This is a genomic window from Luteibacter sp. P4_D7_3, from assembly GCF_056401735.1.
The window spans coordinates 1-57,671 of the sequence record NZ_JBFUIT010000002.1; the positions used below are offsets into that span (position 1 = coordinate 1).

At 65.3% G+C, this 57,671-nt stretch carries 46 protein-coding genes (1 of these 46 running past the window's edge); 21 read left to right on the forward strand and 25 right to left on the reverse strand.

Features of this window, described 5'->3' with window-relative positions; genetic code table 11:
* Positions 1–172: 172 nt before the first annotated feature.
* Complete coding sequence (locus AC1DSN_RS00395) at positions 173–2,380, reverse strand: toll/interleukin-1 receptor domain-containing protein (RefSeq protein WP_477293318.1); 2,208 nt, start codon at positions 2,378–2,380, stop codon at positions 173–175.
* Between the two features lie 248 nt (positions 2,381–2,628).
* On the opposite strand from AC1DSN_RS00395, the gene AC1DSN_RS00400 reads away from it, so the two are divergent.
* From AC1DSN_RS00400 to AC1DSN_RS00430, 7 genes are all read left to right on the forward strand, one after another.
* The gene (locus tag AC1DSN_RS00400) at positions 2,629–3,759 is read left to right on the forward strand and encodes an efflux RND transporter periplasmic adaptor subunit (RefSeq protein ID WP_477329209.1); all 1,131 of its coding nucleotides are present in this window, start codon (positions 2,629–2,631) and stop codon (positions 3,757–3,759) included.
* Positions 3,759–6,959 (forward strand): efflux RND transporter permease subunit, encoded by a 3,201-nt coding sequence (locus AC1DSN_RS00405; RefSeq protein WP_213949908.1) that lies wholly within the window; start codon positions 3,759–3,761, stop codon positions 6,957–6,959. Before AC1DSN_RS00400 ends, AC1DSN_RS00405 begins: the two co-directional genes overlap by 1 nt.
* Positions 6,956–8,434: an efflux transporter outer membrane subunit gene (locus tag AC1DSN_RS00410; RefSeq protein WP_477293324.1), complete on the forward strand. Its 1,479-nt coding sequence runs from the start codon at positions 6,956–6,958 to the stop codon at positions 8,432–8,434. Before AC1DSN_RS00405 ends, AC1DSN_RS00410 begins: the two co-directional genes overlap by 4 nt.
* A 74-nt stretch (positions 8,435–8,508) precedes the next feature.
* Positions 8,509–8,967 carry a hypothetical protein gene (locus AC1DSN_RS00415; protein WP_477293326.1) on the forward strand — a complete coding sequence of 153 codons (459 nt, stop codon included), beginning with the start codon at positions 8,509–8,511 and terminating at the stop codon, positions 8,965–8,967.
* 113 nt (positions 8,968–9,080) lie between these two features.
* Positions 9,081–9,848 (forward strand): bestrophin-like domain, encoded by a 768-nt coding sequence (locus tag AC1DSN_RS00420; protein ID WP_477293328.1) that lies wholly within the window; start codon positions 9,081–9,083, stop codon positions 9,846–9,848.
* Positions 9,845–10,189, forward strand: a complete 345-nt coding sequence (locus AC1DSN_RS00425; protein ID WP_477293330.1) for an MliC family protein — start codon at positions 9,845–9,847, stop codon at positions 10,187–10,189. Before AC1DSN_RS00420 ends, AC1DSN_RS00425 begins: the two co-directional genes overlap by 4 nt.
* Positions 10,190–10,331: 142 nt before the next feature.
* Positions 10,332–11,234 carry a LysR family transcriptional regulator gene (locus tag AC1DSN_RS00430; protein ID WP_213949913.1) on the forward strand — a complete coding sequence of 301 codons (903 nt, stop codon included), beginning with the start codon at positions 10,332–10,334 and terminating at the stop codon, positions 11,232–11,234.
* A 30-nt stretch (positions 11,235–11,264) separates the two neighbouring features.
* Here the strand turns inward: AC1DSN_RS00430 and AC1DSN_RS00435 are convergent, their stop codons facing one another.
* Together AC1DSN_RS00435 and AC1DSN_RS00440 are read right to left on the reverse strand one after the other, a co-directional pair.
* On the reverse strand, positions 11,265–12,302 hold the full coding sequence (locus tag AC1DSN_RS00435) for a L,D-transpeptidase (RefSeq protein ID WP_213949916.1): 1,038 nt from the start codon (positions 12,300–12,302) through the stop codon (positions 11,265–11,267).
* 78 nt (positions 12,303–12,380) lie between these two features.
* Positions 12,381–13,595 (reverse strand): FAD-dependent oxidoreductase, encoded by a 1,215-nt coding sequence (locus AC1DSN_RS00440; RefSeq protein ID WP_477293335.1) that lies wholly within the window; start codon positions 13,593–13,595, stop codon positions 12,381–12,383.
* A gap of 132 nt (positions 13,596–13,727) precedes the next feature.
* On the opposite strand from AC1DSN_RS00440, the gene AC1DSN_RS00445 reads away from it, so the two are divergent.
* From AC1DSN_RS00445 to AC1DSN_RS00455, 3 genes are read left to right on the forward strand one after another with little or no spacing between them, the layout of a single operon-like run.
* The gene (locus AC1DSN_RS00445) at positions 13,728–14,387 is read left to right on the forward strand and encodes a glutathione S-transferase family protein (protein ID WP_477293337.1); all 660 of its coding nucleotides are present in this window, start codon (positions 13,728–13,730) and stop codon (positions 14,385–14,387) included.
* A 15-nt stretch (positions 14,388–14,402) separates the two neighbouring features.
* Positions 14,403–15,110, forward strand: coding sequence for a DUF899 family protein (locus tag AC1DSN_RS00450; protein WP_477293339.1), 708 nt, complete (start codon positions 14,403–14,405; stop codon positions 15,108–15,110).
* 54 nt (positions 15,111–15,164) lie between these two features.
* The gene (locus AC1DSN_RS00455; RefSeq protein ID WP_477293341.1) at positions 15,165–15,782 is read left to right on the forward strand and encodes a helix-turn-helix transcriptional regulator; all 618 of its coding nucleotides are present in this window, start codon (positions 15,165–15,167) and stop codon (positions 15,780–15,782) included.
* A gap of 3 nt (positions 15,783–15,785) precedes the next feature.
* Here the strand turns inward: AC1DSN_RS00455 and AC1DSN_RS00460 are convergent, their stop codons facing one another.
* The 7 genes from AC1DSN_RS00460 to AC1DSN_RS00490 all read right to left on the reverse strand — a co-directional run bounded on the left by AC1DSN_RS00460 (position 15,786) and on the right by AC1DSN_RS00490 (position 23,656).
* The gene (locus AC1DSN_RS00460) at positions 15,786–17,357 is read right to left on the reverse strand and encodes a methyl-accepting chemotaxis protein (RefSeq protein ID WP_477329212.1); all 1,572 of its coding nucleotides are present in this window, start codon (positions 17,355–17,357) and stop codon (positions 15,786–15,788) included.
* A 105-nt stretch (positions 17,358–17,462) separates the two neighbouring features.
* Complete coding sequence (locus AC1DSN_RS00465; RefSeq protein WP_477329214.1) at positions 17,463–19,256, reverse strand: GGDEF domain-containing protein; 1,794 nt, start codon at positions 19,254–19,256, stop codon at positions 17,463–17,465.
* A gap of 135 nt (positions 19,257–19,391) precedes the next feature.
* Entirely contained in the window at positions 19,392–20,000 is a 609-nt protein-coding gene (locus AC1DSN_RS00470) for a histidine phosphatase family protein (protein ID WP_477293347.1), read from the reverse strand.
* A 48-nt stretch (positions 20,001–20,048) separates the two neighbouring features.
* Entirely contained in the window at positions 20,049–20,315 is a 267-nt protein-coding gene (locus AC1DSN_RS00475; protein ID WP_477293349.1) for a DksA/TraR family C4-type zinc finger protein, read from the reverse strand.
* A 79-nt stretch (positions 20,316–20,394) separates the two neighbouring features.
* A complete protein-coding gene (locus AC1DSN_RS00480) occupies positions 20,395–21,864 on the reverse strand; it encodes an alpha-L-fucosidase (RefSeq protein ID WP_477329216.1) in 1,470 nt (489 codons plus the stop codon).
* 82 nt (positions 21,865–21,946) lie between these two features.
* Entirely contained in the window at positions 21,947–22,708 is a 762-nt protein-coding gene (locus AC1DSN_RS00485) for a DUF4339 domain-containing protein (RefSeq protein ID WP_477293353.1), read from the reverse strand.
* A 66-nt stretch (positions 22,709–22,774) separates the two neighbouring features.
* Positions 22,775–23,656, reverse strand: a complete 882-nt coding sequence (locus AC1DSN_RS00490; protein ID WP_477293355.1) for a LysR family transcriptional regulator — start codon at positions 23,654–23,656, stop codon at positions 22,775–22,777.
* A 102-nt stretch (positions 23,657–23,758) separates the two neighbouring features.
* Here AC1DSN_RS00490 and AC1DSN_RS00495 point away from each other — a divergent pair, with 102 nt between their 5' ends.
* Positions 23,759–24,637, forward strand: coding sequence for an NmrA family NAD(P)-binding protein (locus tag AC1DSN_RS00495; RefSeq protein WP_477293357.1), 879 nt, complete (start codon positions 23,759–23,761; stop codon positions 24,635–24,637).
* Between the two features lie 10 nt (positions 24,638–24,647).
* Here AC1DSN_RS00495 and AC1DSN_RS00500 read toward each other — a convergent pair whose 3' ends face one another.
* Both AC1DSN_RS00500 and AC1DSN_RS00505 read right to left on the reverse strand, forming a co-directional pair.
* Positions 24,648–25,124 (reverse strand): VOC family protein, encoded by a 477-nt coding sequence (locus AC1DSN_RS00500; RefSeq protein ID WP_063571296.1) that lies wholly within the window; start codon positions 25,122–25,124, stop codon positions 24,648–24,650.
* Between the two features lie 39 nt (positions 25,125–25,163).
* Positions 25,164–25,298: a hypothetical protein gene (locus AC1DSN_RS00505; RefSeq protein WP_255548713.1), complete on the reverse strand. Its 135-nt coding sequence runs from the start codon at positions 25,296–25,298 to the stop codon at positions 25,164–25,166.
* A gap of 93 nt (positions 25,299–25,391) precedes the next feature.
* On the opposite strand from AC1DSN_RS00505, the gene AC1DSN_RS00510 reads away from it, so the two are divergent.
* Positions 25,392–26,897 (forward strand): DHA2 family efflux MFS transporter permease subunit, encoded by a 1,506-nt coding sequence (locus tag AC1DSN_RS00510; RefSeq protein WP_477293360.1) that lies wholly within the window; start codon positions 25,392–25,394, stop codon positions 26,895–26,897.
* A gap of 99 nt (positions 26,898–26,996) precedes the next feature.
* Here AC1DSN_RS00510 and AC1DSN_RS00515 read toward each other — a convergent pair whose 3' ends face one another.
* The 3 genes from AC1DSN_RS00515 to AC1DSN_RS00525 all read right to left on the reverse strand — a co-directional run bounded on the left by AC1DSN_RS00515 (position 26,997) and on the right by AC1DSN_RS00525 (position 38,895).
* Positions 26,997–28,670 carry a ShlB/FhaC/HecB family hemolysin secretion/activation protein gene (locus AC1DSN_RS00515; RefSeq protein WP_477293362.1) on the reverse strand — a complete coding sequence of 558 codons (1,674 nt, stop codon included), beginning with the start codon at positions 28,668–28,670 and terminating at the stop codon, positions 26,997–26,999.
* Between the two features lie 58 nt (positions 28,671–28,728).
* A complete protein-coding gene (locus AC1DSN_RS00520) occupies positions 28,729–37,755 on the reverse strand; it encodes a YDG domain-containing protein (protein WP_477329218.1) in 9,027 nt (3,008 codons plus the stop codon).
* A 234-nt stretch (positions 37,756–37,989) separates the two neighbouring features.
* A complete protein-coding gene (locus AC1DSN_RS00525) occupies positions 37,990–38,895 on the reverse strand; it encodes a LysR family transcriptional regulator (protein ID WP_063571570.1) in 906 nt (301 codons plus the stop codon).
* Positions 38,896–39,003: 108 nt separating this feature from the next.
* On the opposite strand from AC1DSN_RS00525, the gene AC1DSN_RS00530 reads away from it, so the two are divergent.
* On the forward strand, positions 39,004–39,708 hold the full coding sequence (locus AC1DSN_RS00530; RefSeq protein WP_477293367.1) for an SDR family NAD(P)-dependent oxidoreductase: 705 nt from the start codon (positions 39,004–39,006) through the stop codon (positions 39,706–39,708).
* Between the two features lie 4 nt (positions 39,709–39,712).
* Here the strand turns inward: AC1DSN_RS00530 and AC1DSN_RS00535 are convergent, their stop codons facing one another.
* The 3 genes from AC1DSN_RS00535 to AC1DSN_RS00545 all read right to left on the reverse strand — a co-directional run bounded on the left by AC1DSN_RS00535 (position 39,713) and on the right by AC1DSN_RS00545 (position 43,295).
* Entirely contained in the window at positions 39,713–40,579 is an 867-nt protein-coding gene (locus AC1DSN_RS00535; RefSeq protein ID WP_477293369.1) for a copper resistance protein B, read from the reverse strand.
* Positions 40,576–42,264: a copper resistance system multicopper oxidase gene (locus tag AC1DSN_RS00540; protein ID WP_477329220.1), complete on the reverse strand. Its 1,689-nt coding sequence runs from the start codon at positions 42,262–42,264 to the stop codon at positions 40,576–40,578. The genes AC1DSN_RS00535 and AC1DSN_RS00540 overlap by 4 nt, the downstream gene beginning before the upstream one ends.
* Before the next feature lie 89 nt (positions 42,265–42,353).
* Complete coding sequence (locus AC1DSN_RS00545; protein WP_477293373.1) at positions 42,354–43,295, reverse strand: fimbrial protein; 942 nt, start codon at positions 43,293–43,295, stop codon at positions 42,354–42,356.
* A 138-nt stretch (positions 43,296–43,433) separates the two neighbouring features.
* Here AC1DSN_RS00545 and ligD point away from each other — a divergent pair, with 138 nt between their 5' ends.
* Positions 43,434–45,947, forward strand: coding sequence for a DNA ligase D (ligD, locus tag AC1DSN_RS00550; protein ID WP_477329222.1), 2,514 nt, complete (start codon positions 43,434–43,436; stop codon positions 45,945–45,947).
* 47 nt (positions 45,948–45,994) lie between these two features.
* Positions 45,995–46,885, forward strand: coding sequence for an acyltransferase (locus AC1DSN_RS00555; RefSeq protein WP_063571575.1), 891 nt, complete (start codon positions 45,995–45,997; stop codon positions 46,883–46,885).
* Between the two features lie 39 nt (positions 46,886–46,924).
* Here the strand turns inward: AC1DSN_RS00555 and bla are convergent, their stop codons facing one another.
* The 3 genes from bla to AC1DSN_RS00570 all read right to left on the reverse strand — a co-directional run bounded on the left by bla (position 46,925) and on the right by AC1DSN_RS00570 (position 49,651).
* The gene (bla, locus tag AC1DSN_RS00560; RefSeq protein ID WP_477329224.1) at positions 46,925–47,749 is read right to left on the reverse strand and encodes a subclass B3 metallo-beta-lactamase; all 825 of its coding nucleotides are present in this window, start codon (positions 47,747–47,749) and stop codon (positions 46,925–46,927) included.
* A gap of 84 nt (positions 47,750–47,833) precedes the next feature.
* Positions 47,834–48,937: a PepSY-associated TM helix domain-containing protein gene (locus tag AC1DSN_RS00565; RefSeq protein ID WP_477294877.1), complete on the reverse strand. Its 1,104-nt coding sequence runs from the start codon at positions 48,935–48,937 to the stop codon at positions 47,834–47,836.
* A 72-nt stretch (positions 48,938–49,009) separates the two neighbouring features.
* Positions 49,010–49,651 (reverse strand): HD domain-containing protein, encoded by a 642-nt coding sequence (locus AC1DSN_RS00570; protein WP_477294875.1) that lies wholly within the window; start codon positions 49,649–49,651, stop codon positions 49,010–49,012.
* Positions 49,652–49,747: 96 nt separating this feature from the next.
* On the opposite strand from AC1DSN_RS00570, the gene AC1DSN_RS00575 reads away from it, so the two are divergent.
* Complete coding sequence (locus AC1DSN_RS00575; RefSeq protein ID WP_477294873.1) at positions 49,748–50,728, forward strand: GlxA family transcriptional regulator; 981 nt, start codon at positions 49,748–49,750, stop codon at positions 50,726–50,728.
* Between the two features lie 2 nt (positions 50,729–50,730).
* Here AC1DSN_RS00575 and AC1DSN_RS00580 read toward each other — a convergent pair whose 3' ends face one another.
* Entirely contained in the window at positions 50,731–51,351 is a 621-nt protein-coding gene (locus AC1DSN_RS00580; RefSeq protein ID WP_063572950.1) for a response regulator, read from the reverse strand.
* 51 nt (positions 51,352–51,402) lie between these two features.
* Between AC1DSN_RS00580 and AC1DSN_RS00585 the strand changes: the two genes are divergently transcribed.
* Positions 51,403–52,236, forward strand: coding sequence for a DUF72 domain-containing protein (locus AC1DSN_RS00585; protein ID WP_477329226.1), 834 nt, complete (start codon positions 51,403–51,405; stop codon positions 52,234–52,236).
* 27 nt (positions 52,237–52,263) lie between these two features.
* Positions 52,264–52,911, forward strand: coding sequence for a DUF6348 family protein (locus AC1DSN_RS00590; RefSeq protein WP_477329228.1), 648 nt, complete (start codon positions 52,264–52,266; stop codon positions 52,909–52,911).
* A 12-nt stretch (positions 52,912–52,923) separates the two neighbouring features.
* Here the strand turns inward: AC1DSN_RS00590 and AC1DSN_RS00595 are convergent, their stop codons facing one another.
* A complete protein-coding gene (locus tag AC1DSN_RS00595; RefSeq protein ID WP_477294868.1) occupies positions 52,924–53,634 on the reverse strand; it encodes an SDR family oxidoreductase in 711 nt (236 codons plus the stop codon).
* Positions 53,635–53,736: 102 nt separating this feature from the next.
* Here AC1DSN_RS00595 and AC1DSN_RS00600 point away from each other — a divergent pair, with 102 nt between their 5' ends.
* Entirely contained in the window at positions 53,737–54,642 is a 906-nt protein-coding gene (locus tag AC1DSN_RS00600) for a LysR family transcriptional regulator (protein WP_477294866.1), read from the forward strand.
* 87 nt (positions 54,643–54,729) lie between these two features.
* On the opposite strand, the gene AC1DSN_RS00605 is transcribed toward AC1DSN_RS00600, so the two are convergent.
* Positions 54,730–55,188: a putative toxin-antitoxin system toxin component, PIN family gene (locus AC1DSN_RS00605; RefSeq protein ID WP_477294864.1), complete on the reverse strand. Its 459-nt coding sequence runs from the start codon at positions 55,186–55,188 to the stop codon at positions 54,730–54,732.
* 4 nt (positions 55,189–55,192) lie between these two features.
* Complete coding sequence (locus tag AC1DSN_RS00610; protein ID WP_213949944.1) at positions 55,193–56,200, reverse strand: LLM class flavin-dependent oxidoreductase; 1,008 nt, start codon at positions 56,198–56,200, stop codon at positions 55,193–55,195.
* A 198-nt stretch (positions 56,201–56,398) separates the two neighbouring features.
* Between AC1DSN_RS00610 and AC1DSN_RS00615 the strand changes: the two genes are divergently transcribed.
* Together AC1DSN_RS00615 and AC1DSN_RS00620 are read left to right on the forward strand one after the other, a co-directional pair.
* A complete protein-coding gene (locus tag AC1DSN_RS00615) occupies positions 56,399–57,100 on the forward strand; it encodes a pirin family protein (RefSeq protein WP_477329230.1) in 702 nt (233 codons plus the stop codon).
* A gap of 41 nt (positions 57,101–57,141) precedes the next feature.
* On the forward strand, positions 57,142–57,671 hold the 5' end (the start) of the coding sequence (locus AC1DSN_RS00620) for a nicotinate phosphoribosyltransferase (protein ID WP_477294861.1). Its footprint extends 892 nt past the window's final position; only the first 530 of its 1,422 coding nucleotides appear in the window; its start codon is at positions 57,142–57,144; its stop codon lies off the right edge, out of view.

The window sequence follows — 57,671 nt, forward strand, 5'->3', positions numbered from 1 at the left end:
GGTTAGTGGTCACCTTGGACGGGCCGCCTCCCCGCTCTTCGTCGGCGTCGTGCTCGCGCGAGGTCTCGGTCTCTTCGTCGAGGGGGTCGTTCGGTTCGTCCTGGTCTTGCGGGTTGCCAAGCTTGGACATGACGTACTCCCGTTGAGTGCATGGTGATGTGGGACGGCCCTGTTACTCCTTCTCTTGCAGTGGCTCGCCGCCGGTGGCCACGAGTAGTTCGTGCTGGAACGCCTGGTTGACCGGATAGTCGATGTGCTCGCGCCTGAGTACGCGCAACAGCCCTGCGTCGCGGTAGCCGCTGGCCCAGAGGCGTTGGATGACGGCTGTGGCATCCGGCCTGCGCGTCAGTGCCAACAACGTCTCGGCGCGAAGCGCCTGCAGGCGAGGGTCACCCTGACCGCTCTTCGCTGCCTGCACCCTATCCAGGGCTTCCGTACGGAGTTGCAGGGCAGCCTGCGTGTCCGTGGTGACGGCCGCGAGCGAGAGTCGTGCTGCGACACCCGCCAGTAGGGTCGAACGGTCGTCAGGCAGTTTTGCCATCAGCGGATCGAGCGCACGCAATGCCATCGCTGCGTGGTCGCGCGCGTCATCCTGCTGCCCGGCGTCACCGAGTTGCGCCGCGTGCTCCAGCTGGGCTTCGGCGTATTCACGCTGCCACGCGGCGTTATCGGGGTCATGCCGTGTCAGCTCGGCGAAGGTCGCGAGCGCCTTGGTGGTGAGCGCGGTGGCGGCAGGAAGATCGCCCGTGAGGCGGCGAAGGCGCGCCAGCTGCGTCGCATACAACGCCGCGTGATCCTGGAAGTCGGTATTGCTCGGGTCGAGCGCACCCAGTTGCGTCGCCATATCCACCGCTTGCTGCAGACGCGCCATGCCCGCGGCCACATCGCCGGTGAGCGCCTGTGTGCGTCCGAGGATGGCGTAGACGGTGAGCAGGTTGTCGCGGCGGCTCATGTTTTTCGGATCCGAGGCCGAGAGCCCGGACTGGATGCGCTCGTCCGCGCCGTACTGGGCGACCGCCTCGGCGAGGTCACCGCGCATGAGGGCGAGCTTGCCGAGGTTGTTGTAGGCGGAGCCGAGATACTCGAGCCAGTCGGGGTTATGCGGCTGGCCCGTCACCAGGTCCTGCATCTGGGCGAGCATGTGCCGATACTGGGCGGCGGCCTGGTCCAGCTCGCCACGCGCTTCCATGACGTGGCCGATATTGTTGTCGAGCGTGGCCCGCTGGAAGGCCAGCTGTGTATTTCCCGGCGCACGCACGGCGGCCCGTTGCAGCGTGGCCTGGGCGCTGGCGAAGCTTCGCTGGGCGTCATCGAGCTTGCCCTGTCGCCACTGCGTCATGCCGATGTAGGCCCAGACATCGGCGAGCGCCAGCTGCCGGTCGACGTTCGTCGGCGCGGCGTCGGCCAGACGCGTGGCCACGGCAAGCGCCGCCCGGTACGAGGTCATGGCGGCGGCCAGTTGGCCCTGGTCGAGACGTACGCTGCCGATCTTCTCCAGTGCCGAGGCACGCTGCTCCAGTGCCCGCTCGGTCACTTCGTCGAGCGGCTGGGCCTGGAAATACTTCATGGCCTGGTTGTCGACGGCTTCCATGATGTCCAGGCGCGATACCTGGGCCAGTTTGTCGTTGAGGTCGCCGAGCATGAAGCTGACCAAGTCCTCCGCTTCTTTCTGGCGACGTTCGGCGACATGGCTGGCGACCACCGCCGCATGCCGCGAGATGAAGGCGCTGATCGCCAGGGCCGTGGTCACGGCCATCACACAGAGGGCGACGGCGGCGAGGACGGTGGCGCGGCGCATGCGTCGGTGCATCTCGCGTTGCTTCAGGTCGTCGAAGCCGAGGCCGAGCATGCCGGCGACGAGTTTGATGAGGGCGTTGAGCTTGCCGTCGCTACCCTGCCGCACATCCGCGGCGATGGGCTCGATGGCCTGGCCATCCAGTCGATGGCGCAACGCCGGAACGAAGCATTCCTCGGCTTCGCGTCCCGGCAGGTCGGTGGCGTTCGGTTCGCCGGCGACGATAAGACAGAAGATCCGCTCGTCGCGGCCGAGGCGCTTGAACGAGAGCACTTCCTCGTTGACCCAGCGCGAGGACGCTGCCTGCGGCGAGCAGATCACCAGCAGGCATTCCGATTGCGCGAGTGCGGCGTTGACCGTGCGGCCGAGGTCGCCGGCACTGGCCAGTTCGTCGCGGTCACGGAACACAGGGGTAAGGCGTCGCGGRATGACACCCGCCGCCGTGAGCTGGCCGACGAGATGGTCCGGTATGGCGTAGGTTTCCAGGGCGCGGTGCAACCACGCCGCCCAGGCGGTGTCCTGGTGGCTGTAGCTGATGAAGGCGCGGTACCGGTAGTCCGGTCCCATGAAACCTTCGGTCGACACGCGCAGTACCCCGCAGGTCGGAAGCAGCCTCCCCCAGCGGCCCGAAAGCACACGCTAGCACCGAAGTGTGACGTAGCGCACATTTTCACGCCACCTGAACAACCCAGACCGTCTCCCTGCTTCCACGCCTTCGTCACGCAGCACCCTCGGCCAAAAACCGGCCGAACCCTGCTAGCCGGCCCCCCATGGCCGTCTGACACTCAGGTTGCCGTTGCACCCTCGCGACGGGGCGGAGTGGGGAAAGCAACATGGTTGGTATACGTCTGATCTTTCCGGTGGCCTGCGCCTTGGTTCTCGCCGCGTGTAGCGGACACGGCGCGGCACCCGCTGCCGGCCCGGCAGAGGTCGACGTGGCCGCGGTGGTCTACAAGCCGATCACCGACTGGCAGAGCTACTCCGGCCGCTTGCAGGCGATCGATCACGTGGACATCCGGGCCCTGGTCCCCGGCACCATCATGGCCGTCTATTTCAAGGACGGGCAGATGGTCAAGAAGGGCGACCCGCTCTTCCTGATCGATCCCCGCACGTATACGGCGGCGGTGGATCGCGCCTCCGCACAACTCGCTGCGGCGCACGCCCATGAGAAGTTCACCTCGGCCGATTCCCAGCGAGCGCAAAAGCTCCTGCAAGGCAACGCGATCTCCAAACGCGACTTCGACGACCGCTCCAATGCCGCCCTCGTCRCCACCGCCGACGTCAAGGCGGCCGAGGCCGCCCTCGAGGATGCCAAGGTCAACCTCGGTTACACGAGAATCTTCGCGCCGGTCGACGGACGCATGTCACGCGCGGAACAGACCGTCGGCAATATCGTCGCGGCGGGCTTTAGCTCGCCACCCCTGACCACCCTGGTCTCGGTCAATCCCATCTACGCCGGCTTCGACGTGGATGAGCAGACCTACCTCAAATACCTCAGCCAGGCAGGCGACCACGATGTCGCGGTGCGACTCGGGCTTGCCAACGAGACGGGCTTCTCGCGCACGGGCAAGATCGCCTCCGTCGACAACCAGCTCAACAGCACCACGGGCACCATCCGCGTGCGTGCCTCCTTCGACAACGCCGATGGCGTGCTGCTTCCGGGCATGTTCGCCCGCGTCGCCGTGGGCGGTGGCGCGGCGCATCCGGCCGTCCTGATCGACGACCGCGCGATCTCCACGGACCAGGCGAAGAAGTTCGTGCTGGTACTCGACGACAAGGACCACGCGCAGTACCGGGAGATTTTCCCTGGCCTGATGGTGGATGGCCTGCGCGTGGTCGATTCAGGCCTCAAACCGGGAGAGAAGATCGTGGTGAACGGCCTGCAACGCGTGCATCCGGGCGATCCGGTACACGCCAAGGTCGTTCCCATGGCGGGCGAAGATGCCGTGGCGAGTAGCCCCTGATGAATATCTCCCGCTTCTTCATCGACCGGCCCATCTTTGCCGGGGTGCTCTCGACGCTGATCCTCCTGGCCGGCGTGATCGCCATGTTCCAGCTGCCCATTTCCGAGTACCCGGAAGTGGTGCCGCCCTCCGTCGTGGTCTACGCCTCGTACCCGGGCGCCAACCCCAAGGTCATTGCCGACACGGTCGCCGCGCCGCTGGAAGAGCAGATCAACGGCGTGGAAGGCATGCTCTACATGCAGTCCCAGGCCAGCAGCGACGGCAACATGGCGCTGACGGTCACCTTCCGCCTGGGTATCGATCCGGACAAGGCCCAGCAGTTGGTGCAGAACCGCGTTTCGCAGGCACTCCCTCGCCTGCCGCCGGATGTGCAGTTGCTCGGCGTCACCACCATCAAGTCGTCACCCACGCTGACCCTCGTGGTCCACCTGATTTCACCCGACGCCCGCTACGACCAGACCTATCTGCGCAACTACGCCCTGATCAACGTGAAAGAGCGCCTGGAACGCCTCAATGGCATTGGCCAGGTGGTGCTCAAGGGATCGGGTGACTACGCCATGCGCATATGGCTGGACCCGAAGAAGCTGGCGGAACGTAGCCTCACGGCGTCGGATGTCGTGGCCGCTATCCGGGAACAGAACGTGCAGGTCGCCGCCGGTGTCATCGGCGGGTCGCCCATGGCCGGCGCGGTGCCTTTGCAATTGAGCATCAATGCCAAGGGCCGTCTGCAGAGTGAGCAGGAGTTCGGTGACATCGTGCTCAAGAGTACGAACGGCGCACTGACCCATATCCGCGATGTGGCCCGCGTCGAACTGGGCGCGGCGGAATTCGGCTCGCGTGCGTTGCTCGACAACAAGCAGGCCGTGGCGATGTGGATCTTCCAGCTGCCGGGTGCGAACTCGTTGCAGCTGTCCGAAGATGTTCGCACGGCGATGAAGGACCTGCAGAAAGACATGCCGCCGGGCGTCGAATACAGCATCGTCTACGACCCGACCACGTTCGTCCGCTCCAGCATCGAGGCCGTGATTCATACGCTGATCGAGGCGATCTGCCTTGTGGTGCTCGTGGTGATCCTGTTCCTGCAGACCTGGCGCGCGTCGCTCATTCCCCTGCTTGCGGTGCCGGTGTCGATCATCGGCACGTTCTCCCTGTTGTTGTTGCTGGGCTACTCGATCAACGCCTTGTCCTTGTTCGGCATGGTCCTGGCGATCGGTATCGTGGTCGACGACGCCATCGTGGTCGTGGAGAACGTCGAACGAAACATCGAGTCGGGGCTGTCTGCGCGAGAGGCCACTTACCAGGCCATGAGCGAGGTGAGTGGGCCGATCATCGCCATCGCGCTGACGCTCGTCGCCGTGTTCGTGCCGCTTGCCTTCATGTCCGGCCTCACCGGGCAGTTCTACAAGCAGTTCGCCATGACGATCGCCATCTCGACGGTGATCTCGGCGTTCAACTCGCTGACACTTTCGCCAGCACTGGCCGCCCTGCTGCTGAAGGGCCATGACGAACCGAAGGACTGGCTCGCCCGCGTGATGGATCGCGGACTGGGTGGATTCTTCCGCGTCTTCAACAAGGGATTCCACCGCGCGTCGGAAGGGTACGGCCATGGCGTAACCCGGGTCATTGCACACAAGGGCAGCATGCTCATTCTCTACGTGGTGCTGCTTGCCGGCGCGGTGATGATGGGACGAATCGTGCCGGGCGGCTTCGTACCTGCGCAGGACAAGGAATACATCATCGCCATCGCGCAGTTGCCCAATGGCGCCTCACTGGACCGCTCGGAAGTCATCACCCGGGAGATGGGCGAGATCGGCATGAAGCAACCGGGCGTGGACCACGCGGTGCAGCACCCGGGCCTGTCGATCAACGGCTTCGTGAACTCGTCCAGTTCGGTCGTGATGTTCCTCGCCCTCAAACCGTTTGCGGATCGCCACGGCACGGGCGAGTCGGCGGGCGCCATCGCTGCGGCATTGAACCAGAAGTACGCGGCTATCAAGGGTGCCTACATCGCCGTGTTCCCACCACCGCCGGTGCTCGGTCTGGGCACGCTGGGTGGCTTCAAGTTCCAGATCGAGGACCGGGGTGCGCAGGGCTATACGGCGCTCAACGATGCGGTAAAAGCCTTCCTGGCAAAAGCGGCAAAGGCACCGGAGCTCGGCCCCACGTTCACCAACTATCAGATCGACGTACCACAGCTTAAGGTGGACCTGGATCGCGACAACGCCAAGCAGCTCGGGGTGGCGGTCACCGATGTGTTCAACACCATGCAGGTGTTTCTCGGCTCGCAGTACGTCAACGACTTCAACCGCTTCGGTCGCGTGTTTCAGGTACGCGTGCAGGCGGACGCACCGTTCCGCGCCCACCCCTCCGATATCGGCCTGCTGAAAACACGCAATGCAGACGGAGAGATGATTCCCCTGGCGTCTCTGGTGAAGGTCTCGACCACGTTCGGTCCGGAATCCGTGGTGCGTTACAACGGCTATACCGCGGCCGACATCAACGGCGGCCCCGCACCCGGTTACTCGTCCGGACAGGCACAGGCCGCTGTCGAGCGCGTGGCCGCCGACACGTTGCCGCGCGGCTTCAAGCTCGAGTGGACCGACCTCACCTACCAGCAGATCATCGCCGGCAATGCCTCGCTGGTCGTCTTCCCGGTGAGCCTGCTGCTGGTCTACCTCACGCTGGCCGCCCTTTATGAAAGCCTGACACTGCCGCTGGCGGTGATCCTGATCGTGCCGATGAGCCTGCTCTGCGCGCTCATCGGCGTGTGGCTGGATCGCGGCGACAACAACATCTTCACCCAGGTGGGCCTGATGGTGCTGGTGGGCCTGGCGTCGAAGAACGCGATCCTGATCGTGGAGTTTGCCCGGGAGCTGGAGATACAGGGGCGCTCGATTGTCGATGCCGCGATCGAAGCGAGCCGCCTGCGTCTGCGACCGATCCTGATGACCTCGATCGCTTTCATCATGGGTGTGCTGCCGCTGGTGCTTTCCTCGGGCGCGGGCTCGGAGATGCGGCACGCCATGGGCATCGCCGTGTTCTTCGGCATGCTTGGCGTCACCCTGTTCGGCCTGATGCTGACGCCGGTGTTCTACGTGATCCTGCGCCATCTCTCCGGCGGCCATCGTCTCGAGGACAAGCACGGCAAGAACGGGCGCGTCATCGGCATCGAAGACGCCGGTCCGGGGAGTCCGACATGAAAACCCTGCCCACGTTCGTCTGTTGGGGTCTGCTGCTGGCTGGCCTGAGCGGCTGCTCCCTGGCTCCGAAGTACAGCGTGCCGCCGGCGGCGGAGTCGCAGGCATTCAAGGAAACCCTCAGCCCCGCCGAGGCCGGCACCTGGCAGACCGCCGTACCCGCCGAAGACGCCGCACGCGGGGAGTGGTGGAAGGTGTTCAACGACAGTCAGCTCAATGAGCTCGAAGGGCAAGCACTGGAGGCGAACCAGAACCTCGCCGCCGCCGCGGCGCGCGTACAGGAGGCGCGTGCCATCGAGGGCGTGACCGGTGCGGCGCGCTTTCCCAGCCTGTCCGCCGGCTTCGGTCCATCGCGCCAGCAGAACACGCCGGACTCGCTCGGCGTGCCGCCCGGTGGTCCGCGCCCCGACGCGCAGACGGTATGGCGTGCGCAGGCCAACATCTCGTACGAAGTCGACCTGTTCGGCCGCGTCGCTTCCTCCGTGCACGCGGCCCACGCGGATACGCAACAGAGCGAAGCCTTGTTCCGCTCCGTGCAGCTGGCCCTGCAAGCGGACGTGGCCCAGAACTACTTCAACCTGCGCGAACTCGATGCGGAACTGGCCGTGTATCACCGCGCCGTCGAGCTGCGTAACGAGGCGCTCACCTTCGTTCAGCATCGTGCGGAGGCCGGCGAGGTGAGCGATCTGGAACTTGCGCAAGCGAAGGCGGAACTCGCCTCCGCGACCTCGGACGCGATGACCGTGGAGCGGCAGCGTGCGGCGTCGGAGCACGCATTGGCCGTCCTGCTGGGCAAGGCACCGTCCGAGTTCTCGGTCGCGCCACGGCCGCTCGAGCCGGTGGTGATCCATATCCCTCCCGGCATGCCGTCGTCGCTTCTCGAACGGCGCCCGGATATCGCCGCCGCGGAACGGGCCATGGCTGCGGAGAACGCCCGCATCGGTGTCGCCCGCGCAGCCTACTTTCCTTCCATCGTGCTGACCGGCACCGGGGGTTACGAGTCGTCCGCCTTCAGCGATCTGTTCAAGTGGTCGAGCCGCAGCTTCCTGCTCGGTCCACTGGTCGGCACAGCCGCCAACCTGCCGATCTTCGACGGCGGCGTGCGCAAGGGCAACCTGGCCAATGCGAAGGCGCGTTACGAGGAGAATGTGGCGAAGTACCGCCAGCAGGTTTTGGTGGCCTTCCAGGAAGTGGAAGACAACCTTGCCAACCTGCGCATTCTCGAAGACCAGACGCGCGTGCAAGGCGACGAAGTGGCCGCATCGACGCGGGCGGCGGATCTCTCGAAACTTCAGTACGAAGACGGCTCCGTGGCCTATCTCAACGTCATCGATACGGAACGCGTGGTGCTCAACGCCCGGCTCACCGCGGTGCGCTTGCGCGGTATCCAGGCGACGTCGACCGTGAACCTGATTCGCGCACTGGGTGGCGGCTGGGGCGACGCGCCGACAGCAACCGCATCGCCCGCGACGGAATGATGCGACGCGGCAATGCCGATACCCCGATGATGTCCGTCCTATAATCAACGCATCCGCTTCAGGAGACCGCCACCATGGCTGCAACGACGTTGGGTGCGATGCTTCGAGTCACCGAGAGATGCGCGAAGGCCGACTGCCTGCGCGACCTCGAGCAACAAGCGAACCAGCAGGGTCCGTCCGCCGAGAAAGACCTTCGCCTGGTCCAGGAGTTTCTGGACACGGCGAAGACCCAGTTCACCACGCGGATCCTCGCCGGTACGGACGTTAAACCGATCCAGCTGGGGGCGGGCCAGAACACCACGGTCGCGCTGATCCTGCAGACGTTCCGCTGGGCGCCGGATTACGACATCCGCAATCCTTTGCACCCGTACAACGCCGCGTGGAAACCCTTCGTGACCTGGTGCGAGGAAAACGACCTCGAGCCGGTTCTTCGCAAGTACCACGACGCCAAGGGCAAGGAACACTGGTACACCCTCAGCGTGCGCTCCGCGCCGGAACGCGCGGCGGATCACGTCGCGGCCGCTGGTACCTGACGAGCGACCTTTCGTTTCCGACAAAACCGTGGCATTCGAGAAGGCAGCCGGGCGGACGGCGGCCACCATAAGCTGCGCGGCAAACCGTCGACGTCTTAAGGGGAGCATCATCGATGTACGCGATCGTCGTCTCGCTTGCCGTACTGGTGCTGGCGTGCGGAAGCCTCATCCTGGGTGGCTGGATCGCCCGGCGCATGCCGGAAGATCACCTCGTCTACGAAGCACAGAAAGCCGCCCAGTTCGGCATCAGCATGATGGCCACGCTGACCGCCCTGGTCCTCGGTTTCATGGTCACCTCGGCGCGTGCCACCTTCGACCGCGCCAATGACGGCATCGTCGGCGTGTCCACGTCGATCCTCCTTCTCGATCGCGCGCTCTCGGGCTACGGCCCGGAGACGGTGCAGATCCGTACGGACCTCCGTGCGTTCCTGGCTCATGCCACGGAGCGGGTCGCGCCCGATGGTGAGATGCAGAAGGTGGTTTTCCGCCTGCCGCATACCAGCCTCAGCCTGATCACCCAGCTGCAGGCTTCCATCCTCAACCTGAAACCGGATACAGACGCGAAGCGTTGGTTTCAGCGGCGTGCGCTCGACATTACCGCCGACCTCGGCAAGCAACGCATCCTGACCTCCGAGCACGAACGCTCGTCCGAACCCACGTTCCTGCTCGTCGTGGTCACGGCGTGGATCGTGCTGATCTTCATCGGCATGGGTACGTTCGCCATGCACAACGCGTCCGTTCGCCTCGTGTTGTTCTGCGCTGCGCTGGCGTTCTCCGGCTCGATCTTCCTGATCATGGAGCTGGAGGCACCGTATACCGGCGTTCTGCGCGTATCCGGCGAACCCCTGCTCCAGGCCGCCACGGAGCTTGCCCTGCCATGAAAGCCCTCCTGTCCGCCGCCTTCCTGCTTGTCGCCACCGGCGCCGCGTCGGATTCGCTCATGGTTCCGCAGGTGAAATTCAGTCCGCCCGTGGTCGCCACCTACCACTGCGCCACTGGCAAGCCGTTCACCGTGACCTACTGGAACGGCGATAACGGACAGAGCTTCGCCCTGATGCCGATCGCCGGCAAACCGAGGTTACTGGTCGACACGATGGCCGCCGATGGCGTGCGTTATGCCGCCGGGTCGATCGTGTGGTGGACCAAGGGCCGCGAAGGGAATCTCTACGATGCCCGCGTGGATCCGAACAAGCCCACGGTCGCAGGCTGCAGCTCGCGCTAAGCCAAGCCCGTAGAAGCCCAAGCCCGTAGAAGCCCAAGCCCCGCAGGAGCCCAACCCCCTGTGGGAGCCGCTTCAGCGGCGAAGCTTTACTCTTGCGCAAAAAGCCACGTATAAGCGAACCAGCCTTTCGCGAAAATCAACGATGAACATCACCCTCGACGAGATCCAGAACTTCATCGCGGTCGTCGATACCGGCTCCATCACCAAGGCGGCGCAGCAACTGGACCAGACCGTATCGGCGGCAAGCCGAACGCTCGGCCGGCTGGAAGAGAAGCTTCAGACTACCCTGCTCCGTCGCACCACGCGGCGCATCGAACTGACCGACGAAGGTGAGGCCTTTCTCGAACGCGCGCGCGATATCGTCGCTGCGGTCGAGAACGCCGAAGAGCAGATGGCGACGCGTCGCAGCCGTCCGGCCGGCCGACTGCGCATCGACGCCGCGTCACCTTTCATGCTGCACGTCGTGGTGCCCCTGATCGCTGGCTATCGCGAACGCTTTCCCGATGTCGACCTCGAACTGCACAGCAACGAGGGCTATATCGACCTGCTCGAACGCCGTACCGACGTGGCGCTACGCATCGGCAGGCTCAAGGATTCCACGCTGCACGCGCGCCCTATCGGCAGCAGCCGTATTCGCTGCCTGGCCAGCCCCGCGTACCTCGAAGCACGCGGCACGCCACGTAAGGTGTCCGAACTGGCGAAGCATTCGCTGCTCGGCTTCACCGAACCCGACACCTTGAATGACTGGCCGCTGCTGGACGAGAAAAAGCAGCCGGTACACATCAGGCCGACCATCAGCTCGTCCAGCGGGGAAACGCTGCGCCAGCTCGCGCTCGAAGGCAACGGCATCGTTTGCCTTTCCGACTTCATGACGCGCGAGGATCGCGACTCAGGGCGTTTGGTGCAGGTGCTGCCAAAGCACACCATCGAGTATCGCCAGCCGATCAACGCGGTGTATTACCGCAACACGGCGATCTCGGCGCGCATCGCCTCACTGGTGACGTATCTCGTCGAAGCGATCGGCGAGAACGGCTTCGATCACTGACGCACCGGTGCTTCCCGAAGGACGGCTGACTCAAACGCCCGGCGGGTTCGAATCGATCACCTGCACCTTGCCACCCGTGGTTTCCGGCTGCACGCTTTCGTCCGTGGCCAGCAGCACGGAGCCCGGCGCCAGCAGGGGCACGATCTTCTCCATGAACTCGCGTGGCACGGAGACGCGGTCGACCAGCGCTTCATCGACCACCTTGCCCGCTTCGTCGCCGTGGCCGGGAATGCCGATGGTGATCCAGTTCGGCATGTGCAGCCCGGCGCGCTCCGGCGCGTCGGGCATATAGCCGGAAGCGACGATGAAGGCGTGCGTGCCGATCAGCGGATCCTTCACTTCGACACGGCTACGGCCGATCTCGATACCGTTGCGGAAGACGATGACGCGGCTGTCGGCCACGCTGAGTACCATCGAGATGGGACCGATGGGCGAAGCGTCCGGATTCCAACGGTACGGCACACCATCGGCCAGCGGTTCAAGTGGCAGGTCGCTGCCGTTGCGTGGGTCGATAGGGATCACCGCGCTGGGGTGAACCACGGTGACCGGCGCCGTCCCTGCCTCGGCGACGACCACCGTCATGCCCATGTTGGTCGCATCGAACAGCAGCCGCGCGAACTCGGTGGGCATGTGCACGCAGCCGTGCGATTCCGGGTAGCCCGGGAGGCCGCCCGCATGCAGCGCCACGCCGTCCCAGGTCAGGCGCTCCTGGTAGGGCATCGGTGCGTCGTCGTATTTCTTGGAGTGGTGGTCCTTGTCCTTCTGCAGGATGGTGAACACACCGGTTGGCGTTTCGTGACCCTTCTTGCCCGTGCTGACCGTGCTCACCCCGATGAGGATGCCGTTGCGATACGCGTACGCACGCTGCTCGGTGATGCTCACGATCACCGCCATCGGGCCGGGCGAGGCACCCCGCCCACCCCATATCCACTGCCCAGGCTTGAGGTCACCCGGACGGGTATCGGCGGGGCTGGACTGCCTGGCGCCCCAGACCGGAATGGGATTGGCGGCGAACGACGCCGTGGTGAGCGACACGAGCAGTACGACGGCGGCGGCAACGCGTTTCATCCGGATCTCCGAGGTTCCCCTTCGCGCAGAGCGTAAACCGAGTGTGGCCGAACGCGCGAGTATGGTTTTTTGCGCATCCTACGGAGCGGGAAGCTCCTGCGCTTGCATGTCCTCGCCTCCCGGCATTCGACGATGGCCAGCCTCGCCGGTGAGGATGCTCAGCATCGGCCCGCGCGCACCGGGCATCCTGCCCAGCGGTCCGAACAGCACATCGCGACACCAACCCAGCGCCGTGCGATCCGACTGGAACAGCGGTGTCAGCCAGCGGCTCATGCGCTGGTAGATGCGCACGTGACCGTGGCGATGGCGCCGGTAGATGTCCAGGGCATGATCGACGTCGTCGTGCTCGGCCAGCGCGTCGGCCAGCGCAGCCGCGTCCAGCAGGGCCATGTTCACGCCCTGCCCCAACTGGGGACTCATGGCGTGCGCCGCGTCTCCGATGACGACGAGACGATCGTGATGCGGCCGGCGCAGCACCACATCGCGATAGCGCGCACGGTTGAGCTGCTCGGAATGCTCCAGATGCGCCAGATGCGGTGCGAGCTCGGGCCAGATGCCGGCGACGGTGGACTTCATCGCCGCGACAGCGAGGTCGTCGAAGCTATCGACCCGCTCACCCGGCAGGCTGAAATAGAACGTCACCCACCGACCGTCATGGCCTGGACGCGTGCCGACCGGCAGCATGCCGATCATGGCGCGGGTGCCCGCATAACGTTGCAGCAGGTGGGTGGGCGTGGCCCAGTCGTCGATGCGCAGCAGGCACCACACGGCGCCCCACGGATAGAGCGATTCGCGGCTGACCTGGCTCTCGCAACGAGCGCGCAGCACCGAGTGCGCCCCGTCGGCTGCAATGGTCAGGTCGAAGGGGCCATGCGGCGTGCCGTCGTTGTCGACGACAAAGCGCGTCGCTGCGTCGTAGCCGGCGATGAAAACGCCCGTGCGCACCTGCGCTGCCTCGTGGTGCGCGTCGCGCAACAGCTCGAAGAGCGCACCACGCGTCATGCCCAGGCCGAAGCAGCCGGCGCGGCGGTCGCTGTAACGCATGGCCATGACCGGACGGCCCCGCGGCGTGGCGCCGTGCAACTCATCGATGCGTTGGCCCAGCGCCATGGCGCGGCCGGCCAGACCCAGGCGGTCCAGCACGGCGATGCCGGTGGGTTGCAGCAGGAAACCCGCGCCAACCGGTCCCAGCGTCGGGCTTTTCTCGAAAACGGTGACGTCGTGTCCCTGCGCGGACAGCAGGATGGCACTTGCCTGCCCTGCGGTTCCGTAGCCTACGATGGCAACTTTCATCCGTGGTCCTCCTTGATACCGGAGGATAGCAAGACCGATCCAGCGGCGATGCCCGCCGCGTGTCGAAATGCCCGCTTCCCGTTCGACGTGAAGAAGAAACCTGCGTTCACGTCCCCGACCGAGGTGCATGCGATGCCCCTGAAGCTCTACGCCCACCCCTTCTCGTCTTACTGCCAGAAAGCCCTCGTGGCCCTCTACGAGAACGGCACGCCGTTCGAGTGGAAGATGCTTTCCCCTGAGCAGCCCGAGGTTTACGCGGAGTTCGCCGATCTTTGGCCGCTGCGCCGCTTTCCGATCCTGGTCGACGGCAAGCGCACGGTCACCGAGGCGAGCACCATCGTCGAGTACCTCGACCTCTATCACCCGGGTCCTGCGCCGATGCTGCCGGAGGACCGCAAGGCCGCACTGGAGGTGCGCGCCATGGACCGGTTCTTCGACAACTACATTTCGACGCCGCAGCAGCGCATCGTGTTCGACGTGCTGCGCCCCGGCGGCCAGCGCGACCCCTGCGGCGTCACCGATTGCCGGCAGATGCTGGACACGGCCTATGCATGGCTGGACAAAGTCATGGCCGACCGCGAGTGGGCGGCGGGCGGGCACTTCAGCCTGGCCGACTGCGGCGCGGCCCCGTTCCTGTTCTACGCCGACTGGACGCACCCGATCCCGGATGTGCTCGCGCACGTGCACGCCTATCGACGACGCCTGCTTGCGCGCCCCTCGTTCGCCCGCGCCGTCGACGAGGCCCGCCCGTACCGGCCACTGTTTCCCCTTGGCGCACCTGACCGCGACTGATTCCGGAGAATGCTCATGAGCACCCAACCGCTCACGCCCGCCAGCGAACTGGCGAGCCGCAACACCGTCCGCATGCCGAACGAAAGCGACGAGTACCGCAGTGCGCGTAACGCGCTGCTTGCCGAAGAGATCGAATTGCGTCGGCACATCGAGCGTGTCGCAGCCATGCGCCGCGCACTGCCGCCAGGTGGTGAGGTGCGTGGCGATTACCGGTTTGAAGGCATCAACGGTCCGGTCGACCTCGCCGGACTGTTCGGCGACAAGCAGACCCTGGTCGTTTACAGCTACATGTTCGGCCCGGAACGCGAGCGCCCCTGCCCCATGTGCACTTCGTTGCTGAGCGCGTGGGACGGCGAAGCCCGCGACATGGAGCAGAACGTGGCGCTGGCAGTGGTGGCGCGTTCGCCGCTATCGAAGCTACTGGCCTTCAAGAAGGAACGTGGTTGGCAGCATCTGAAGCTGTACACGGACCTCAACGGCAGCTTCAGTCGCGACTATCACGCCATCGGCAAGGATGGCGGCGATATACCGGCGTTCAACGTATTCACCCGCCGCGACGGCACGATCCGCTTGTTCTGGGCCGGGGAAATGGGCGGTGACTCGGCGGATCCCGGCGAAGACCCGCGCGGCGCACCGGACCTCATGCCCCTGTGGACGGTGCTGGATTCGACGCCGGAGGGGCGGCGACCCACGTGGTATCCGAGCCTTGACTACACCGGCTGAAAAAACAGGAAGTCCATTCTGGACAATCCGTATCAAGGCCCCGATGATCGGCGCATGGTCGATTACCTTGCCCCCTACGTCCCCGTCGCCGACGCGATAGCCACCGTGTTCAAGCCGCATGCCGAGGTGGTGATCCACGACCTCGGCAGCGGGACGATCCGTCATATCGCCAATCGGATGTCGCCGCGGAAGGTTGGCGACGATTCGCTGGCCGAGTTGGAAGACCTTGGCGCGCTGGACGAGGCGGTGATCGGCCCTTACCCCAAGAGGAACGCGGACGGCCGGTCGTTGAAATCGATCACGGCCGTGTTGCGCGATGGCCGTCGTAAACCCATCGGCCTGCTCTGCATCAATGTGGACGTGAGCATGGTCGAGGCGATGCAGGCGATGTCGAAGGACTTCCTGCGCTTTGCCGAGTCAGCACCACGTCCCGCAGCACTGTTCCGCAATGACTGGCGCGAGGAGGTCAATGACATCGTCGGCCAGTTCCTCAGCGACCGGGGTACGACGCTAACCGGCATGGGTATCGTCGACCGCGAGGCCCTCATTACGCTGCTCGAGGAACGAGGCCTGTTCGATGTTCGCCACGCGGCAACGTACATCACACAGTTGCTCGGCCTTTCGCGCGCGACCTTGTACAAGACGCTCAAGGCCGTGCGCGAGGCGATATAGCCCTCAGGCTGCCTCATCCTCTAACACGAAGTAAGCCACCTCCTGCCGCAGGATCTCCGCGCTTTCGCGCATGGCGCGGCTGGCTGCGGCGGCTTGCTCCACGAGCACCGCGTTCTCGCGAGTGGTTTCATCGATGCCGTGGATGGCGCCGTTAACGCGGGCAATGCCGTCATTCTGGCTCCGTGTCGCGTCCATGACCGAGCCGACCAGGCCGGACAACTCGTTCACACGCTCGCCGATGCCGGTGAGCACGGCGCCCGCGCGGTCGACGGAATCCACGCCGGCCTGGACGGCTTCGTCGCTCTCGGCGATCAGGCTGCGGATGTCACGTGCCGCAGCGGCGCAGCGCTTGGCCAGATCACGCACTTCCGAGGCGACCACCGCGAAGCCGCGACCGTGCTCACCCGCGCGTGCGGCTTCAACGGCCGCGTTCAGTGCGAGCAGGTTGGTCTGGAAGGCGAACTGGTCGACCACGTCGAGCACTTCGGTCATGCGTTCGGTACTGCGACGGATCTCGCGCATGTTGCCGATGGCGTCCATCGCCACGCGGTGGCCTTCGTCGGTCATGGAGCGCGTCTGCGCTACGGCGCTATGCGCGGCCTTGGCATGGCTGAGTCCGCCGGCCACCGCGCTGGCCATGTCGTTCATCGATGCCGAGGTGGAACGCAGGTGCCCTGACTGGGTGCGCGTACGGTCGTTCAACGCATCGTTACCACGCTCGATACCGCTGGCCGCCTGGGCCACGTGGTCGGCGCGATCGCGCACCTGCACCACGACGTTGCCGAGCTGGGTATCCATGGCCGCCAGCGACGACAGGAGACTACCGATCTCGTCGCCGCGTCCCACGTCGATGCGGGCGCCCAGCGTGCCGCGCGCAATGGCGGCTGCGACCCCGGATGCCTGGCGAAGCCGACGGCCCAGCGAACGGATGATCGCGAGGTCCACGACGCTGGCCAGGAGCAAGGCGATACCGAGCAGGATCGCCGAGGTGATGCCACCGCGACGGATGTCCTCATGCTGCGCCTGGGCCTCGGCCTTGCCGCCATCCAGCGCCAGCGCGAACAGATTGGAAAAGTCGCTCTTGAGCGGACCCACGGCGGACTGCACATCGTTCGACAGCTGCAGTTGTGCGAGATCGTACTGCTCCGCCTTGAGCAGCTCGATCACGTCATCCACGGCCTTGTCCGCCGCCTTTCGGTGCTCGGCAGCGAGTGYCACTCCCTTGCTCTGCACCTTGCCCAGACCGCTGGCTACCAGCGATTTCCATTGCTTGTCGATGTCGTGGCGATCGCTGCCGATGGCGGTGACCGCATCATCGACCGAGGACGGCAGGCGGGTGAGCGTCGCATGCACGAGGGCGTCGAGCAGATCGTTGTAATCGTTCTGGATGCGGCCGACGTCGGCCACGGGCGCAAGCGTCTCGTCGACGACGGATTGCAGCCGCTGGTCGGCGGTGCGCAACTGCACGCCACCGACGATCCATAGGGCGAGAAGGAGAAGGATGGTGCCAGCCATGCGCATCAACAAACGGGCGCGGAGCGTCAGCACAGGCAACGGGATTCGGGGAAATCGCATGGCGTACTCGGGGGACGGGGATGCCTCCCTGTCGGCCGCCTGTTCGCCAACTTTAGCGTTATTTTTTGCAGGTTATGCTTTTATTTCAGTGGCTTGAATATCTCGTTACACGCCAACAGGAAGCTGCGCTTCGTAGGTCACCATGTGTAACCCGGTGCCCGTGTTTTTAGCCACGCGCTTCGCCGACGCCGCGAGACTCGCCACGGTCTCCGGGTCGACCGGATAGGCATCGACGAAGCACGCCACGCCGACCGCCACCGTGGTGACCGGAAAGAACCGCTGATGCCCGTGGCGATCCTCGCTGTCGATGCCCCCGCGCACGCGATCGGCCTCATCGAAGAGGTTGCCACTCATCGCATTGAACCGCAGGCGCATGCCTTCGCAACGTGCGACCCAATCGTCACCCTGGAAGATGACGAGGAAATCGTCTCCACCGATGTGCCCGACGAAGTCGGCATCCTGGCGAAGGTCGCCCGTGAGTGTGCTGGCGAGGAGGCGGATCATCTCGTCGCCGCGAAAGTAACCGTACTGGTCGTTGAAGGGTTTGAAGTTGTCGAGGTCGAAGTACGCAGCGGCGAACGGACGGCCTGTCTGCAATAGACGCACGATATGTTCGGTGACCGGCAGGTTGCCCGGGAGAAAGGTCAGCGGATTGGCATAGCGTGCGGCTTCCACGCGAATTTCGGTGACACGGCGCACCAGCGCTTCGCCGGTGCCCAGCCCGAGATAGCGCCCGTGCGAGGTAATGATGAAGCCGTCGCTCAGGTATCGCTGGTCTTCACCGCGCAGGATATCGGCCATGCTTTGCAACGACATCTCTTCGTCGCAGAGCAGTGGCTCCGGATGCATGAAGCTTGTGCATGGCTTGCGCCCGAACAGCTCGCGCGCAAACGGCTGCGCCATGCGCTCGGTAAACGTGCGCCGGTTGACGATGCCGACGGGGAGTCCTTCCTCGACCACCGCGACGGCATGCAAACGCGGATGGGCCGCGAACAGATCCACCACGTCTTCGTTTGATTGCGTCGGCGAAACACACGGTGCATCGATCAGCATGTGGCCGGCTGTGAACGGCCGTGCCGACACCGGACCGCGCGGCCGCGGCGGGACCGGCACGTGGGTGACGGACAGCGCAGCGATAACGTTCGCCGGTGCCTCGATGGTCGAGCCGGGGGACGGCCGCGCTATCAGGAAGCCCTGCGCATAGGGAATGCCGAGCTCACGAAGCATGAGAAGGTCCGCTTCTTCCTCGACACCTTCACCCACCAGCTCCGCGCCCAGCGTTTCAGCCACCGAGATCAGGGCACGCACAATGGCGAGGCGCTCGACGCTGTGTGCCAGGCCGTTGATGAGGTAGCGGTCGATCTTGACGATTTCCGGATGCACCTCGTTCCACATCTCGAAGTTCGAATGCCCGTTACCGAAGTCATCCAGCGCGACGCGAATGCCGCGTGCGCGCAGGAAGCCGAGCGCGTGGGCCAGCCTCGCCGGGTTATCGACGATGTCGCGTTCGGTGATTTCGATCGTTACCCTGCCCAGGTCGAAGCCCGGAATGGAGAGTGCTTCGAGCACGTCCTCGGCACGTACGCCGTCCTGCATGATCGCCTGGGCACTGAGATTCACGAGCAGGCGACCGGTGAGCGCACGCGCCGCAAAGCTCGTGGCGACGCAATGCGCCGCCGCGAGCTCGAACTCGCCGAGGCGCCCGCGCGCGCGCGCAAGGTCAAGCAGGTCCGGCGGGGTGAGGTTGAAGTGAGGCAAGGACGAACGAATCAGCCCTTCGTGCGCCACCACTTCACCCGTATCCACACGAATCACCGGCTGGAAAACCGCCGTCAGCGAGTCTCCCGCCAGGGCCTGCTCGATCAGCGACGGTTCGCGACCGCCGGTAGGGGTGTTCATAGGCATCGTCATCGGAGGGCCGGGGAACTGCGAGGGGTAACGGCCGAGCGCGACAATACTTTAGAAAAACCGTTTGCAATCAGTTATTTCGCTTTTATTACAAGCGACGTTACGCGTCGTCGTCCGCCGCGGCAATCAGGCGCCGACGAGCACCTGGCTGTCGACGTTCCAGCGGTCGACCACATAGGCCTCACTAGCGACGGTAAGCGGGGTGTACGCGCAGTTGCCATGGCGATAGCTCGCGTAGTCGCCGCCGCCGCGCAGTGCGCCGAGGAGCGCCGTCAGGCAATGACCATGCGTGATGACGGCGACGCGGCGATAAGGCAGCACATGGAGGGCCTCGAGGGCCGGCAGTGCGCGTTGTGCGACATCGCTCAACGATTCGCTGCCGCCGGCGGCAGCGAGCGGATCGTGACCGCGAACCACCTCTGCCCATTGCGCGTTCTCAACGAGCGCCTCCGCGACGAAACGGCCTTCGAGTTCACCAAAGGCGCGCTCGACGAAGCGTTCGTCGACGCTGACTTCGCAGCCGATGATCTCCGCAACGACTTCGGCGGTATGCAATGCGCGACCGAGTGTCGACGAGACGATGTGCTCAACGCCCTGTGCGGCGAGGTTGCGACCCAGAGCCTGCGCCTGCTCGATGCCTGCGGCGGTGAGTGGACTATCGGCCCGCCCTTGCGCGCGGCCCGCGATATTCCATTCCGTCTCACCGTGGCGGGCGAGGATCACATGTTCGAGCATCGCGCGGGTCGTCCGTGCAGGTGTGGGGAACGGCATAGTCTAGAGGTTTCAGCGCAGCTGGCTGTCTTTGCTGCCGCGGCGGTTGTAGCCGCTGAAACTGGCGTTATCGCGATCGGCCTGTTCCTGGCAGGCGACACACAGCCGCACGCCGGGCACCGCCTTGCGGCGTGCTTCGGGAATGGGCTTGTCGCATTCCTCGCAACGCTCGAGGCTCGGCCCCTTCGGCAGGTGGCTGCGCGCTCGCTTCACCGCGTCCTCGATGGTCGCGTCGATCTGGTCCTGCACGGCGGTATCGCCCGCCCATCCGGTTGCCATGGGTCACCTCCCGGCGGCTAGCCTCAGAGTACCGATATGGTGGCAAGCCGTTGGTTTCAAAGGGCGTGACCATGCCACCTCACCCGCGCGGTTCATCGTAAATGCCGAACTCGGTAATACCTGGCTGCTGCCCGGTCACACTCAACCTCACCTGGCTGGCCGTGGTCCGAGGCACCTCATGGAACTGGTAGTGCGAGGGCTTCTCACCCGACACCAGCGCGACCCACGCACCATCGCGCTCCACTTCAACTTTGTAGCTGGCGATGCGACTCGTCTCGCCGTATCCCTCCGCGCCCACCGCTTCGACGATGCACAACGTATTGAATGCCACCGGCTGCTCGAAACGCACTTCGATCCAGGCGTCGGTCTTGCCGCGGTCGGCCAGCCAGTAGCTGCGGAAGTTGTCGTCAAATGCCTGGTCGGGGCCGACGGCCTCATCGCTGGCACTGGCCCAGGCGGGCTTGCCGGCGGCGAGATCCGGCGTGGTGATCGTCACCGAGCGGCCGATCTTCGGCGCCGGACCCGTGTTTTTCCACAACTGGCCGATCTCGGCGAGGCGGGCCACCGCGTTGTCGTCGAAGCGGCCATCGCGGTTGGGCGCGACGTTGAGGATGAGGTTGCAGTGGTTGTCGTTGAACGGGACAAGCCACTCGTCGACGATGGTCTTCGCCGAAGCGAGTTCCGAGGTCGGATACGCCTTCTTCCAGAACCAGTCGCTCTGCAATGTCGTGCCCGATTGTGAGGGAACGGGGCTGTTCGGCGGAATCTTCTGGCCCGCGTGTTGTTCGTACTGCTTGATGTCCGTGTAGTAGAGGGCCGTACCCGGGTAGCTGCCCGCGTTGTGGTCGGTGACCAGGCAATCGGGCTGTAGCGTCTTCACCAGATCGTAGATGTCACGGTAAGGCAGCTCGGCGTAGGAAATGCGCGACCACGAWGCGTTCCAGCCATCGAGGATGAGCGCCGTGAGCGGGCCGTACTGGGTAAGGATCTCGGTGAGCTGCGCCTTGATCAGCGCGATCTTCTCCGGCGTCACCGTGCGTGCGCGGATATCGGCACGCAGGTCGAGGATGGAAAAGTATAGGCAAACCTTGAGGCCCGCCTTGCGGAAGGAGTCCACGTAGCGGCGCACCACGTCATGCGGGTACGACGACTGCATGACGTTGGCACTGCCGGTTTTCGTCGGCCACAGGCAGAAGCCGTCGTGATGCTTGGTGGTGAAGCACGCGTAGCCCATGTTCGCCGACTTCGCCGCCCGCGCCCACTGGTCGGTGTCGAGGTGCTTCGGATCGAACAGTTTGGGCGACAGCGCGGGGTCGCCCCATTCGCGCTCCTCGAACGTGGCCATGTTCAAGTGGATGAACATGCCGAAGCGCAGGTCGAGGAAGGCCTGCTGCAGCGTCTGCATCCGTTGCGGATCCACGGCGACATGCTTGCCTGCCGTCGTGGCGATCGCTCCTGCCGAGGCTGCGTCGGCCCGCGATGCGTACCACGATCCACTTCCGATGACACTGGCCACGGCCAGTGCCTTGGCGAACTCACGTCGATTCAACGGCCGCGCTCCACATGGGATGACGACCGACTTTCGCTGCCAGCGTCGCGCCTGTCAAACGGCAGCGATGCGTTCCGTGAACTCAGTGGAACATTTGCAACGCGACGACAGCCACCATGGCGAACAAGACGAACACGACGGCATAGAGCGTCCAGAAGATGCTTTTCGGCGCCTCTTCGACCAGGCCCGTGCGCTGCCAGTTGGCGATGCGGGTCAGCTGGCCTTGCAGGTAGAAGGTAGTGAAGAAGAACAGCGTGATGCCACCGATCGCCATGGGCAGCCCCCGTTCGATGCCGAAGCGCTTCAGCGATGCGGACATCGAGAAGTAGCCGATCACGACGAAAGCGACATCGATCAGCTGTAAGACGTAGTACAGCTGCGAGTCGGGGCCCGCGAAGGCGCCGCTGAGGCCGACGACCAGGCCGATGGCAAGGTACGTCGTCGCGCGGCTGGCCGGATCGATCTTCTTCACCCACGTCGACTGGATGAACATCCAGACCAGGATGAAGATGCCCAGCGTCAGCACACCGAACAGGAAGACCAGGCCCCAGTGAAGCGAGGGAGCGACGGGAGCGGTATCGCGTGCCGCGACGGCGACGACGACGGAGGCGCGAGGCGCGAGGCCCGGCGGAGGTACCTCGAACGAGGGAGGCTCGTTGAAGGACGCGGCGGCAACGTTCTCGCGCAGGAATGTCTCCAGCGGCGACCATTCGCTCATCCCCTCACGCCAGCACAGGCTGCCGTTGTCGAGCATGCCCTGCTGATGCCAGCGCTGAACGAGCGCCAGCGCATACGGCCCGAATCGTTGCCCGTTCAGGCCCAGCCAGATCTGTACGTCTTCCAATGCCCCGCCCCTGTTTCCGCGTGATGAATCACCGCGCGGCCATCATACAGAGCCACGACTGCCCCGTCAGAGCGTGTCGAAATGCGCTGGCGATCCGCCGTGGAAGTGTTCGACGAGCATGTTCACGAAGGCCGACACCTTGCCGGACACGTGACGCTGCGGCGGATACAGCGCCCACACTTCGATGGAGCGACCGTCCACCTCGCCCCACGATGCCAGCGTGCCGGCGGCGATGTCGTTGCGAATGAGTGAGGCCGGCATCATGGCCGCACCGGCACCTTCACGCACCGCGTCATACACCAGGGCCATGGAGGAAAGACGAACCACCTCGCGCGGCAGCATCGTCTTCGTCCGGCCTTCGGTGCCCAGCCGCCATGCCGACAGTTGACTGCCGCCGAGCACGATCGCCGGAAAAGAGCCGCCATCGGCAGGTTCGGCAAGCGATGGCGCCGCGGCAACCACGAGCCGGTCGCGAAGAAAGCATCGGCCAGCGAGCTCGGTCGAAGGCGCGGGGTTTGCACGAATCACGACATCGAAGCCCTCCTTGAGCGGATCGACGAAGCGGTCGTCCACCACCACCTCGAGGTGCACGGCCGGAAAGTTCATGGCGAAACGGGCGGCGAGACGTCCCAGGCCCCGGTGCGCGAAGAGCACCGGGGCGCTGACGCGAAGCGCGCCCTGCGGAGCGCCAGCACGGGCGACCAGTCCCTCGGCCACATCCTCGATGCGGCCGAGCATCGCGTGGGCCTCGGCGTGCAGGGTCGCGCCTTCCTCGGTCAGCCGGAACGGGCGGGCGCCACGCTCGATCAGGCGTACGCCGAGCGCGTCCTCGAGTTCACGGACATGCCGCGAGAGCGTGGCCTTGGGGCGCGCCGTGACGCGGCTGGCCGCTCCGAAGCCGCCGTGAAGCGCGACGGCATCGAAATCCGCGAGAGCGAGGAGGTCCATGGTCGTTCCACCGATGAGACGAGGTGTCCCGATTCTGCGGCTTTCGTCCCCCCGATGGAACGCCCAATCTTTGTCTCATCCACCCACACAAGGCCACTGATCATGAGCATTCTCGTTACTGGCGCCACAGGCAACATCGGCTCCGCCGTCACCGCGCGACTGGCCGAAGCAGGCGCCGATGTGCGCGCCCTCACCCGCAGCCCGGACACGCTGAAGGCACCCAAGGGCGTTCGTGCCGTGGGCGGCGACCTCACCGACATCCCCTCGGTGCGCGCCGCACTCGAGGGCGTCGATACCCTCTTCCTGCTCAATGCCGTCACCGCCGATGAACTGACGCAAGGCTTGGCGACCCTGGGACTCGCCCGTGATGCCGGCATCCGCCGCATCGTCTACCTCTCGGTCCTCAATGGCGACCGCTTCGCCGACGTACCGCACTTCGCCGGCAAGTACACGATCGAGCGCGCCATCGAGCAGTACGACCTGCCGGTGACGGTGCTGCGCCCGTCCTACTTCATGCAGAACGATGCGAGCCTGCAGGTGCCACTCACCGAGCATGGCGTCTATCCGATGGCGCTCGGTCAGGTCGGCGTGTCGATGGTGGACATCCGCGATATCGCGGATATCGCCGCCGCGGCCTTGCTGCGTCGTGAGCGGTCGCCGGGGGCACTGCCGCGCGAGGTCATCGAACTGGCGGGACCGGATGCACTCACCGGTGAGTCGGCTGCACGCATCTGGAGCGACACGCTGGGCCGTCCCGTCGCTTATGGTGGCGACGATCTCGATGTCGCCGAGGCGGCGATTGCCCGCAACGCACCGTCGTGGGCCGCGTACGACCTGCGCCTGATGCTCGCCCGCTTCCAGTCCGAAGGCATGCTGGCCAAAGCCTCCGCCACCGACATCATGACCTCGCTGCTCGGCCGCGCACCGCGGAACTACCGCGACTTCGCACGCGAGACCGCGGCCGCCTGGAAGCAGGCGTAACGCGAACGGCTCAGGCCGCCGCCTTCATCGCCGCGATGTCGATCTTCTTCATCTGCATGAGGGCGGCGACCGAGCCGGGGCTCTGCACCAGCGCCTCAATGTCGTCCGGCACGATCTGCCAGGACAGGCCGTACTTGTCCTTGAGCCAGCCGCAGGCCTGGGCGCTCGGATCGCCGCCGGCAGAAAGCTTGCTCCAGTAATGGTCGATCTCGGCCTGGTCGTGGCAGCGCACGACCAGCGACAACGCTTCGTTGAACGTGAAATGCGGCCCGCCGTTGAGCGCCGTGACCTGCTGGCCGTCCAGCTCGAAGGCCGCCGTCATGACCGAATCCACCGGTCGACCGGAGGCCTCGGACGACTCTTTCGTGTATCGGGTGATGCTCGTAACCCGTGAATTCGGGAAGATCGAGACATAGTAGTTCGCGGCTTCCTCGGCCTGGGTATCGAACCAGAGGAAGGGCGTGATGCGCTGGAAGCTGCCTGACATGGTGACCTCCTTCGTTGGGACGATCGGGCAGGCCCGGTGTCAGTCAGCCTGCTCGGCCTTGTGCTGCGGGTCGCCCGAACCGGTATTGACCGGCTCGACCGGCTTGGGACCCTCGGCGTGGCCGGGATCGCCGGATCCGGTGGTCGGTTCGTCGTAGGGGTCGCGCTCTTTCATGAGGGGCTCCGCATTCCGAACGCCCAGCAGACCACCACTGCCGTCAAAGCAACGTTCAAGGCGGCGGGCTCATGGTCGCGCTACGCTGTGGCGATGACTCCTCCCGAAAGCGAAGCCGCACGACGTTGGACCCTGGTCGCCGCGGTCGTCGGCTCGGGAATGGCCTTCGTCGACGGCACGATCGTCAACGTCGCCCTGCCGGCCATTCAGCGGGCCATGAATGCGACGACGGCGGACGCGCAGTGGGTGATGGAAAGTTACGCGCTGCTGCTCTCGGCCCTGTTGCTGGTCGGAGGCGTGCTGGGGGACCACTATGGACGGCGCCGGGTCTTTGTCATCGGCGCGGTGGTTTTCACCCTCGCGTCGCTGGGCTGCGCCGCGTCCGAAAGCATGACGTGGTTGATCGGCATGCGCGCGCTGCAAGGCTTTGGCGCCGCCTTGCTCATTCCGGGCAGCCTCTCGCTGATCACCTCGGCCTTTCCGAAAGAGCGTCGCGGCGCCGCCATCGGCACATGGTCGGCATTCAGTGGCATCACGGCAGCGATCGGACCCGTGCTAGGCGGCTTCCTCGTCGAGCATGTGTCCTGGCATTGGGCCTTTCTGGTGAATCTGCCTTTGGGCATCGTGCTCATCGCGATCTGTTACTGGCGGGTACCGGAAAGCAAGGGGGTCGATGCCGGTCACATCGACATCGTGGGCGCCGTGCTCGCGACGATCGGGCTGGCCGGCGTCATCTACGCGCTCATCGAAGCACCTCTGCACGGTTGGGTCTCGCCTGCCGTACTGACGTCCGCTGTCGTCGGCGTCGCGGGGCTGGCGATCTTCGTCGTGGTGGAGATGCGCATCGCCGCGCCTATGCTGCCCCTGGGCCTCTTTCGTGATCGCGACTTCGCCGGCGCGAACGTGCTCACCCTGCTGCTCTATGCCTCGCTCGGCGGCAGCCTGTTCTTTGTTCCGCTCAACCTCATCCAGGTACAGGGCTACGGTGCGACGGGGGCGGGTGCCTCCCTGCTGCCCTTCATCGTGATCATGTTCGCGCTGTCGCGATGGACCGGTCGGCTGGTCGACGTGGTCGGTGCGCGCCTCCCGTTGATCGTCGGGCCCACCCTTGCCGGCGCGGGCTTTGCGCTCTATGCGTTGCCTGGCGTCGGCGGTTCTTACTGGACCACCTTTTTTCCGGCCGCCTGCGTGCTGGGTCTCGGCATGAGCATCACCATCGCGCCGCTGACGACCACGGTGATGAATGCCTTGAATCCGGAGCTTGCCGGCACGGCGTCGGGGGTGAATAACGCGGTGTCGCGCGTAGCTGGCCTGCTGGCTATCGCGGTGTTCGGCATCGTGCTGACGCAGGGCTTCGACGCGGCACTCCAGGAAGGCCTTGCTTCGGGCATACCCGCGGACGTGGTGCAGAGCGTGATGGCGCAAAAGGCGAAGCTGGCCGGCATCGCGGTGACGAACGACGCAGCGCGGCACGCTATCGATGCGGCATTCGTCGCGGGGTTCCGGCGGGTGATGTTGCTTTCGGCGGGGCTGGCGGTGCTATCGGCCATCGCGGCCGGGTTGATGATCCGACCCTCCCCAAAACCAAAATCCATGTAGGAGCCGATTCATCGGCGAATGGGTACTCGCGGCACCCTGGCCCGCTGCCGCGGGATCGCCGATGAGTCGGCTCCCACGAAAGCGGGACGACGATCTCGATCAGAAGCCTTTCTGAATCTGCACCCAGGCGCGTGTATCGTGCGCCTCGCCGGCCAGCGCCGGGCGCACGCCGATCGGATGCGAAACATCGGCGCTCAACGACCACTGGTCGTCGCCCTGCCAACGCATGCCCAGGCCGACGTCCTGCATGTGCGCGCTGTTCGTACCCGGTGCGAAGCGATCCTTGTAGAGGTTCACGCGGCCGGCATCGGCGAAAGCCAGCGCCGTCCAGGTGCCGGGAAGACCCAGGTGCAGGCTGCGACGGAACTCGAGGTTGACCATCTGCCCCTGGGAGCCGGCCAGCACGCCGGTGTCGTAACCGCGAACGTTGTTGGCACCGCCCAGGTAGAACTGCTCGGCCGTGTCGAGGTTCTTGTTCGCCCACTGGCCCTGGAAACCGAGGTAGATCGCATTGTTCTCCGACAGCTGCTGCAGGCGCGCCACCGAGACGGTGTACTTCAGGTAGTGGCCCCGGGTCTGCGCACTGATCGCATCGATGAACTGCGCGAAGGCGTCATCGAAACCGAGCAGGCCGTAGGTCGCGGCGACATTGAAGTTGGTCACGCCATGCGCATCGCGCTGGTCGCCGGCCAGTGTCGCGGTCCAGCCGTAGGTGTGACGCAACGTCCGCACGCCGACGATGTCGATCGAATCGTTGAGATGACGGCGGTCGTAACCGAGCTGGCCGTAGAGGTTGCCGTCGGTGGAGCGGATGATCGGCTGGCTGACGAACAGGCTGGCAACCTGTGCCGTGCCGTGTGCGTCGAGCACGCGAAGGTCGCCCTTGAGCTTGTAGTCGAGCGATGAAACGGAAGCACCGACCACCGTGCCTTCGCCGTTGAGGAGATAGCGATAACCGAGGCGACCGTAGTTCATGTTCGAACCCGCCGAGAGCGCGGTCGCATCGAGCAGGTCGCCCTGGTGCAGCAGGCCGTTGACGTTGAACGTACCCGTCAGCCGCGCGCGGCCGGTGTACTGGTTACCGTAGTCGTCGAGCGCGACCAAGCCCGTGTAACGCGGACGGTCGTCCGTGCGTACGGCGAGGTCCGAGGTGCCCGGCTCGTCGCCCGGGCGAAGCGCCGAGGTTTCCATCACGCCCGGAATGTCACCCAGCAGGAGCAAGCTGCGATCGAAGCCGTGCGAGGTGATCGGCGCGCCACTCGTGAGCGGATCCAGCGTCGCCTTCAGGGGGCCGTCGTGCGTGACGCTGTGATTCTCGAGCACCACCTTGCCCAGGCGCGCTTCCTGCACGGCGATGCGTACCGTACCGCCGCTGAGCGTCTGGGCGGGCACGTAAGCGAGTGTCAGCGGGTAACCCTCGGCGCGATACTCGGCGGTGATCCGGTCGGCGAGCGCATTGAGCTCGCGCAACGTGATGTCCCTGCCCTCGCCCGACGCGACCAGTGCGTGCAGGGTCTCGACGGGAATCAGGGTCGCACCCGTGATCTGGATGGTCGTGACATGGAACGGCGCGCTGTCGCCCTGGTCGGCCGCGGCCTGCGGTACGACCTTGAGCCCCGTGTCGTCGGCCTTCTTCGGCTGCGGTGCCACCGGCACCTGGCGAAGCAGGTCACCGCTCTGTGGCGGGCGCACCTGTGCCGTGGCCGTGGCGGTCAGTGCGAGGAGGATGCATGCGCCAAGAAGGTTCGCGGCGCGCTTGGGAAGATTTGCCATGGTCATCAGGAAGCCGATACGAAAGAGTGAATGAGGTCATGCGCGACGGTGCGATGCGTCACTGCATCGCGTCCGCCGGGAGCCGCACGCCGCCATCGACGACCTGAAAGGAGAGGCCGGGCACGAAGTCCGCGCGCTGGATGTTCTTCTCGATCGGCTGGCGGGTCTTCTTGTGGTTACCCGAGAACGGGCCGACGGTCACGTTCGAGGCGACACCGTAAGGCGTCGCGATGACGTCCGGGCCCAGCACCGCGTCGAGCTGCGTCAACGCGATGGCCGATGCACCCTGCGACGAGCTCTGGTTGATGTTGGCGGTGGTCTGCGCCGAGGTGTTGAACGCGTAGTTACCGGCATCGGCGCCCGTGGCATAGATGCCATCGACCGAGACGGCCTTGCCGCGGCCCACCGCCGGGTCGCCGAACAGCGCAGTCGCTGCGCCGAAGGCGATCACGTCGCCAGGAAGGATGCCGTTGCTCGACAGCGTGGCGCGATCCGTCGTGTTGCCGTCGAAGAACTTGTCCGTACCCTGTGCGTCCACGATGACCGGGCGCTTGGTGATGCTGGCCGTGGTGGTGGGATTGACGACGAGGGTGTAGTTGCCCGCATCGCCACCGGCGATCGTGCCGTCGACGTTCACCGTCTTGCCATTGGCCGCATTCTTGTCGCTGAAGGTGCCATGGGTCGCGAGGCTCACCTGGTCCCCGCCGAGCACGCCGTTGAGCACACCGTGCGTCGCGGCGCCCGTATTGCCGTCGTAGACCTTGTCGTCCGCCGTGATGCCGACGCTTATGCCCAACGGCGTCACCGTCGCGATATGGTTTCCGCCGACGAGGGTGTAGTTGGAAGCGAGACCCGCACCGTCGTCGTTCAGCGCCAGCGAGCCGAGACCCGCCAACGGACGATTCGTCGCCACGTTCTTGCTGGCCAGCACGCCCTGGCCGCTGAGAATCAGGCTCTCGCCGGCCACACCGGCGATCACGCCCGCGCTGCCGAACATGCCGGACGAGGCCGCCGTACCGCCGTCGTAGACACGCGTGCCATCGAGGTTCAGCACGACCTTGTACACGTCGGCTGTCGTGGTGGCATTGGTGGTCAAAGTGTAGTTGCCCGCATCCGCGCCGGTGAGTACGCCAGCCACGTTCACCGTCTTTCCGTTACCGGCGTTCTTGTCCGCGAAGCTGCCACTGCTGCTCACGCCGAGCTGGTCACCACCGATCACGCCGGCCAGCGTGCCGCTGGTCTGCGCACTGGTGTTTCCGTCGTAGGTCTTGCTACCCGCGACGATGCTACCGACGATCGCCAGCGGCGTGATGTTGGCGGTGGTCTGCGCGACGTTGTTGAAGGTGTAGTTGCCGGCATCGGTGCCGCTGCCGACGATACCGCCGACCGTGACGGTCTTGCCGTTGGCGACGTTCTTGTCACTGAAGGTGGCCGGATTGCCGGTGAAGTTCACCGTATCGGTACCGAGGATGCCGGTACTACCGAGCGTTGCCACCGCCGAGTTATTGCCGTCGTAGACCTTGTTGCTCGCGCTGGCACCGACCACGATGTTCAACGGGGTAATGTTCGCCGTCGTCTGCGCCGCGGTGTTGAACAGGTAGTTTCCTGCGTCGGCGCCCGAGGCGGTGATGCCGTTGACGTCGACCTGCTTGCCGTTCGCCACGTTCTTGTCGACGAAGTTGGCCGAGCCCGCGGCGAAGTCCACCGTGTCTCCCGTCAGCACGCCGCTGCTGCCTACCTGGGCGTTGGCGGTCGTGTTGGCATCGTAGACCTTGTTGTCGGCGGTGGCGCCGACGACGATGGTCAGCGGCGTGATGTTGGCGGTGGTCGTCGCGGTGTTGACGAAGGAGTAGTTCCCCGCGTCGGCGCCGCTGGCCACGATATGGTTCTCGGTGACCGTCTTGCCATTGGCGACGTTCTTGTCGCTGAAGGTCGCTGGGTCACCGCTGAATACGACCGTATCGGTACCCAGGACGCCTGCGCTACCCAGGGTTGTGACGGCCGCGGTGGTGCCGTCGTAGATCTTGTCCTGCGCCGTGAGATCGAGCGTGATCGCCAGCGGTGTGATGTTGGCCAGGGCCTGCGCAACGGTGTTGAACACGTAGTTGCCGGCGTCCGTGCCGGTCGCCGTGATGCCGTTGACGGTGACGGTCTTGCCGTTGGCGACGTTCTTGTCGCTGAAGGTGGCCGGATTGCCGGTGAAGTTCACCGTATCGGTGCCAAGAATGCCGCTGCTGGCCAGGGTGGCCACGGCGGCGTCGTTCCCGTTGTAGACCTTGTTGTCGGCGGTGGCACCCACGACGATCGTCCGTGGGGTGACATCGGCCGTCGTCGTGGCATTGGCCGTGAAGGTGTAGTTACCGGCATCGCCGCCGGAAAGCGCACCGTTTACGGTAACGGTCTTGCCGGTACCGACATTCTTGGTATCGAACAGGCCGGATGTATTAAAGGCGACGACATCGCTGCCAATGACGCCGGTGAGCACGCCATGAGTGGTAGCTGCGGTGGTGGCATCGTAGATCTTGCCATCGGCCGTGATCGCGCCGGTGATCGCCAGCGGCGTGATGTCCAGCGTGGACGTGCCGATCACGTAGTTGCTGGCCAGGGAGCCGGCGAGGTCGCCCAGGGCCATGTCGCCGACGCCGTTGAAGCCCTTGTTCACCCCGACATTCTTGTTGGCAACGTTGGAGGTGCCGCTAAGCGTGAGCGTCTCACCGTTCGTGCCGTTGACCACGCCACTGCCGAACAGTAGCGAGCTGACATCGGTCTGGCCGTTGTACACGCGGCTGCTGTGCAGGTTGATCACGAAGGGCGTGATGTTCGCCGTGGCGGTGGTCGTGGTGTTCTGCAGGTCGTAGTTACCCGCGTCACCGCCGCTTACGGAGATACCACCGACATTGATCGTCTTGCCGTTACCCACGTTCTTGTCGGTGAACGCGACGGACGTGTCGCCAAGGGTGATGTTGTCACCGGCGATCGCATTGCTGGTCAGCTTGAGGCCAGGRTCGCTGGTCGTACCGTCGTACACCTTGTCCTTACCCTGCGCGCCCACCGTCAGGGCGAACTTGGCGATATCAGCCAACGCAGTCCCGTTGGTGAAGGTGTAGTTGCCGGCGTCACCCCCGGCGATATTCATGTTGCCGGTGACGGTCTTGCCAACGCCGACGTTCTTGTTGTCGAACGTTCCCACGGTCGGATTGGTCAGTGAGACCTGGTCGCCTGCAATCAGGCCACTCGTCAGCGAGCCGCCGGCCAGGACGAGTGCCGCATTGGCCAGCGTGGCAGCTGTCGTACCGTCATAGGTCTTGTCGTTGGCGTCGAACGTGGAGGTCAGCGCGCGAGGCGTGATGGTGATCCTGTCCGTACCGCCGACCAGCGTGTAGTTGCTGGAAAGGCCACCGTTTCCGCCGTCGCCGAGATTGAGCGTGCCGAGGGTGAAAACCTTGTTGTTGCCGACGTTCTTGTCGGTCACGCCGATACCCGCGAGGGTCAGCGTCTCGCCTGCGAAACCCGTCGACAGCACACCGCCGGAGGAAAGCAGGCTGGCATCGGCATCGGTCGTGCCGTCGTAGATGCGCGTCCCGCTCAGGTTGATGACGCGCTGCGTGATGTTCGCCGTGGTCGTCACCGTGGTGTTGTCGACCACGTAATTGCCGCCATCGGTGCCGCCGCTGGTGACACCGGTTACCGTCACGGTCTTGTTGTTGCCGACGTTCTTGTCGCCGAACGTGGCCTGGTTGAAGCCGAACGCGACGGTGTCGCCGGAAATCACACCGCCGCTGTGTACCGTGGCACCCGGATCGGCCGTGGTTGCGTCGTACTGCTTGTCCTTGCCCGTTGCGGCGACCGTGATGTGCAGCGGGTCGATCGACGCCGTCGTCGTGCCCTGGGTGAAGGTGTAGTTACCGGCATCATCGCCGGTGATCGACATGTCACCCGTCACCGTCTTGCCCGACCCGGCGTTCTTGTCCGAGAAATGCGCGGCGGTCGGATTGTTCAGCGTGACGAGATCGCCGCCGACCAGGCCATCGAGCGTGGCCGGACCGGTCAGTGTCGCGGCAGTGTTGGCGTCGTAAGTCTTGTCATTGGCGAGAAAATCGGCGGTCAGCGCCTTCGGGGTAATCGTCACCCAGTCGATGCCGCCGACCAGCGTGTAGTTGCTGGCCAGGCCGCCGTTACCCCCGTTGGCGAGTGCGAGGCTGCCCATGGCGAGGAACGACTTCTCGTCACCCACGTTCTTGTCGACCAGCGTACCGCTGCCCGTGACGCCGAGGGTCTCGCCGTTCACACCCTGCAGGACGCCGAACAGCGAGCTGTTGGCCGTCGCGGTGCCGTCGTACACGCGCGTGCCGGTAAGGTCGATCACCTTCGACTGGATCACGCCATTGTTGCCCGCGCCCGTGGTCGGCAGGATGTAGTTGGAAAGATCAGTCCCCGCGTTGGCGACGAAGTCGGAGGTCACCAGGGTGGATGCGACGCCCAGGCCGGTGCCGACATTCTTCGTGACGTAGTTGGCGGTAGCCGATTGCGGGATGGAAGCGCCCTGCGTGCCCACGAAGCCCTGCAGGTCGTAATCGGTCGCAATCAGCGTGGCCGAATCGGTGCCGTCGTAGACCTTGGTCGGGCTGCCCGTGATGACCGCGGTCAGCTGCTTGGGGTTGATCGTCGCGGTCAGGCCGGTCGGCTGCTGCAACTGATAGTTACCGGCGCTGCCGCCGTTCAGGGTAAACCCGCCGACCGTGACGCCCAGGTTGTTACCGGCGTTGGACGTGCCGAACTGGCCCGATGCGCTACCTCCGTCGAAGCCCACGGTGTCACCGGCAAAAATGCCGTTCAGCGCCGCATTGCCCGCGATCGTAAGCGTCGCACTGGCATTGCCGTCGTACGTCTTGTCGTTAGCCGTCACACCGCCGAGCGTGAGCGTGGCGCGGGTGATGTTGGCGATCAGGCCGGCGACCGGCTGCAGGATATAGTTCGCCGCCTCGCTGCCGGTGATACCGAAGCCGGCTGCTGTGACCGTCAGGCCATTGCCCACATTGCTCTGGCTGAAGCTGCCGGTCACACCGGACAGGTTCAGCGCGACCCTGGAGGCGTTACCGGCGTCGGTATCCACCAGACCGGCGAGGCCGGCCCTTGTCACGTTGAGCGTGTCGGCCGCGGTCGTGTCGTAGGTCTTGTTCGTCGCGAACACGCCGGTGACGAAAAGCGGCGCGCGGTTGATCGTGCCCGTGCCGGTGGCGACCAGATCGACGTTGTAGTTGGAAAGCAGCGTGCCGTTGCCGAGGACATAATTACCCGGCGTCAGCGTTGCGCTGATGGTACGGCCGTTGAGCGCGCTCGCATTGGCGCTGTCGTAGCTGGCGGTCGCGCTGGGATTGATCGTGCCGCTCTCGCCCGAGACCCAGCCGCCGACACTGAAGTTGCCCGAGGCCAGCGCGGCATCGATGCTTCCGTTATAGGTCTTGGTCGGATTGCCCACGATCGATACTGTCAACTGTGCCGGCGTGATGTTGCCGATGCCCAGCACCGGTGTGTTGATGGCGTAGTTCGAGAGGTTGGTGCTGCCACCGGGCGTCAGATCGGCCGTGGAGAGCTCGGCCGATAGCGGAAGGTCCGTGCCCACGTTCTTCTGGCCGAAGGTGCCATTGATCGTGTGCGATACCACGCCACTGTCACTGCCGACCCACCCGCTCAGAGTGAAGTTGGCCGGCAGCAAGCCGATGTTGAAGTTGCCGTCGTAGACCTTGCTCGCGTTGACAATGCCGACGTTGAGCACGGTGAAGGCACCGGTCAGCGGCGCCGGCGTGATCGAACCCGAGCCCAGGTAACTGGTCGGCAGGATGTAGTTGCTCAGCAGCGTGCCGCTACCGGCCGTGAAGTCCGCGCCGGGAAGTACTCCCGCGGTGGCACCGCGCGCGCCTGCGTTTGGATTGTCGTACTGGCCCGGCACCGTGCCGCTGAAGCTGGCAGTGATGCTCTGGCCCGACAGCAGGCCAAGCACCTGCAGGTTCGACGCCGCCAGGGCGGCGTTGGTGTTGCCGTCATACACCTTGGTCGGGTTACCGACGATCTGGCCGGTCAACTGCAGCGGGTTGATCACGCCCAGGCCAAGGCCGGTCACGGTCCGTGCGAACGTGTAGTTGGACATCGAGGTGCCACCGACCGGCACGAAGTCCGACGGCTGCAGGGTGGCGGTGACATCGATGCCATTGCCGGCATTGGCGGTGGCATAGGTGGCCGAACTCTGGCCCACCGTGCCGCCCTGCCCGGAGACAAACCCGCTGATGGAGAAGTTGCCGCCACCCAGCGTGACGGCATTCGTGCCGTCATAGGTCTTGGTCGGATTGCCGGTCATGACGATGGTCAGCAGYTGCGGCGTGATGCTGGCCGTCAGCACGGGCGCGGCCAGCATGTAGTTGCCAGCGGCTGTTCCCGCCAGCGAGAAACCGCTGGCAGTCACGGCAAGGCCGCTGCCGACGTCGGTCTGGCCGAACGTGGCGGTGGCACCGGCCGTGTTGAGCGTCACGTTGTCGCTGCCCACCGTGCCGTCCAGCGTGGCGGCGCCCGTGTTCAGCGTGGCGGTTTTGGTGTTGTCGTAAATCTTGTCGTTGGCGGTGACCTGGTCGATGGTCAGCGTCTTGGGTGTGATATTCGCGCTCAGGCCGGTCGGTGCCTGCAGGACGTAGTTGCTCGCCTTGTCACCGGTCAACGCATAACCGCCGACTGTCACGCCGATACCATTGGCGACGTTGGGTCCGGCGAAGTTGCCGAAGATGCCGGTGGTGTCGAGCTCCACATGGCCACTGTCCGGCTGGATCACACCGAACAGCTTGGCGCCGCCGAGAAGGATCATGTCGCTCGTCGTGCCGTCGTAGATCTTGTTACTGGCCAGCAACCCGCTGATCAACAGCGGCGCCCGGTTGATCGTGCCCATGCCGGTGGCGACCGTCGGCAGGATGTAGTTCGCCAGGTTGGTGCCGCCGTTGGCGGTGAAGTTGGTTACCGAGAACGTGGCGTTGAGCGCTACGCTGCCCGCGTCGGAGCCGGCATAGGCGATCGAACTGGGCTGCTTCACGGTGACGCCTTGCCCACCGACGAAGCCGTCGACCTCGTAGTTGCCTGAGCCGAGCGTGGCCGTGGTGGTGCCGTCGTAGGTCTTGGTCGGATTGCCGATAATCTGCGCGGTCAGCGGCGCAGGCGTGATACGGCCGACCTTCGCGCTGACGACCGAACCGCCCAGGGCGTAGCCGTACACGGCGATCGCGCCCGTGCTGTCGGTGATGCTGAAGTTGCCGATCGCGCCCGGCGAGGTCACCGAGATGTTCGAGGCGGCGTTGACCGTCGCATAGGTGCCGCCGGTGGCACCGGTGATCTTGTTGCCGTCGACCAGGCCGGTGCTGGTGAAATTCGCACCCGAGAAGCTGGCAGCGTTCGTGTTGTCGTAGACCTTGGTCACCGTGCCGGTCAGGCCGGTGATGGCGAGCGTCGGCGCCAGCCTGTAGAGGAACCCGTTACCGTTGCCCAGCGGCGAGGCGCCCGCATTGGCCGCGTACTGGATGAACTGCGGGGCGAGTCCGCCGCGCGTATCCAGCGACGGGTCCGAGGAGTAGACCAGCCACTTGCCCGAGGTCGAACTCAGCGCGGCGGCGCCGGCGTTGTTGATGAAGTTGTTCGCTGCGGTCAGCGTCACGCCGGTGCCACCGGCGATCGTGCCGCCGCCGGCAAGCGTGATGTTACCGCCGGTACCGCCCGTGCCGTTGGCCTTCAGCACGACGCCACCCGCACCGGAAATCGCCGCGTTGACGTTAATGCCACGGTACGCGTCGAGGGTGAGCGTCGTGGCCGCGTTGTTCCATGAGATGGCCGAGTTGACGTTGATGTCGCCGACGCCGGAAGCGTTCTGGATGCCGTCGCCGCCGGCACTGTTGGCCGATGTCGTCTCGGTGACGTTGGAACCCCCGTTGAGCGCCGCCGAGATGGTCGCCGCCGCCGTCGCGTCGATGGTCAGGTCATACGGATCGACGAGCCATGTGCCGGCCTTGCCTCGGGGTGCGCTGGCATTGATCGATGCCACGCCGATATGCGCGAAGGCCGCCGAGGTTTCGATGCTGCCGCCGTTGCCGCCGTTCGGTGCGCTCGCATCGAGCGTCCCTTCGACATTCACGTGACCGGCCTGCATGCCACCGAGCAGCACGATCTGGCCGTTGTGGTTTTCCACCGTCTGCGCACGGACGACGCCGGTGTTGTTGACCGTGCTGGCCAGCAAGGAATCCGCCGCGCCCGCCGTCATGAACACACGGCCGCCATCGGCCTGCACCAGCTGGCGGTTCTCGACGAGGTTATCCAGCGTGCTGCGGTCCACCTGCAGGTGAAGCAGCTGGCTGCCGTCGAACGTCAGCGTGACCGCACTGCCGCCGCCCATGGCGACGGTGCCCAGTTGCGCACTGATCGTGCCCTGGTTGGATACCGTGTTGCCGAGCAACGCGACATAGCCGCCGTTGGCCGCGCGGATCGAACCCTTGTTGACGATGCTGCCTTTGCCGTTACCGCTGAAGCTGCGTGAGTTCGACGAAAGCGAGTCGTCGGAGGTGTCGAGTGTGGATGCCACCAGGCCACCCACGTTCACCTGCGAGCCCTGGCCGAACAGCACGCCGTTCGGATTGATCAGCCACACCTGGCCGTTGGCGTTGAGATGACCGTAGATCTCCGACGCGCTGTTGCCGAGGATCCGGTTGACCGCGATCGCATCCCTGCCCGGCTGCACGAAGTTCACGGTCTCGTTGGGCGCGATGTCGAAGGTCTGCCAGTTCAGCGAGAGGTGCTGGCTGTTCTGGTTGATCGTGGTGATCGCACCGTTCTGGTTGATCGCACCGCTGCCGGAAACGACCTGCCCGCCGGTCTGGCCGGCATGGACGGTGCCAGCGGCGCCGAGCGCCATTGCGATGCTGGCGGCGATCGAGGCGGCGCGAAGGCCCTTCGACGCCGAAGCGGACCGCGCCGCGGGACGGCTGTTGCGAGCAAGTTCGCTGGCAGCGACCCACTGCGAAGTGGCGGCATTCCAGCACAGACGGTAGATACGATTCATTCGAGCAACCTTCGGTCGTGAGCGCGTGCGATAAGCAGAGGCGTACCCAGCGTCAGCCGAGTCGAGATGGTTGCTATAGGGCCCCCCTGCGGGCCGCGCCGTGCCGTTTCGACACATGCGCGTTTGCGGCATGCTAGCCGATAAGTGTGATGTGCATCACATTTAAGTTGTGAAGAAGGTCGCGTTCTTCATGTATTTACCCGGATGTAATGGGTAGCCAGTGACCGATGTGGCTCAGTGCGGGGACGCGAGCTCGACGCAGAAGTCGACGAAGGCCCGCACCTTGGGCGGCGAGTTTTTCCGCGAGGGGTAGAAGGCGTACAGGGGAAAACGCTCCTCTGCCCAGTCCGGAAAGAGTTCCACCAAGCGACCATCGGCCAGGGCGTCCTGCACGCTCACCGCGAGCACCTGCGCGATACCCGCGCCGGCAATGCACACGGCGAACATGATTCCCGAGTCGGTGACCAGTAGGGGCCCGGTCGTTTCGACGGGCACGACCTTGCCCTTCCGATGGAACTCCCATTCGAAGGGACGCCGCGTGACCGGGTCGCGGAACTGGATGCAGCGGTGGTTCACGAGATCCTTCGGTGCCGCCGGCCGGCCATGCACGGCCAGGTAGGCCGGTGCCGCGACCGTGAGCACCCGGGTTTCGAGCAGCTTGCGGCCGATCAGCGACGAAGAGGGCGGGACGCCAAAACGGACGGCCACGTCGATACCCTCGGCGACGAGGTCGCCAAGCTCGTCGCGGGTGACGATCTCCAGCTCCAGGGCCGGATGGCGGGCCAGGAAGGCGGCGAGCTGCGGCGCGATGACCTGTCGAGCGAACATCGCGTCCAGACTGACCCGGAGCCGGCCACGCACGGCTTGCGAGTCGCCGGCGGCGGCGAGGGCCGCGTCCTCGATGCCCGACAGCAACGGTCCCACCTGCGCATACAGACGCTCGCCTTCATCGGTCAGGGTCACCGAACGGGTGGTCCGGTGAAGCACGCGCACGCCCAGCCGCTCTTCCAGCCGACTGATCGCGCGACTCACCCCCGAGGGGGAAAGCCCGAGGGCGTCGGCCGCACGCGCGAAGTTGCCCGTCTCGACGACGGAGACGAGAACGCTGAGGTTGCCGAGCAGGCGGCCATCGGAGGACATAAGGGGACGACTCGTGATCGTGAGTCACGAAAGATCTGCCTCGGCGCATATTCCGTCAATAGATCGCGGCGTCTAAGCTGTCCATCATCCCTTCCCCGGAGTCTCCCCATGAACGCCTCACACGCACGTATCGCTCTTATCCTCGGCGCGAGCCGCGGCCTGGGGCTCGCCCTGGTCGAGGAATACCTGCGCCGGGACTGGCATGTCGTCGCGACCGTTCGTGGCGACACCCCGGCCGCGCTAGCCGACCTCGTTACCGCGTCGGATGGCCGCCTTCGCGTCGAGCACGCCGATATTGCGCGTGGCAGCGACATCGATGCGCTGCGCCGCACGCTGGACGGGACGGCCTTCGACCTGGTTTTCGTCAATGCCGGCGTGATGACCCAGGCGCGCGACGCGAACGGCGCCAACATTTCCGACGAGGAGTTCGCCCATGTGATGGCGACGAACGTGCTCGGTCCAATGCGCGTGCTCGAGGCGTTCGAATCCCTGGTGCCTCGTTCGGGCACGCTCGGCGTGATGTCGTCCGGGCTGGGCAGCATCGAGAACAACGTGGACGGCGCCTGGACGGTGTATCGCGCCAGCAAGTCGGCCCTGAACCAGATGCTGCGGAGCTTCGCCAATGTCCGCAAGGGCGACCCGCGGGCGGTGCTTGCCATCGCGCCCGGTTGGGTGCGTACGGACATGGGCGGCGCCGATGCGGCGTTGTCGATCGAGGAAAGCATTCCGCGCGTGGTCGACGTGATCGAGGCACACCGCGGCAAGGCCGGCGCGCATTACGTCAACTACCAGGGCCAGACCCTGCCCTGGTAAGGGCTCAGAGCCAGAAACGGATGCCTGCCACCCAGCGACGGTCGGTGATACGACGACCGTCGTTGCGCGCCAGGTCGGCGGTGCCGCTGGTGAGATGTTCCCAGGACACGCCAACGTAAGGCGCGATAGTGCGGCGGATTTCGTAGCGGAGGCGTAAACCGCCTTCAACGCTCGACACGCCCGAGCGAAGCTGCCGCTGCTCATCGTCCTTGCCGTACGCGTTCACTTCAAGCTCGGGCTGGAGAATCAGGCGCTGGGTAAACAGCAGCTCGTATTCCGCGCGCACGCGTGCGGCGGTACGACCGCCCTCCCCCGCATACGCTGTCGCTTCCAACTCGAACCAGTACGGTGCGAGACCCTGTACGCCGAACGCGGCCCAGTTTCGTTTCGGACCTTCGCCGACATCGCGCCGCACGCCCAACTGGGTGTCCCAGAACGTCGCCACCGCGTGGCTCCAGAACAACTCGGCATCGCCGTCGCGCAAGCGGCGCCCTTCGCGATCACCCTCGCTACGAAACCAGAGCTTGTCACTGTCGTTGCCGTACCAGCCCTCGGCTTCCCAGGACTGGCCGTGACCTCCCTGCCCCGCGAACGACTCCAGGCGATCGAGCAACAGCATGCCAACGGGGGCGGTGTCGTCCATGTCGTTCATGGCCATGCCGTGCATGCTGCTGGACGGCACACCGTCGGACCAGTCGGGGCTGCGCGCGTCGGCGGGCGCCTTGCCACCCTGCATCGGTCCCATCGTCATACCGGACATGGGTGCCATGTCGTGCTGCATGCCGGGCATCTCCTGCATGCCTTGCGCATCCTGCGCCATCACCGATGCCATCGCACCCATCGTTGACAGGGCAAAGACGAAGCGCTTCACGACACCACCACTTCGCGGAACATGCCCGCTTCCATGTGATACAGCATGTGGCAATGGAAGGCCCACCGCCCCGGATTGTCGGCGTTCACCGCATAAGTCACCTGCTGGGCGGGCTGCACGTTGACCGTGTGCTTGCGCACCTGGAAATCGCCATCGGGCGATTCGACCTCGCTCCACATGCCGTGCAGGTGGATCGGATGGTTCATCATGGTGTCGTTGACCAGACGCACGCGCAGGCGCTCGCCGCGACGAAAATGCACGGGCGTCGCCGCGGAATACTTCACCCCGTCGAACGACCACGCGAAGCGCTCCATGTTGCCGGTGAGGTGAAGCTCGATCGTTCGTCCGGGCTCGCGCGTGTCGAGCGCACCGCCGACGGTGTGAAGGTCGGCATAGGTGAGTACGCGGTGGCTGCGCTCGCGAAGCCCCACACCCGGATCGTCGAGGTTGGTTCGCGGCATGTCGACGTGCATGTCCGTGCCCGGACCGTATTCGGTGCTTGCGTGATTGGCCATCACCATCGTGCCGCCGGCATCGCTGTCCTCACCCATCGAGCCCATCATGTCGCGCATGGCCAGACGCGGCCGTGGATCGAGTGCCGGCACATCGGCCCGCATGCCTTCGCGCGGCGCAAGCGTGGCGAGCGCGAAACCGGAGCGGTCGATCGACTGGGCGAAAATCGTGTACGCCTTGTCTTCGCGCGGCTCGACGATGACATCGTAGGTTTCCGCCGCCRCCAGACGCAGCTCGTCCACCCCTACCGGCTCCACGTCCTGGCCATCGGCGGCCACGACGCTCAGGCGCAGTCCGGGGATGCGCAGGTCGAAGATCGAATTGGACGAGCCGTTGATCAAGCGCAGGCGCACCCGTTCGCCGGGCTTGAACAGGCCGGTCCAGTTGCCCGCCGGCGCGGTGCCATTGACCAGATAGGTGTACGTCGCGCCCGAGACGTCAGCGAGGTCGCTGGGATTCATCCGCATGCGATTCCACATGCGACGCATCGCGATAGCGTCGCCGAAGCCCTTCGCACGCGCGTCGCGCAGGAAATCGGCAACGGTGGGCTGGCCATAGTTGTAGAAGTCGCTTCGCGAGCGAAGCCGGGCGTAGACGCGCTCGGGGTCTTCGTCGGTCCAGTCGCTGATGAGGATGACGTGCTCACGATCCGCAGCCTGTCGCTCACCGTCCTTCGGCGCGATGACGATCGCGCCATAAAGACCACTCTGCTCCTGGAAACGACTATGCGCGTGATACCAGTACGTGCCTGATTGCCTGACCGGAAACCGATAGGTGAACTCGCTCCGCGCCGGTATGCCGTCGAAGCTCAGGCCCGGCACGCCGTCCTGGTCGAACGGAACCACCAGACCGTGCCAGTGAATCGACGAGACGGTGTCGAGCTGGTTGCGCACGCGCAAGGTGATGGACTCGCCCTCTCGCCAGCGCAGGGTCGGACCAGGCACGCCACCGTTCACCGTGACGGCGGTGCGGGCGCGACCGGTAAAGTCGACGGCGGCCTGACGAATGTGGAGCGTCATGTCGGGGCCGGCCAGCTCGCCGGCATGCTGCATCGGCTCTGTCGCGGACGCCGGACGGACGACGCCGAATCCGAGCCCGACGCCGGCAACCGCCAGTCCCTGAACGAATCGGCGGCGCGGTAGATGGATCGTCGGTTCGCCGTGGTCGCGCATATCGTTTTCCGGGCCCGCAACGCTGAGAAGAAGCCGAGCGTAGCGACCATCGTCGGTAGGCGACAACTCTGGAGGAGGCTCCGTGCGGCCTATCGGTAGCTCACGTTGACCACGATGGAGGCATTGGCCTCGCCGGGCGCCACCGTCTGGCCGACGCGGCGATAGCGGGCGCGAAAGCCGTAGCTGCGTCCTTCGCGCACCGCTGGCAGGACAAGCGGTGACGGGCTATTGGGTATGACCTGTGCGTCGGGTTCGTCGCTACGCAACTCCACCGCGACACCCGTGGCGGGATGGGCACCCGTGACTTTGAAGAGCGAGCTGTCCTGGTCGTCCGCAAGAGCGCTGAAGCTCATGAGTATCTGGGTGGCGTTCCTGCAACCTGTCGAGATCAGCGCCTGCGTTACCCAGGGGCTACTACCCGCCACGAGCAGATCGCGACCGTCGACCTTGTTCAGGGCGAAGGTCAGTCGGAGTGTGACGAAGGCACACGTGGGCCGTTCGGGTTCGATCTGCGTGTTGGCGAGGTCCACCCAGACCTGGGCGTGATCGTCATAGCCGCCGCGCGCCAGCGTTCCCGGGGTCAGCAGGCCGCCGACATCGACCGCGTCCGTCTTGATGAGCTGCACGCGGTAGTGCGTGTTGGCGAGGGTCGCGTCGAAGATGAAAGGGATGGACGCACGCTCCGGGACGATCCGTTCACCGTGGTTGCCGTTGTCGAAATAGGTGCGGATGCCGATGCCGGGCAGGTTGGTCTGGTAAATACCGTCGCCGCGCGCGCTGGGCGTAGTGAAGAGGCCGAGACTCGAGGTGCGCGTCGGGTAGAGGCATTTGAATTTGGACGAGGTCCATGCCGGCGTGAGCTTTTCCGCAAGCACCGTGCCGACGGGCGCGTCGACAGGCACACGAACCGTGCCAAAGGAGAGCATCTGTGCGACACCCTGGGAAGGGTAGCCAAGACACCCTGCATGGGCCGGCGCGGCAAACGACAGGATAAGCAGGCAGGCGAGGCGGACGACGTAGCGGCTGGGCATGACGGTGGCTTCGAGGGGGGCTGCGTCGAGTCTGCTGGCGGCGCCACGCGGTGCCCATCGGAGGATTCTGAAAAGGCGCCGTCAGCGCACCACGAGAGATGCACGGCTTATTCACCGTATCCCGCCAATGATCGCGCCATGAGCCTGCAGGAATATCGCCGCAAGCGGAACTTCGCCAAAACACGCGAGCCCTCGCCCGAGGGCTCCTCGCGCGGAAAAGGGCGGGCGATCTTCGTTGTCCAGCTTCACCATGCGTCGCGTCGGCATTTCGACTTCCGGCTGCAGGTCGGCGATGTCTTGCGAAGCTGGGCCGTGCCCAAGGGACCGAGCTTCGACCCGAAGGTAAAAAGGCTCGCGGTGGAAGTCGAAGACCATCCCGTGTCCTACGCCGATTTCGAGGGCGATATCGACGAGGGCTACGGCAAGGGCCATGTCGACACGTTCGACCGCGGCGTGTGGTCCACCAGCGGCGACGCCGAGGCGCAGCTGCGTAAAGGTCATCTCACCTTCGAACTGTTCGGCGAACGGCTGAAAGGGAGCTGGCACCTGGTGCGCAGCGGAAAGAAGGAGCGCCAGCCCTCATGGTTCCTGATCAAGGCGAACGACGCTTACGTGAGCGATGTCGAAGCCGATGATCTGCTCGACACGACGATGCGCGAGAGCACACGTCGTGCGACGAAGAAGGCCCCGGCCAAGGTCGTTGCGAAGAAGGCCCCGAAGAGCCGTCGTGTACCGACGGCCACCCTGACCCGGGCCGCAGGCGCGCTCGACGGCGCGCGCAAGGCGAAAGCGACGACCGCGTTCTTCGCACCCCAGCTCGCGCGTCTGCGCGAGGCACCTCCGCAAGGCGACGCCTGGCTTCACGAGGTGAAATGGGACGGCTATCGCATCCTCGCCGGCGTAGCCGGAGGCAAGGTGGCGCTGTGGTCACGCAACGCCCTGTCCTGGAACGATCGGCTGCCGGAAATCGTTGCCGCCATCGAAGGACTCGGGCTGGAGAGCGCGCGCCTCGACGGCGAACTCATCGCGCTCGATGCGCAAGGCCGCAGCGATTTCAACGCACTGCAACGCACACTGTCCGGCGAAATGCAGGCGCCGCTGGCATATATGCTTTTCGATATGCCCTACCTGCAGGGCTACGATCTCAGCAAGGTCGTGCTCACCGAACGCAAGGCCTTGCTCGAAAGGTTGCTTTCGCATGCACCCCAGCTGCTGTCCTACAGCGCACACAACCTCGGCGACGGCGACCGGGCGTTCGCCATGGCGATGGAGCAGAAGCTCGAAGGGATCATCTCCAAGCGCGCCGATGGTGGCTATCGCAGCGGACGCAACGACGACTGGCTGAAGATCAAACGGTTGGAAAGTGACGAGTTCGCCGTCGTCGGCTACACGCCGGCAAAGGGTTCGCGGCTGACCTTCGGCTCGCTGCTCCTGGCCCGGCCCGACGCCGACGGGGGCTGGACGTATGTCGGACGCGTCGGTACGGGCTTTACCGATGAGATGTTGCGCGAGCTTGGCAAGACGCTCGCCAAGGGTGGATCGACAAAGCCCACCGTGCGTATCGACGCCATCGACCCGACGCTGCGTGGCGCGCTCTGGGTACCGCCGACGGCAGTCGCGGAGGTCTATTACCGCGGCATCGGCAACAAATCCCTGCTACGCCAGCCCAGCCTCAAGGCACTGCGCGTGGACAAGGCGCCCGCCGACCTGCGCGATTCCGACCGCAGGCCGACGACGAAACGAGTGGCAAAACGTCCCGCCGTCGACAGCTCCGTCTCGATGGTCATTACGCATCCCGATCGCGTCGTGTTCCCCGACGACGGCATCACCAAACAGCAGGTCGTCGATTACTACCGTGCCGTGATGCCATGGCTCCTGCCGGCGATCGCCGACCGGCCCACCTCGACGATTCGCTGTCCCGGAGGTATCGGCTCGCCGTGTTTCTTTCAGAAGCACGTGATGGCCGGCCTCGAACACGTCGGCACGGCGAAGCTGAAGGAGGAGACCGGCGCACAGGCGGTGTACCTGTATCCCAAGGACGAGGCCGGCGTGATCGAACTGGTCCAGTTCGGCGCGGTGGAGTTCCATCCCTGGGGCTCGCACATCGGATCGCCGGACATCGCCGATCGCGTCGTCTTCGACCTCGACCCGGGCGAGGATGTCGAGTGGCGTCGCGTCATCGCAGCGGCGCGCATGGTCCGTGGTTTTCTCGAGGAACTCGGACTGGTCTCGTTCGTGCGGACCACCGGCGGCAAGGGACTGCATGTGGTCGTGCCACTGAATCCGGGGGCGGATTGGGCAACGGTGAAGGGCTTCGCCCGCGGCTTTGCCGAAGCGCTGGCTCAGCTGCATCCGCTGGAGTTCGTCGCCACGGCGAGCAAGCGCTTCCGGCGCGGCCGGATCTACCTGGACTACCTGCGTAACGGCCGGGGCGCGACGGCGGTGGCGTCCTATTCGCTACGGTCGCGGCCAGGTGCCCCGGTGGCCGTGCCGCTGCGCTGGGACGAACTGGGAAGACTCAAATCCGGCAGTGCCTTCGACCTGGCGACGGTGCCGAAACGGCTCGCGCGCCTGAAAAAGGATCCCTGGGAGGGCATCGACGAGATCACGCAGGACCTGGCAGCGGTCGACGAGGTGCTCGCGGCACGCTGAAGGGACGATCCAAGTAAACTGCCGGTTCATTCTTCCGTGACGACCCTATGTTCGTTTCGCTCCCCCGATTCCTGCGCATCCCCCTCGCCTGCGTGCTGCTGTTCGTCAGCACCGTGCTGCATGTCGGGCCGCTCCTGCTGCTGACGGCGGTCCGTCTGGTCATCCCGCTGCGCTCGATGCGCGATGCCTTTGCCCCCGTCCTGGTGCATATCGCCGAGAGCTGGCTGAGCGTCAATGCCTGGCTGTTCGGTGCCTTCACGCGCACACAGTGGCAGGTGGAGGGCCTGGAGGGGTTGAGCACACGTGAGAATTATCTTGTGGTGTGCAACCACCAGAGCTGGGTGGATATCCCCGCGCTGCAAAAAATCTTCAACCGGCGCATTCCCTTCATGCGCTTCTTCCTGAAGAGTCAGCTGATCTGGGTGCCGCTGCTGGGCCCAGCCTGGTGGGCGCTGGACTTCCCCTTCATGAAGCGTCATTCGAAGCAGGAACTGGACGCCAGGCCGGAGCTGCGCGGCAAGGACCGCGAGGCAACGCGCCGCGCCTGCGAGAAGTTCAGCCATGTGCCGGTCTCGGTCATGAACTTCACCGAGGGCACCCGCTTCACCAAGGCCAAGCACGATGCGCAGAAGTCGCCCTATACGCACCTGCTACGACCCAAGGCCGGCGGCGTCGCCTTCGTGGTCGACGCCATGGGTGACGCGATCCGCCAGATGCTCGATGTCACCATTGTCTACCCGGCGGGGCCGGGCACGATGATGGATCTGATCGCCGGCCGTATCCGCGACATCCGCATCCATGTGCGACGGCTGTCCATCGATCCGTCGATGCGCGGCGACTACGAGAACGACGCGGTGTACCGCGAACGCTTCCAGAACTGGGTGAACCAGCTCTGGGCGGAGAAGGATGCGCGAATCACGGCGATGCTCAGCCGCTAGTTCGGGCCCGCTGCCGTGGGATCGCCGATGAATCGGCTCCTACGGGGTTGAGGTTTCCTTGGTGAGGACGTCGTCGAGTCGTTTACGGCCGGCATCCGCGTAGGTCTTGCAGGTTTCGCCTTCGCCCTGTTCGGGGTGTGGCGTGATCAGTACATCGCAGGGCAGCGCGGCGACGCGATCGAACGTCTTGCGGTAGTCGGCGACATACGCCGGGTGGTCGCTGAAGCGATAGCCATGGGCCGCGAAGGCGTAGAGGCTGTCGGCGAAGGCGATGTTCTTGCACGACGTGCCTTCGCATGACTGCCACGTCCATGCCGTGCCGCCAGGGGTATGGCCCGGGGTGATGTGCGCCGTAAGGGTCAGCTGTCCCACGTGCACCACCGTACCGTCGACGATGTCGCCGATCGCATYGACTTTCGGATACGGCTTTTCGCCAGGGTCGTATTGCGGATCCTCGGGATAGTGGCCACCCAGACGCATGGCCTCGGCGCCCTTCGCGGTTGCCCTCACGGACGCTTTGCTGTCCTTCGCCAGTTGGGCAATGCCTCCCGCATGGTCGACGTGTGCATGCGTATTCAGGATCATCTTGATGTCTTCGACGCGAAAACCGAGCTTGCGGATGTTCGCTTCGATGAGTCCGGCGTTGCCCGGTAAGGTCCCGTCGATCAGCACATGACCCTGGGGCGACGTGATCAGGACCGACGACAGTCCCTTGGTGCCGACGTAGTACGTGTTCCCGTAGATCACGTGCGGTGCCACGGGCTGTGTCCACGTCGGATTGGCGCCGATCGTCACGGGTGCGGCATCGTGTGCGACGGCGGGCAGGGCGAGGCAGCAGGCGAGGGCGAGCAGGGTACGGCGCATGACGGTGTTTCCCGTTGGAAGGCGGGAAGCAGGATAGGCGGGCGGGTAGGGCGTTGAGGTGTCGGGTTGAGGGCGACGGTGTGGCTAGCGAGCGTTCGCCGATGAATCGGCGCCGGCGGCAGAGCGTCGCCGGCGGGCACGCCAGAAGAGGAAGCCGGTGATGAGCAGGAACAGGGGCAGCGTGCCGGTCAGGCAGGCCACGATGCGCCAGAGCAGGCCGCCCACCGCCGCCGAATGGATCGGGAACAGGGCGTTGGCCAGACGCAGGCCCGGACCGAGTCGCGTCGCGTCATCGCCACCGATGACGCGCGCGGCCACCGGATCCATCCACAACGAACTACGGCCGTCCTTGTTCCATTCGCCGGGCCGGCGAACGCGCAGGACAAGCGTGCCGCTGTCCTTCTGCGGAAGCATCAGCCGCGTGATCTCGGCGTCCGGCGCGGCGGCCTGTGCCGCGGCCAGCACGGCCGGCCAGTCGATGTTGCCGTGCGCGGGCGGCAGCTTCGGTGGCTTCGCCGGCGGCGCTTCGCTGAAGGCCGACGCGAGGCCGTTACGTACCGCACCGCGATACGCCATCGTCGTGCCGGTGCCGATCATGACGATGAGCAAGGGCAGGGCGGCCACGCCGACGAAGCGGTGAAAACTCGCCCAGCGCAGCACCGGCGGGTGGGTATGTGGCTTGAGGTGCCTCAGCGCGCGTCGACGGCCGGGCCAGTAAAGCCACACGCCGGAGAACAGCATGAAGAGACCGGTGCAGGCGACGACGCCCAGGATGGTCTCGCCCACTTCGCCGCTCAGCAGATGCGTATGCCAGTCCATCAGCAGCAGCATGACGTCGCCGGTCTTCTCGCGGCGCAATAGCAACTCGCCCGTGGTCGCATCGAAATAGCTGCGGCCGCCGGCACGCGACTGCGCTTCCCATACCGGCAGTTCGTCGTCCGGGAGGGAAAGGCCGCGCAAGCCCTTGCCGTCCGGCGAGGCCAGCAGGGTTGCCAGCGAGCGCCCTTGCGTCGCCAGGTCCGGCAGGGGTCGCGAGGTGAGCTGAGGATGCCCGGCGGCGAATAACGGGTCCTCCCACAGCAGGATGCTGCCGGAGAGGGTGACCAGCGCCAGCACGAGGCCGAGGCTGAGGCCGAGCCACAGGTGCATCGTTTTCAGTGTGGAACGGAAACGGCGCGCGTGCGGCATGACGACGGCCTTGCGGGAAGCGAAAGGCCGTCATCGTAGGTGCGAATGATTATCAGATCAATTACTGATTTCTTACGACGGCCAATGATTGTGCAGAATGCACTGCGTGAAGTCGGTGCGCTGGAAGCCGGGCTGCTTATAAGCCATGACGTCCGCTTTCACGTTGCCGAAGGTGGTTTCCGGCTTGTTTCGCACGCCATTGTAGAAGGCGTCGATGATGCCCTCCTTGAAGGCACCGCCCCGTGGGTGGACATGCGCCACGGTCTCGCGGTCGCTGGTGGCCACGTTCTCGAAGCCAAGGCCGAGCACGTCCATTTCGACACCGGCGGTCAACAACGCGATTTCAGGCTTCATGTGCTGCGGCACGCCGGGCGTGGTGTGCAGCGCGATAGAAGCCCACACGATGTCGATCTGCGCCTCGTCGATGCCCTTCGAGCGCAGGAAATCACGCGCTACGTTGGCGCCGTCGACTTCGAAGCGCTCGGTCTTGCTGGAGTAGGCAGGCACCAGGCCCATGTCATGGAACATGGCGCCGGCGTAGAGCAGCTCGGGATCGAAGACAAGGCCCTTGGCCTTGCCGGTGAGGGCGCCGAACAGGAAGACGCGGCGCGAGTGGTGGTACAGCAGATCGCTCTCCGTATCACGGACCAGATCGGTGATCTCGCGGGCGAGGGCGCTGTCGGGAAGGGCGATACCGGCAATGGTGGTGGACATGGCGTTAGGCCTCATGCGGTGGGTAGAGCTATTTGACGCCCTGACCCTCCCGTCTTCATTTGACGCGAGATAGCAATTTCTGCCATGTTGTGCCCCATGCAGTCGCCGCCTCCCCTCACGATCGTCATCGTCGCCCCACCCGGGGTGCAGATGCTCGACGTTTCCGGGCCCGCCGACGTGTTCGCCGAGGCCAACCGGCAGGCACGGCGCGAGGTGTATCGGGTGCTCACCGTCGGCACGGCCCCGCTGGCGGTCACGGCGTCGTCCGGCATGCGCTTCCTGCCGGATCGAAGCACGCTCGAGAACCTCGACCGTATCGATACCCTGCTCGTTGCGGGGTCGCCCGACCTGTCCCGTGCCGCCACCGATTACAGCCTGCTCGACTGGCTGCGCCGGCACGCGGCCGTGTCCCGCCGGTATGGCTCGATTTGCAGCGGCGCCCTGCTCTTCGCCCAGACGGGCCTGCTGGACGGCCGGCGCGTCACCACTCACTGGAAGGTGGCCGGCCTGCTCGCCGAGCGGCATCCGTCCTTACACGTGGAGGCGGATGCCTTCGTCGTCCGCGATGGCCCGGTATGCACGGCGGCAGGCGTCACCGCCGGCATGGACCTGGCCATCGCCCTGGTCGAGGAAGACCTCGATCGCGACATCGCGATGGCCGTGGCCGCCGAGCTGGTGGTGTTCTACCGACGCCCGGGCGGGCAACTGCAGTTCAGTCGCCACGGCGAGGCGGCACCCGCCGGCCGCGGTGCGTTGCAGGAATTGCAGCGTTACGTGGCCACGCATCCCGCCGAAGAACACTCCGTAACCGCCATGGCCCAACGTGTTGGCATGAGTCCGCGCCACTTCGCACGGATATTCCGCCACGAGGTCGGCATGACGCCAGCGGAGTTCGTCGAGACGATGCGCGTGGAAGCCGCACGGCGCCTGCTCGAAGAAGGCCACGAAACACCCAAGCGCGTCGCGTCGCGCTGCGGCTATGCCGACCCCAACGGTCTGCGGCGCGCCTTCATGCGCCGTGTCGGCGTCACGCCCGCCGAGTACCGCAAACGGCACGCGCACGCCCACACGCCATAACTTCAGAGTTCGATGATGCCCCGGCGCAACGCGATGGCCACCGCGTGYGTGCGGTCGTTCGCGGCCAACTTGGACAGGATGCTTTTCATGTGAGCCTTGACCGTCTCCTCGGCGATACCCAGCGCCAACGCGACGTTACGGTTGGCTTCGCCCATGGCGACATGGGTGAGTACTTCGGTTTCGCGGGGGGTCAGTTCGTCGTCGTTTGCGTGGCCTGCCATTTCGTGCGCTATCTCCTCGGGTATGCGGCGCTTGCCGTCCATGATTTGTCGAATGGTGCTGAGCATTTCCTTACGCAGTTCGCTCTTGAGCAGATAACCCTGGGCGCCTGCGCGGAAGGCACGTAGTGCCTGTACGTCGCCGCGGTAGGTGGTCAGGACCAGGATGCGTGCATCCGGGAATTCGCTGCGAATCGCTTCGATCGCGGCAATACCGCCGATGCCCGGCATCTGCAGGTCCATCAGGGTGAGGTCCGGGCGATGCCGGCGATAATGGTCGATCGCCTCCTCGCCCGTGCTCGCCTCCGCAACCAGTTCCAGTTCGTCCTGACCTTCAATGACGGCGGCGATGCCCTCGCGTAGCAGGGGATGGTCGTCGACGGTCATGATACGGATGGACGGCATGGGCGCAGTATAACGACACCGCCTCCACTCCGACCTTGCGAGCATCGACCGATGATGGSGACCCGGCGCGACAGCAAGAAAACCCTTACTCCCGGACACATCCGCACCGGCATGGGTGGCTGGGTGTTCGCGCCCTGGCGTGGCGTGTTCTATCCGGACGACCTGGTGCAGAAGCGTGAGCTGGAATACGCCAGCCGGCAGGTCACGGCCATCGAGATCAACGGCACCTATTACCGTGCGCCCGACGCGGCGACGTACCGCAAATGGGCGGCGGACACACCGGAAGGCTTCGTCTTCTCGGTCAAGGCACCGCGCCATATCGTGCAGACGAAGCAACTGGCGACCGCGGGCGAACGTATCGACCGCTTCGTCGAGGGCGCCAGCGCGCTCGGCGACCGTCTCGGACCGATCCTGTGGCAGTTCCTGGCCACCCGCTCCTTCGACCCGGACGACATGGCGGCCTTTCTCGACCTGTTGCCCGAGAAGGCCGGCGGCATCGCCCTGCGGCACGCCGTGGAAGTGCGCAACGAGAGTTTCATGGATGAGCGCTGGCTCGAACTGGCACGGGCGCGCGGCGTAGCCACCGTGTTCACCGACTCGGCGGAACATCCCTCCTTCGCGGATCTCACCGGGCCCTTCGTCTATGCGCGGCTGATGCGCAGCCGGGCTCCCGAAAAAACCGGCTATCCGGCGAAGGAGCTGAAGGCCTGGGCGAAGCACGCCACCACCTGGGCTTCCGGCGGCGATCCCCTCGACCTGCCCCACGTCGGCGACGCTCTGGCCAACGGCGCGCCCCGGGATGTCTTCGTCTATTTCATCTCGGCGGCCAAGGAACGCAATCCGTCGGCCGCCGTAGCGCTCGGCAAGCTCGCCGACAACGCGTAATCTCCTCTTTTTCATAATGGACGACCCATGGACCGTCTCATCCAGAACACCCTCATCGACCTTTTCGCCGAGCATGGCGTGGAACTCGAGCCCGACGAAGATTGGCTGCTCACCGAAGGCGATGACTACCCCGCCTTGCGCGGCATCTGGCACGAAGGCAAGGACGGCGGGATGGGTCGCCTCGACCTGGATATCGTGCTCGACGAGGAGCGCACCATTGAGGAGAGCTTCGGCGGCATCGGCACCGGCAAGGCCGGCTGTCGCGACRCGCTGGACAGCTTTGCGCGCAACGATTTCCACGTGGTGTTGGCCGCGTGCTGGCACGCGGTGAACAAGGAAAAGCTTGCCGTGCACGAACTCACCGCCGGCGTGCATCGTTTCACCGCCTACATCGGTGATTTCACGCTGCGAGGTGAGAAGGACGCCCCGATGGAGATTCCCGAGGACGGCCTCTCCGCCCTCGAAGCCGCGATTTCCACGGCGCCGCTAACCAACGACGTGCACTGGATCCGCGTGTTCTACGGCAATGTCGGCGACGGCAAGACCCAGGTCGAAGTGTTGCTCGACAACGAGCCCTGGGCCGCCGGGCACAAGGCCGTCGCGTCGGTGGAGTGGCCGCAGCACGATCGCTACTACAGCCTGCGTAACTTCATCGCGCTGGTGCCGGTGGACTGAGGCAACCGAGCCTCAGGCGATCGAGCCTCCACCATCGACGACGATCGTGGAGCCGGTCGTGAATGGCGTCGCCGCGGCATAGAGGATCGCGTTGGCAATGTCCTCGGGCTCGCCAGCACGCTTCGCCGGGAGCTTCTCGGCCACGGCGGCGAACATCGCCTCGCGCTTGTCCTCATCCATGCCACTCCACAGGGGCGTGCGGATCATGCCGGGCGACACGGCGTTGACGCGGACCGGCGAGAACTCCAGGGCCATGCCGCGCACCAGGCTTTCCAGCGCGGCATTGATCGCGCCCTGCAGCACGGACGTGGCGCTCGGGCGCACCGAGAGAAATCCCGAGACGATCGTCAGTGAGCCACCCTCCCTGATACGCGCGGCGCGGGCGACGCGATAGGCGCCCCAGAACTTGCTCTCCATGGCCTTGTGCGCGTCTTCCAGCGAGAGCTGGCGAATGGGGCCGCTGGGCGTTTTCGCGGCCGAGACGACCACATGGTTCCATGTGTGCCCGGACAGGAAGGCCTCGACGGCTTGCGCGTCACCGGTGTCGAGCACCTCGGACCGCGCGTCGCCGCCGAGTTCCTTCAGCGCAGCGTCGAGCTTGTCGCTGGAACGCGAAGCGATCGTGACGCGCGCTCCGGCGGTGGCGAAGGCTTTCGCGGTGGCCAGGCCGATACCGGAGCTACCGCCGACCACAAGGACGTCCTGATTCGTGAAAGAGAACATGGTGAGCCTCTACAAGCGGGAAGAAGGTGGGATCACTATGATCCTTGCCCAGGAGCCGACAAAGGCTTGTGAGGCTGAAAGACTCTTGCCCGGGACCGAAGAATGATCGACAACCTGCTTGAGCTGACCGTGTTCGCCCGGATCGTTTCCGCCGGCAGCCTCTCCGGCGCCGCGCGTGAGCTGGATCTCTCCCTGGCGGTCGTCAGCAAGCGCCTCAGCGCGCTGGAGACCCGGCTGGGCGTTCGCCTGTTACAGCGCACCACGCGCCGTCAGTCGTTGACCGAAGAGGGCGAGGCGTTTCACGCCCGTTGCGTGCGCATCCTGGCCGAAGTGCAGGAAGCCGAGGCAGCGGTATCGCGCAGCCGTGACGCCGTGGCGGGCGTGTTGCGAGTGACCGCCCCGCGTGCCTTCGGGCGCCGTCGTATTGCCCCGCTCACCGTCGCGTTCCGCCTGGCGCATCCCGAGCTCAACGTGCATCTCACCCTTACCGATGCGCTGGTCGATATCGTCGACGAAGGTGTGGACCTCGCGATCCGCTTCGGCAATCTGGCCGACTCCTCGATGATCGCCCGCTCGCTGGCACCGAACTTCCGCGTGTTGTGCGCGGCGCCATCCTATCTTGCCCGGCGTGGCATGCCGGCCGAACTGGTGGCCCTGGCCGGTCACGACTGCATCGTGTTCGGCGAGCAACCGACGCGCGAATGGCATTTCCAGCACGCCGGCGAATCGGTCTCGGTGCGCGTCAATCCGGCCTTCATCACCAACGACGGCGAGGCCGCTCACACCCTCGCGCTGGCAGGTGGCGGCATCGTGCAGAAGTCCATCTGGGACGTGGGCGACGACCTCGGCAACGGGCGCCTGGTGCGCGTGCTTCCGGACTGCACCATTCCTGCCGCGCCGCTGCAGGCGGTCTATGCGAATGCGCAGCATCTGGCGCCGAAGGTGCGGCGCTTCGTCGAGTTTTGTGCGGAGAGGCTCAAGGACGACTGGCGGTGGGGTGGGGAGTAGAGCATCGCCGATGAATCGGCTCCTACAAAATCAACGTGGGGCTCTGCTTGGTWGGAGCCTATTCATCGGCGATCCCGCGGCAGCGGGTTACGCAGGCCCCGCCCAATCTTCAGGCTTCAGAATCTCAAACAACCCGTCACGCACCGTACGCCGCGCCAACCGCAGCACTTCGGCATCCCGCGAAAACAACACGGACGCGCCCGACGCCTGGGCAAGTTCGAGAAACTTCTGGTCGTCAGGATCGCGACAACGCGGCAGCGGTACACGTGGCACGGCATCCCGACCGCCGTCGGCCGTCACCTCACCGGCGGCGACGCCATCCAGTAACGTAACGACACCGTCGAAACGCGTCGCCGCTTCCGCACGACGCGCTTCATCCAGCTTCAGCGCGGGATACGCCAACACGCCGAGCCACTCATCCCGGCAATCGGCCCGCGTCACCGCTTCGACGTCACCGGCGACAAGCGCCGCGACGAGCGTCGCGGCGCGTGGATCGTCGAACACGAACGCGTCCAGACAGACATTCGTGTCCAGGACGACTCGCACGCGATCAGGCCGCCGAACGCTCAGCGAGCTTCGCGTGCTGCGCGGCGACGATCGAATACGACTCCTTGCGGGCCGCATGGTCGAAGATCTGCGCCGTGATGATGAGTTCGTCGGCGCCCGTGCGTTCGATGAACTCCGCAAGACCGTCGCGCACGGTATCCGGCGAGCCGACCACCGCGCAGGACAACGCATGGTCGACCTGCGCCTTCTCCATCGGCGTCCAGACGCCGTCCATCGAGTTCACCGGCGGCGGGAGCGTACCCGGTGCACCGCGGCGCAGATTCCAGAATGCCTGCTGCTGCGAGGTGAACAGGCGACGCGCCTCTTCATCGGTGGCCGCAGCCACCACATTGATGCCGAGCATGGCGTAAGGCTTGTCGAGCACCTCCGACGGACGGAACATGTGCCGGTACACCTCGAGCGCCTTCATCATCATGTCCGGCGCGAAATGCGAGGCGAAGGCGAAGGGCAGGCCCAGATGCGCGGCGAGCTGCGCACTGAACAGGCTCGAGCCCAGCAGCCACAGCGGCACGTTGGTATCCATGCCCGGCACGGCGCGTACGGTCTGACCCGGCTGCTGCGGGCCGAGGAAAAGCTGCAGTTCCTGTACGTCGTCCGGGAAACGGTCGTCACTGGGCCCCATGGAGCGGCGCAAGGCGCGCGCGGTGCCCTGGTCGGTGCCCGGCGCCCGGCCAAGGCCAAGGTCGATGCGACCCGGATACAGCGAGGCGAGGGTGCCGAACTGTTCGGCGATCACCAACGGGGCATGGTTAGGCAACATGATGCCGCCCGAGCCGACACGAATCGTCTTCGTGCCTTCGGCGATGAAACCGATCACGACGGACGTGGCGGCGCTCGCGATGCCGGTCATGTTGTGGTGCTCGGCCAGCCAGTAGCGATGGAAACCGAGCGCTTCGGCGTGCTGGGCGAGGTCGCGCGAGTTACGCAGCGACTGGCCAGGGGTGGAGCCGCGCGCCACCGGGGACAGGTCGAGTACCGAGAACGGAATCATCCGCAGACACCTCTTGAAAGGGGGAGGCGGGCGAACCGCCAATCCGTAGCAGATGGGCGGGAGAGGGGCATTTTGCAACCCTCACAAGCTATCCCGGGGAAACAATCCGTTCGGCGGAACGATGCTCCGCAGCCCGCGACGGGGGAGGAAAATACACCCATTCACTCACCCAGTCCGGTAATTCCGGGGGAGCACGACATGATCGACGTCCGCAGCTTCAACAGTCTTGGCGGTGCCAACCACGGTTGGCTCGATGCGAAGCACCACTTCTCCTTCGCCTCGTACAGCGACCCGAAGCGGATGGGCTGGGGCGCGCTGCGCGTGTGGAACGACGACACGATCGCCGCCGGCACCGGCTTCCCGGCGCACCCGCATTCGGACATGGAAATCATCACCTATGTCCGTGAAGGCGCGATCACCCACGAGGACAGCCTGGGCAACAAGGGTCGCACCGAGGCGGGAGATGTGCAGGTGATGAGCGCAGGCACCGGCATCCGCCACGCTGAGTACAACGCCGAGCCGGAAGCCACCCGGATCTTCCAGATCTGGATCATTCCGGACGGCGAGCGCAAGGCACCGTCGTGGGGCACCCGTCCGTTTCCGAAGGGCGAGCGTTCCGGCCAGTTCGTCACCCTGGCCAGCGGCATGGCCGGTGATGGCGACGCGCTGCCGATCCGCACGGATGCCCGCGTCCTCGGCGCCAGCGTGAAGGCCGGCGAGACCGTGGAATACACGCTTGGCGAGGGTCGCTTCGCGTACATGGTGCCGGCCGAAGGCTCGGTGCAGGTCAACGGCAAGACGCTCAACAAGGGCGACGGCGCCGCGATCCGCGACGAGACCACGCTTCGCATCACGRCCTCGGCGGATGCCGAACTGGTGCTGGTCGACAGCGCGGCATAAGTCACACCAGGGGTATGCTGTGGGTCATGACGACCCACGGCATGTCCTACCTCGACAACCCCATCCTCGACACCGACAGCTACAAAGCCAGCCACTGGCTGCAGTACCCGCCGGGAACCGACGCCACCTTCTTCTACGTGGAATCGCGTGGCGGCACGTACGAAAGCACGGTGTTCTTCGGCCTCCAGGCCGTCCTGAAATCACGCCTCGGCCGCGCCGTCACGCATGCGGACGTGGATGCGGCGCGTGACTTCTTCGCCGCCCACGGCGAGCCCTTCAATGAAACCGGTTGGCGACGCATCGTGGATGTCCACGGCGGCAGGTTGCCCGTGCGCATCCGCGCCGTAGCCGAAGGCTCCGTCGTACCCACGCACCAGGCGCTAGTCACCATCGAGTCGACCGACCCCGAGGCTTTCTGGCTACCGTCGTACCTCGAAACCCTGCTGTTGCGCCTCTGGTACCCGGTAACCGTGGCGACGATCAGCTGGCAGGCACGCCGGACCCTGCTGCAGTACCTGGAAAAGACCTCGGACGATCCTGCCGGACAGATTCCTTTCAAGCTGCACGACTT

Excerpts from the sequence above, each read along its gene's own strand:
- AC1DSN_RS00505 (WP_255548713.1), bottom strand. The coding sequence starts at position 25,298 with ATGAAAGAGCGCGACCCCTACGACGAACCGACCACCGGATCCGGCGAT.
- AC1DSN_RS00440 (WP_477293335.1), bottom strand. The coding sequence starts at position 13,595 with ATGAAAGTTGCCATCGTAGGCTACGGAACCGCAGGGCAGGCAAGTGCC.
- AC1DSN_RS00595 (WP_477294868.1), bottom strand. The coding sequence starts at position 53,634 with ATGTTCTCTTTCACGAATCAGGACGTCCTTGTGGTCGGCGGTAGCTCC.
- AC1DSN_RS00500 (WP_063571296.1), bottom strand. The coding sequence starts at position 25,124 with ATGTCAGGCAGCTTCCAGCGCATCACGCCCTTCCTCTGGTTCGATACC.
- AC1DSN_RS00530 (WP_477293367.1), top strand. The coding sequence starts at position 39,004 with ATGAACGCCTCACACGCACGTATCGCTCTTATCCTCGGCGCGAGCCGC.
- AC1DSN_RS00570 (WP_477294875.1), bottom strand. The coding sequence starts at position 49,651 with ATGTCCACCACCATTGCCGGTATCGCCCTTCCCGACAGCGCCCTCGCC.
- AC1DSN_RS00490 (WP_477293355.1), bottom strand. The coding sequence starts at position 23,656 with ATGGACCTCCTCGCTCTCGCGGATTTCGATGCCGTCGCGCTTCACGGC.
- AC1DSN_RS00525 (WP_063571570.1), bottom strand. The coding sequence starts at position 38,895 with ATGTCCTCCGATGGCCGCCTGCTCGGCAACCTCAGCGTTCTCGTCTCC.
- AC1DSN_RS00420 (WP_477293328.1), top strand. The coding sequence starts at position 9,081 with ATGTACGCGATCGTCGTCTCGCTTGCCGTACTGGTGCTGGCGTGCGGA.
- AC1DSN_RS00610 (WP_213949944.1), bottom strand. The coding sequence starts at position 56,200 with ATGATTCCGTTCTCGGTACTCGACCTGTCCCCGGTGGCGCGCGGCTCC.
- AC1DSN_RS00415 (WP_477293326.1), top strand. The coding sequence starts at position 8,509 with ATGGCTGCAACGACGTTGGGTGCGATGCTTCGAGTCACCGAGAGATGC.
- AC1DSN_RS00410 (WP_477293324.1), top strand. The coding sequence starts at position 6,956 with ATGAAAACCCTGCCCACGTTCGTCTGTTGGGGTCTGCTGCTGGCTGGC.
- AC1DSN_RS00445 (WP_477293337.1), top strand. The coding sequence starts at position 13,728 with ATGCCCCTGAAGCTCTACGCCCACCCCTTCTCGTCTTACTGCCAGAAA.
- AC1DSN_RS00555 (WP_063571575.1), top strand. The coding sequence starts at position 45,995 with ATGTTCGTTTCGCTCCCCCGATTCCTGCGCATCCCCCTCGCCTGCGTG.
- AC1DSN_RS00425 (WP_477293330.1), top strand. The coding sequence starts at position 9,845 with ATGAAAGCCCTCCTGTCCGCCGCCTTCCTGCTTGTCGCCACCGGCGCC.
- AC1DSN_RS00545 (WP_477293373.1), bottom strand. The coding sequence starts at position 43,295 with ATGCCCAGCCGCTACGTCGTCCGCCTCGCCTGCCTGCTTATCCTGTCG.
- AC1DSN_RS00495 (WP_477293357.1), top strand. The coding sequence starts at position 23,759 with ATGAGCATTCTCGTTACTGGCGCCACAGGCAACATCGGCTCCGCCGTC.
- AC1DSN_RS00470 (WP_477293347.1), bottom strand. The coding sequence starts at position 20,000 with ATGCTCGAACATGTGATCCTCGCCCGCCACGGTGAGACGGAATGGAAT.
- AC1DSN_RS00435 (WP_213949916.1), bottom strand. The coding sequence starts at position 12,302 with ATGAAACGCGTTGCCGCCGCCGTCGTACTGCTCGTGTCGCTCACCACG.
- AC1DSN_RS00515 (WP_477293362.1), bottom strand. The coding sequence starts at position 28,670 with ATGGCAAATCTTCCCAAGCGCGCCGCGAACCTTCTTGGCGCATGCATC.
- AC1DSN_RS00465 (WP_477329214.1), bottom strand. The coding sequence starts at position 19,256 with ATGAACACCCCTACCGGCGGTCGCGAACCGTCGCTGATCGAGCAGGCC.
- AC1DSN_RS00565 (WP_477294877.1), bottom strand. The coding sequence starts at position 48,937 with ATGCCGCACGCGCGCCGTTTCCGTTCCACACTGAAAACGATGCACCTG.
- AC1DSN_RS00405 (WP_213949908.1), top strand. The coding sequence starts at position 3,759 with ATGAATATCTCCCGCTTCTTCATCGACCGGCCCATCTTTGCCGGGGTG.
- AC1DSN_RS00430 (WP_213949913.1), top strand. The coding sequence starts at position 10,332 with ATGAACATCACCCTCGACGAGATCCAGAACTTCATCGCGGTCGTCGAT.
- AC1DSN_RS00575 (WP_477294873.1), top strand. The coding sequence starts at position 49,748 with ATGCAGTCGCCGCCTCCCCTCACGATCGTCATCGTCGCCCCACCCGGG.
- AC1DSN_RS00510 (WP_477293360.1), top strand. The coding sequence starts at position 25,392 with ATGACTCCTCCCGAAAGCGAAGCCGCACGACGTTGGACCCTGGTCGCC.
- AC1DSN_RS00450 (WP_477293339.1), top strand. The coding sequence starts at position 14,403 with ATGAGCACCCAACCGCTCACGCCCGCCAGCGAACTGGCGAGCCGCAAC.
- AC1DSN_RS00475 (WP_477293349.1), bottom strand. The coding sequence starts at position 20,315 with ATGGCAACCGGATGGGCGGGCGATACCGCCGTGCAGGACCAGATCGAC.
- AC1DSN_RS00600 (WP_477294866.1), top strand. The coding sequence starts at position 53,737 with ATGATCGACAACCTGCTTGAGCTGACCGTGTTCGCCCGGATCGTTTCC.
- ligD (WP_477329222.1), top strand. The coding sequence starts at position 43,434 with ATGAGCCTGCAGGAATATCGCCGCAAGCGGAACTTCGCCAAAACACGC.
- AC1DSN_RS00455 (WP_477293341.1), top strand. The coding sequence starts at position 15,165 with ATGGTCGATTACCTTGCCCCCTACGTCCCCGTCGCCGACGCGATAGCC.